This window comes from Cellulomonas sp. GTC20042 (genome assembly GCF_055389595.1).
Window position 1 is genome coordinate 111,017 of the sequence record NZ_AP043678.1, and the last position, 57,671, is coordinate 168,687.

Consider the following 57,671-nt stretch of genomic DNA (forward strand, 5'->3'; position numbering starts at 1 on the left):
GATCTGCGGGGCCGCCGCCGTCGCCGCCATGAGCCCGGTCGCCGAGGCCGAGGAGGACGACGTCGCCACCGCCGTCGCCCTGGTCACCCTGTACGGCAGCCTGGCGATCGTGCTGCTGCCGCTGATCGCCCGCGGTCTCGGCCTGAGCGACCGCACCGTCGGGCTGTGGGCGGGCATGTCCGTGCACGAGGTCGCCCAGGTGGTCGCCGCCGCCGGGACCGTGTCCGCCGCCGCGCTGGCCGTCGCCGTCGTCGCCAAGCTCGCGCGGGTGGTGCTGCTCGCGCCGCTGGTCGCGGGGACCGGGGTGGTGCGGCGCCGGCGGGCCGGGGTCGTTGCCGCCGGGGATGGGTCCGGGGCTGGGCGTGCGGCTCGTCCGCCGCTGGTGCCGCTGTTCGTCGTCGGCTTCCTCGTCGCGGTGCTGGTCCGCTCCGCCGGTCTGGTGCCGGACGCGGTCGTGCCGACGATCAAGCCCGTGACCACGCTGCTGCTCGGCGCCGCCATGGTCGCGCTCGGCACGCAGATCCACCTGCGTCGGCTGGTCCGCACCGGCGGGCGGGCGCTGGCCCTCGGCGGTGCGGCGACGCTGGTGGCGGCGGGGGTGAGCCTCGGCGGCCTGGCCCTGGTGGGGTGAGCGAGGATGCGGGGACGACGACCGATCGCCCGTCCCGTGCCGAGATCCACCGGACGATCCACGGCACGCCGATCAGCGACGCGCAGGTCCAGGCGTGGGCCGACGAGGCGGAGGCGGGCTCCGAGCTCCTCGCGGGCGCCGACCGCGGCGAGCACGGCCGGGGTCAGCAGGTGCTCGCGGTTCAGCCGGTACCGGTAGCCGTGGTTGGTCGGCTCCGCGGCGACGAGTCCGTGCTCGCAGAGCCGGTCCAGAGCGACCGCGATCCCGCGCCGGGTACCCCGGGGAGCGAGCCGGTGGATCTGCGTCTGACCGAGCAGTCACGTTCACCTTCCTGAGACACCCGCCTGGCAGACTGCGCCCATGACCGCTCCGGTGCTGGTCGTCGCGGCGGCGATCGTGGACGACCTCGACGACCCGACCGTGCTGCTGGCCGCCCGGCGGCGTTCCCCGGCGAGCCTCGCGGGCCGGTGGGAGTTCCCCGGCGGCAAGGTCGAGCCCGGTGAGACCCCCGAGGACGGCGTGCACCGCGAACTGCGCGAGGAGCTCGGCGTCGAGGTCGACCTCGGGGCGGAGCTGGTCGGCCCGGACGACGGCTGCTGGCGGCTGAGCCAGCGCTACACGATGCGGCTCTGGCTGGCCGAGATCCGCTCGGGGACGCCGCAGCCGCTGGTCGAGCACGACGAGCTGCGCTGGCTGCCCGCCGGGCGCTGGCACGAGGTGCCCTGGCTCGACGGCGACGTGCGGATCGTGGAGGCGCTGGCGCGCGCGGTCGGGCGGGGCGACACGGCGCCCATCGCGGGCTGACGCGTCTCCAGGACGCCGGGTCGAGCCCTCTGACCTGCGCCGTCGTCTCTGGGCGAACGCGCCCGCACCGGTCTGGCACTCTCAGGTCGAGAGTGCTAGAACATGTGCTGTAGCCGACCGGTGGCGAGTCCACCGGGCAGAGCGCGGTCCCCGGACCGTCCGGGGCCGAGTGCGTCAGAGGAGGTGACGGGCTGTGGCTACTCGATTCGACCCGTTCCAGGAGATGGACCGGCTGATGGGTCAGGTGCTCGGAGCGCAGCGGGCGTCGGCGTCGATGCCGATGGACCTGTTCCGTTCCGGTGATCACTACGTCCTCAACGTCGACCTGCCGGGCGCCGACCCGGGATCGATCGACGTCAGCGTGGACGACCGCACGCTGACCATCCGTGCCCAGCGCACCCCGCGCGCCGACGAGGGGGTGCAGTGGCTGGCCAAGGAGCGGCCGGCCGGCGCGTACGCCCGCCAGCTGACCGTGGGCCGAGGCCTCGACCTCGATGCCATCTCGGCCGCCTACGTCGATGGCGTGCTCAGCCTCACGATCCCGGTCGCGGAGGAGGCCAGGCCGCGCCGCGTCGAGGTCCGGACCGGTGAGACGCCGGCCGCGATCGAGCGGCACGACGCCTCCGCCACCGCCTGACCGACCACGACGGCCCGGGCCCCGCGCGTGCAGCGGGGCCCGGGCCGTCGTCGTGCCCGAGGCCTCAGGCCGTCGGCACCGCCAGCGTCGCGCGCACGGTGCGGGTCGCGGCGATCACGTGCTCCAGCGAGGGCGTGACCTCCTCGTAGCGGCGGGTCTTGAGGCCGCAGTCGGGGTTGACCCACAGCAGGGCCGGGTCGACGACGCGCACGGCGGAGGCGAGCAGGTCGGTGACCTCCTGCTCGCCGGGGACGCGCGGGGAGTGGATGTCGTAGACGCCGGGGCCGATGCCGCGCGGGTAGCCGGCGGCGGCGATGTCGCCGAGGATCTCCATCTTGGAGCGGGCGGCCTCGATCGAGGTGACGTCGGCGTCCAGCGCCTCGATCGCCCCGAACACCTCGCCGAACTCGGAGTAGCAGAGGTGGGTGTGGATCTGGGTGTCGGGCCGCACGCCGGAGGTGGCGAGGCGGAACGAGCGCACGGACCAGTCGAGGTAGGCGGCGTGGTCGGCGGCGCGCAGCGGCAGCAGCTCGCGCAGGGCGGGCTCGTCGACCTGCACGATCGCGGTGCCGGCGGCCTCCAGGTCGGCGATCTCGTCGCGCAGGGCGAGCGCCACCTGGTCGGCGGTGTCGCCGAGCGGCTGGTCGTCGCGCACGAAGGACCACGCGAGGATCGTCACCGGTCCGGTGAGCATGCCCTTGACCGGCTTCGGCGTGCGGGACTGCGCGTAGGTGGTCCACGGCACGGTGATCGGTGCCGGGCGGGAGACGTCGCCCCAGAGGATCGACGGGCGGGTGCACCGCGACCCGTAGGACTGCACCCAGCCGTTGCGGGTGACCGCGAAGCCGTCCAGGTTCTCGGCGAAGTACTGGACCATGTCGTTGCGCTCGGGCTCGCCGTGCACGAGGACGTCCAGGCCGATCTGCTCCTGGAGGTCGATCACGCGGGCGATCTCGGCGCGCATCTCGTCCTCGTACTGCGCGGCGGTGAGCTCGCCCCGGCCGAAGGCGGCACGGGCCAGCCGGATCTCCGGGGTCTGCGGGAACGAGCCGATGGTGGTGGTCGGCAGCGCGGGCAGGCCGAGGCGGGCGGCCTGGGCGTCGCGACGCTCGGCGAAGTCGCCGCGACGGTCGGCACCGGCAGGCAGGTCGGCGATCCGGGTGCGCACCTCGGGGCGGACGACGCCGGGCGCCTGCGCGCGGGACCGACGGGCGTCGGCGGCGGCGAGCAGCTCGGCGTGCACGGCCTCGCGGCCCTCGGTCAGGCCGGTGGCGAGGGTGACGACCTCGGCGGTCTTCTGGTCGGCGAACGCCAGCCAGGACAGCAGGGTCGGGTCGAGGTCGGGCTCGTCGGCGGTGTCGTGCGGCAGGTGGAACAGCGAGGTCGAGGAGCCGACGGCGACCTGCTCGGCGCCCAGGCCCTCCAGCCGCTCCAGGGTGGTGAGCGCGGCGTCGAGGTCGGTGCGCCAGATGTTGTGGCCGTCGACCACGCCGCCGACCAGGACCTTGCCGGACAGCCCCGGCACCGGCCCGGCGGGCACGGAGCCGCGCACCAGGTCGATCGCGAGACCGTCCACGTCGGTGCCCGCGAGCACGGGCAGCGCCTCGCCGAGGTCGCCGTAGGGGGCGGCGACCAGCAGGGCGGGACGCTCGCCGAGCGGCAGGTCGGTCGCCAGCGCGCGGTACGCCTCGGCGGTGGCGGCGAGCAGGCGCTCGGCGGGCACGCCGGTGGAGTCGGACACCAGGGCCGGCTCGTCGAGCTGCACCCAGGTGGCCCCGGCGCGGGCCAGCTCGCGCAGCAGCGCGGCGTAGACCGGCAGCACGTCGGCCAGCCGGTCGATCGGGGAGAAGTCGGCGGGCGAGCCCTCGGCGGCCTTGGCCAGCGCGAGGAACGTCACCGGGCCGACCAGCACCGGACGGGTGAGCACGCCGTCCTCGAGGCCCTCGGCGAGCTCGCGCACCGGGCGGTCGCCGGCGTAGCGGAACGCGGTCCCGGGGCCGATCTCCGGCACGAGGTAGTGGTAGTTCGAGTCGAACCACTTGGTCATCTCGAGCGGCAGGTCGTCCCCACGCCCGCGGGCCACGGTGGAGTACCCGGCGAGGTCGAGGGAGCCGTCGTCGCCGACCAGGTCGGCGAAGCGCTCCGGCACGGCGCCCAGCACGGCGGCGGTGTCGAGCACGTGGTCGTAGAACGAGAACGCGCTCGGGATCGCGGGCAGGTCGGTGGCCAGGCCGAGGCCGGCGAGCCGGGTGCGGGTGCGTCGGCGCAGGTCGGCGGCGGTGGCCTCGACCTGCTCGGCGGTGCTGCGGCCGGCCCAGAACTGCTCCAGGGCCTTCTTCAGCTCGCGGCGCGGCCCGATGCGGGGATAGCCGAGGACGATGCCGGACGGGAACGGGTGCGTGGGGTGGGTCATCTCTCGCCTTCAGGCTGTCGGGACGGGGGTCGGGTCAGGGGCCGCGGTGGTGCGGCAGCGGGAGCGCGGGGCGCCGTCGCCGCCGAGCCCGGCGCCCTCGAGCAGGTCGAGCGCGGGGCCGTGGGCGTTGAAGGTGTAGACGTGCACGCCGGGGGCGCCGTCGTCGAGCACGGCGTTCACCAGGTCGACGCCGAGCCGGGTGCCCGCGCGGTGCCGCTCGGCGAGGGCACGCTCGTCGGCGGGGTCGAAGGCGTCCAGCCGGTCGAGCACGCGCCGGGGCACGGGCACGCCGGTCAGCGTCTGCACGCGGCGCAGCCGCGCCGGGTCGGTCATCGGGATGATCCCGGGCACGATCGGGATGGTGACCCCGGCGTCCCGGGCCAGCGTGACGAGCTCGGCGTAGTCGGCGGCGTCGTAGAACACCTGGGTGATCGCGAAGTCGGCACCGGCGGCCTGCTTGGCGAGCAGCGCGGCGACGTCCTGCTCGCGGGTGCTGCCGGCACCGGCGTTGCCGCGCGGGAAGGCTGCCACCGCCACCGACAGCGGGCGGACCGTGGCGCGCACCGCCTGCGAGGGGCTGGTCGAGCAGCGCCGGGCCTCGATCTCGCGCAGCAGGCCGACCAGCGCGCCGGCGGTGCCGAGGCCGTCGGGGTGCGGCTGCCAGGAGGCGTCCTGCGGCGGGTCGCCGCGCAGGGCGAGGAAGGCGCGCACGCCCTCGTCCAGGAACTCCTCCACCACCGCGGTCAGCTCCTCGCGGGAGGTCCCGACGCAGGTCAGGTGCGCGATCGGGGTCAGTGAGGTCTCGCGCAGCAGCCGCCGGACCAGCGCCCGGGTTGTGCGCCGGGTGCTGCCGGAGGCGCCGTAGGTCACCGAGACGAAGTCGGGCCGCACGTCGGCCAGCGCCCGCACGGTGGACCACAGGCGCGGGGCGGCGTCCGGGTCGCGCGGCGGGAACAGCTCGAAGGAGACCGTCGGCCGGTCGACCGCGCCGAGGCCGTCGGCGACCACGTCACCGCGCCGGGGCTCGTCGGGACAGCCGGGGTCCTCACCCGTGGTCGGGTGCGGGGGTGCGCTGGTACCGCTCATCGGTCGCTCCATCGAACCTGGCGGAAGCACCCACACCCGCTCGCACGGGGGGTTGCTGCGACGTCGTCGAGCCAGGTCTCTCGGTCGCTCTGGATGGTGCGGCCACAGTAGGGCGGGGTCGGCGGGGTGACAACTGCCCCTGACGCGTCATGTTTCGGAGCCGCAGGTGGCCGACCCGTTGACACCGGATTTCACCCCGTCCTACGTTCGGTGCGTCCCGGCGCCCCCGCGTCGGCGATCGATCCCGCCCCCGCCGTCCCGCCCAGCCCGCGACCCGGCGACGCACCTCCCGCACGCCCCGGCACCCCCGACGGACCAGTCCGCACCGACTCGTCCCGGAGGTCCGTATGCGCACCGACAGCACCCCGACGCCCGAGCTCGACCCCGTCGACCCCGCACGACCCAGCCCCAGCCGACGCACCCTGCTCCGCGGCGGCGGGGCGTCCGTGCTCGCCGCCCTGGCCGTCGGCGCCACCGCCACGGCCGCCGGCGCCGCCCCGACCGACGTCGCGGTCGCGGGGACGACCCCCGCAGGCGGCCTCGCGAGCGGGCGCCGCACCGCGCAGGCCGCAGGAACCGTCGCCACCGTCGCGGCGCTGCGGGCGCTGCGTCCCTCCGCCGGTGACCTGGTGGTGGTCGCCGGGTACGCCGCGGCGGGTGACGGCGGCGCGATGGTCGTGCGCTGGGACGCCACCTCGACCGCCCCGGACAACGGCGGCACCGTGATCGCGGCCGACGGGCGCAGCACCGGGCGGTGGACGCAGGTGCACGACGGCACCGTGGACTTCCGCACCTTCGGAGTGCTGGACGCGAGCACCCCGGCGGACGACGCCCTGGACGCGATGGTGGCCGACCCCGCCGTGCAGCGGATCGAGGCGCACACCGACCTCAACTTCGTGCGCCGGCACCGGTTCACCCGCTCCGACCTGGTGATCGACCTCGGCGGGCACCTGATGACCACCGAGGGGATCGAGCCGGCGGCGGCCAACGACCCGTTCGCGGCGGTGCTGTTCTTCCAGGGCTCCGTGACCGACCACGTGGTGACCTCGACGCTGGCCGACGCGCTGCCCGAGCAGGTGGACATCCTGCCGGTGCCGGACTCGGAGGCCTTCACGGTCGGCGACTGGTACGCCGTGCAGACGAACACCCGGCCCGGTGGCGGCACCGCCGAGCGCGAGCTGATGTACCTGGTGCAGATCACGCAGGTGGTCGACGGCACGCACGTCCGGATCGGCTACAAGACGGGCTGGCCGCTCGCGGCGGGGCGGGTGCTGACGTTCACGCGGGTGGAGCCGGTGGAGCGGGTGACCGTGCAGCACCTGCGGTTCCGCGGCACGGGCACCGACCAGATCACCGGATCGCACCCGGTGGCCTTCGAGTACGCGGTGCGCTGCGACGTGCACGCGATCGACGCCGAGCACACCTTCTGGCCGGTGGTCATGCGCCGGTGGAACACGTCGTACGTGACCTCGCAGTGCTCGCTGACCAACCCGGTGAGCGTGACGCTCGGCGGGGCGGGCTACCTGACCCAGCAGATCTCCTGCCTGTACGCGCAGGTGCGGGACTGCCGGACGTCCAACGCCCGGCACCTGAACGACTTCACCTGCGCGGCGTACTCGATGGTGCAGAACTGCCACGGCGACGGCGACGTGCAGGGGCCGTTCGTCACCCACGGCCAGTACGAGCACGACCTGACCTACATCGGGAACTCCGGGCTGATGACCTTCGCGAACTCCGGGGCGACCTGGGGCGGGCGCGCCAAGCGCGTGACGGTCCGGCAGCAGGTGGCGGCGCTGTTCTTCGCCAGGGTCGGCGTGGTGGACCTCACGCTGGAGGACTGCCAGGTGGTGCGGGACCCGTCGATGCCGGACTACCCGAGCTGGATGTGGGTGAACGCCGACGGGCTCCAGATGCGCGGCTGCCGGGTGGACGGGCGGTTCCAGATCTCGCAGGCCACGGCGCTGTCCACCCGGCCGACGGTGATCGAGGACTGCGTGATCGGCACCGCGGACCAGCTCGCGTCGATGCCCTTCGTGGCGGCGAACGTGACGACGCCGGTGCACCTGGTGCGCACCACGATCACCGGGCTGGACGGGGCGACCGCGCTGGTGCAGGGCACGGGGCCGCTCACGCTCACCGGCTGTCGGCTGGTGGGGAAGGACGGCGGGTCGGCGGTGACGGTGGCGGCCTCGCGGCTGGTGCTGGACGGCACCGTGCTGGAGGGCACCGGCGTGCTGCTCGCGGGATCGACGGACCAGACGATCGAGGTGGTGGGTGGCAGCCGGGCGACCGGAGCGCCGTCCGGGGGGACCGTCTTCGGGCGGGACGGATCGGGTGGCACGCTGACCTGGGCGTTCGACGGGTACACCGGTGAGGCGGGGTCGGGCTCGGTGGCCCACGTGGCGATCGGCGGCGGCACGAACCACTACCGGGCGACCGGGTGCACCTTCGTCGGCGGGCGGATCGATCTGGCCGACAGTGGCTTCGGGGGGTCCTCGACGCTGCTGCACACCGGGTGCGTGGAGCGCGGCGTGACCCGCACCGCCCTGCCGGCGAGCGGGCCGCGGGTGCTGTCGGAGCCGAACCTGGTGGTGTGACGGGACGCAGCTGATGCGTGCGGTGATACAGAACAGCGCCAGGCTTTACAGAACCGTAACGCTGAACTGTTGCCGCCCTCGATCGCGCTTGCTTGAATGACGGAGTCCGTTCGGTTGTGCCGAATGGCGTTTGGAAAGTGCTCGTGGCGGAGCAGCAGAACCCCGCGGGACCCGGTCGGGCTGGACCGGACCCGCACCTCGGAGGGCAGCACCCTGACAGGTGCTGCCCTCCGGCGCGTCCGGGGGCGTGGCGGGTGCGGGGCGCGGCGGGGGTGGGTGCGACCGGGCGGAACGGCGGGCGGCCGGGCCCCCTGAGGTGCGCGACCAGCGCGCCCGACGATCACTCGACCAGCGCCGCTGTCACCCGCACCGTCGCCAGCAGCGCGTCCCCGGTCGGCCCGATCTCCTCCCGCCGCCCGGAGGCCACCCCGTCCACGAAGGCGCGCAGCAGCGGCAGCAGGTAGTCCGCGCCGAGCGCGATCGGGTGCTCGGTGCGCCCGGTCGCCCCCGCCACCGCGAGGTGGAACGGCGTCTGCTCCCCGTCGCGCGGCGCGAGCACCGTGATCGTGGCGAGGTCGCGTCCGGCCGGCACGGCGACGCTCCGCAGGCCGTCCCCCGGTGCACCGTCTTCCCGCAGCCCGGACCTGCGAACTCCCGATCCTCGCGCCGCGGATCGTCGCGCCCCGGACCCGCACGCGTCGGACCCGCGTGCCTCGGACCCCCAGGTGACGGTCACCGGGTCGTCCGCCGCCGGCACCGCGCGCAGCACGGCGAGCGCCGCCTCGACCGCGTGCACCGCGTAGGTCGCCAGGCCGCCGTGCGGGTCGTCCGGGTCGGCGGGGCCGGTCGCGGTGACCGCGATCCCGCCGGGATCGTCCGCCCAGCGTGCCCGGGCGGCACGGGTGGCAGGGTGCCAGCGCAGGGCGGAGCTGCTGGTCAGCGGGACGCCGAGCCGGTCGGCCAGGCGGACCAGGTGGGCGGCGTCGTCGGGGTCGGCGGTGAAGGGCTTGTCGACCAGCAGCGGGATCCCGGCGCGGAGCAGGGGATCGGCCAGCGCGCGGTGGGTGCGGGCGTCGCGGGTGGTGACGAGCACGGCGTCCACCCGGCCGGCCAGGGCGTCGGCGAGGTCGCTCGGGTCGCCGGTGAGGACCCGCAGGGTCGCGGCCGCCTGCGCGATCGGGGAGCCATCGCGGTCCGGCGCCGCCGAGCCCGCAATCCCCGAGCCCGCCGCCACCAGCGCCTCGACCCGATCCGCCCCCACCGGCTCGCACCCCGGCACGCCCAGCGCATCCACCCGCACGTCCGCCCCCAGCGCCCCGGCCCGCACCAGCCGCAGCACCTGGTCGACGTGCGAGGACGCAAGGCCGATCACGCCGAGCCGCACGGGCACCTCCGAGAGGGATCACGGCCCGCGGGGTCGATCCCGTGCGGTCCTGACGAACGAACGGAGCCGCCACGGTAGCACCGGGCTCTGGTCGGCAGGACCGAACACCCACTACCCTGACCGCAGCCCGGCAGCCGGGTCCGGACCGAGGCAGGGGGACGACATGGAGGCCAGGGTGCGCGCGGAGACCCCGCCGGAGGGGGCCGAGGACTCCCGCTACTGGGTGAAGTCCGTGGCCCGTGCGGTGGACGTGCTGGAGCTGCTGGCCTCGCGGCCGCCGGGCGAGGGGCTGTCGGTCACCGAGATCGGTGCGGCCCTCGGCCTGTCCAAGAGCGCCGCCTTCGCCACGCTCTACACGCTGACCCGGCGCGGGCTGGTGGCGGACGACGGCGTCGGCATGTCCCGGCGCTACCGGCTCGGCATGGCGCTGGCCCGGCTGGGCTCGCAGGCGCTGGCCCAGACCTCGCTGCGCGACGTCGCCCGCCCGCACCTGGTCGCGCTGGCCCGGGGCACCTCCGCCACCGCGCGGCTGGCCACGCTGGTGGCCGACCAGGCGGTGGTGATCGACCAGGTCGGCGGGAACGAGCGGGTGCGGCTCGACCTGCGGATGGGCAGCCACGAGCTGCCGCACTCCACCGGTCTCGGCAAGGCGATCCTGTCCTGCCTGCCGGCGGACGAGATCCGCGAGATCGTCGGCCGGGTCGGCCTGCTGCGCCGCACCCCGCGCACGATCACCGACGCCGACACCCTGGTCGCGCACCTGGCCGAGGCGCGCGAGCTCGGCTACGCCTTCGACGACGAGGAGGACGCCGAGGGGGTGTTCTGCATCGGCTCCCCGCTGCTCGGTCACGACGGCGCCTGCGTGGGCGCGATCTCGATCACCGGGCTCAAGCTCGACCAGTCCTCCTGGCACTACCAGGAGCTCGGCCGGACCGTCCGGGACGCCGCCCGAGCGATCTCCCGCGACCTCGGCCACGACCCCGCCGCACCCCCGGTCGCGGTGGTCGGCGGGGCCCTCCCGGAGGCACCCGAGGGGTTGACGCCCTCCGACCAGCCCGGCTAGCGTCCCTCGCACCGCTCGACCCGCCCCCAGCCCGGGAGGGTCGCAGCAGCAGGCCAGCCCCCTGCTCCGCCGCACGGTCGCCCTCGACGGCGAGGACGACCGGCACCTCCCCCACGCCTGACGCCCGACCGACGGACGAGTCCATCAGCGACGACTCCGAGGCGGTCAGTCATGTCAGCAGGTCCCGAGGCCACGGCCCCGACGGCGGAGCCCGCGCTCGTGCGCTCCCCGACGGCGCGTGCCGTGCCGGCGACCGAGCCGTGGCGGCACGCCGTGCGCCCCCGTCCGGCCGACGCCGTGCGGGGCCTGCCGCCGGTGACCGTCGCGCTGGTCGGCGCCGGCAACCGCGGTCAGACCTACCTGTCCTGGGTGCGGGAGAACCCCGACCGGGCCCGCCTGGTGGCGGTGGCGGACCCGCAGGCGTACCGGCGGGAGATCGTCGCGGCCGGTGACCCGGCGGTGGCGCACTACGACGACTGGCGCGACCTGGCGGCGCTGGGCCGGGTGGCCGACCTGGTGATCGTCTCCACCCAGGACCGGGACCACGCCGCACCGGCGAAGGCGTTCGCGGCCCTCGGGTACGCGGTGCTGCTGGAGAAGCCGATCGCGCCCACCGCCGCCGAGTGCCGGGAGATCGTCGCCGCCGTGCAGGCCGCCGGGGTGCTGTTCGGGGTCTGCCACGTGCTGCGGTACACCCCGTACACCGACCTGGTGAAGGAGGTCGTCGACTCCGGCGTGCTCGGCCGGGTGGTCGACGTGCAGCACCTCGAGCCGGTGGGCTGGTGGCACATGGCGCACTCCTACGTGCGCGGGCCCTGGCGGCAGGAGGCCACCTCGGCGCCGATGCTGCTGGCCAAGTCCTGCCACGACGTCGACTGGCTGCGCTACGTGACCGGGCTGCGGATCGAGCAGGTGTCGAGCTTCGGCTCGCTGACGGCGCTGCGGCCGGAGAACCGCCCCGAGGGCGCCGCGCACCGCTGCCTGGACTGCGCGATCGAGCCGACCTGCCCGTACTCGGCGCCCCGGCTGTACCTCGGCACGCTGCGCGCGGACGGCCCGGTGTGGCCGGTCACGGTGATCACGTCCCGCACCGACGAGGCCGGGGTGGTCGAGGCGCTGCGCGAGGGCCCCTACGGGGTCTGCGTGTGGGACTCGGACAACGACGTGGTGGACCACCAGGTCGTCGCGATGCGGTTGGAGGGCGGGGCCGCCGCCACGTTCACCATGACCGCGTTCTCCGAGCAGACCCACCGGCAGACCCGGATCTTCGGCACCCACGGCTGCCTGGAGGGCGACGGCGAGCAGGTCCGGGTCGTCGACTTCCGCACGAATACCACCCACGTGCTCGGCACCGACGTCAGCGGCTCGAACGCCGCGGACGGTCACGGCGGCGGCGACGCCGGGCTGATGGACGCGTTCACCGCGGCCGTCGCCACCGGTGACCGCTCGTGGGTGCGCTCGGGCCCCGCCGAGTCCCTGGAGAGCCACCTCGCGGTGTTCGCCGCCGAGGACGCCCGCCGCGCCGGCGACGTCCGGCAGGTCGGTGCCGCATGACGGCGCCACCCCCTTGACCCAGCCCGCTCCGCCCCGCACCACCCGCACGACCCCGATCAAGCCCGGACCGCCCCGCCACCCCCTGCGGCGGAGGGTCCCGACCAAGGAGATGCGATGAGACTCGCGACGACGTCGCTGGTGGCCGCTGGTGCGGCCTGCACGGTCCTGCTCGCCGGCTGCTCGTCCTCGGACAGCGGTGGCTCGGAGGGGGCGTCCGACGGCGCCCTGTCCGGCGAGGTCACCATGTGGATCTACCCGGTGATCGCGGACCAGACCACCCACGAGGACTTCTGGGACGCGCAGGTCACGGCGTTCCAGGCGGAGAACCCGGACGTGGAGGTGAACGTCGAGGTCTACCCGTGGGCGGGCCGCGACGAGTCGCTGACCACGGCCATCGCCGCCGGCACCGGGCCGGACGTGGTCTACCTGATCCCGGACCAGCTCGCCACGTACCAGTCCTCGATCGAGCCGATCGACGACTACCTGTCCGCCGAGCACGTGGCGGACATCCTGCCGAACGTGCAGGACTCGATCACCGTGGACGGCCAGATGCTCGGCTCCCCGCTGCTGACCTCCTCCAACCCGCTGGTGTGCGACAAGGCGGCCTTCGACGCGATCGGCGCCACCGAGTACCCGTCCACCTGGGACGACCTGATGGACGTGGCCCCGGCCCTCAAGGAGCAGGGGATCTACGCCACGAACTACTGGGGCTCGCCCGAGGTCACGCTGAACATGACGTTCTACCCGCTGCTCTGGCAGGCCGGCGGCGACGTGTTCAGCGAGGACGGCACCGAGGTCGCCTTCGACAGCGACGCGGGCGTCAAGGCGCTGGAGTACCTGGTCGAGCTGAACGAGGGCGGCTACCTGGAGCCCGACCTGATCACCACCACGCCGAGCATCGAGCAGACCGCGCTCGCGCAGAACAAGGTCGCCTGCACCTGGCAGTCCGGCCCGGCGGACGTCGAGGCGTACTGGGGCGCGGAGAACATCGTGATCCAGCCGCCGCTCACCGACGAGGAGACCGTCGGCTACGGCACGGTCGGCTCGCTCTCGATGCTCAAGGGCGCCGAGGACAAGGCCGCCGCGGGCGCGTGGATCGACTTCGTGACCTCCGCGGAGCCGGTGACCGAGTTCGTGACCACCGCCAAGATGTTCTCCCCGCTGACCTCCACCGGTGAGCTCTACGCCGACGACCCGGTCTACGGCGCGATCGAGCAGACCATCCCGGACACCACGGTCGGCCCGGTCAACGAGCACTCCCGCGAGGTGATGGGTGTGCTCGCCCCGGAGATCCAGGCCGCGCTGCTCGGGCAGAAGTCCGCGCAGGAGGCGCTCGACGCCGCGGCGAAGTCCGCAGCGGCGCTGCTCGGCTGATCCGGCCCCGGCGGGCGGGGAGACCCCTGCGTCCCCCCGCCCGCCGGTCCTCGCCTCGCCCCCACCCCCGAGAGGACGTCATGAGCACCACCGTGCAGGACCCCGTCCGGGCCCCGGCACCACCGCCCCGCCGCGGTGGCCGCTCCGGGCGCTCGGTGATGGCGCGCTGGGACGCGCGGATCGGTCTGCTGTTCGCGCTGCCGACGTTCCTGCTGTTCCTGGCGTTCCGGTTCGGCCCGGCCATCGCCGGTGTCGCGCTGAGCCTGTTCGACTACGACATCTCCGGCACGATCGAGTGGGAGGGCCTGGCGAACTTCCGGCGGATGGTCGACGACCCGGTCTTCTGGCAGTCGCTGCGGGTCACGGTGATCTACTCGGTGCTCGCGGTGCCGCTGTCGGTCGGGATGTCGCTGGTGCTCGCGCTGACCGTGCGCCGCCGGTTCCGCGGCGTCGGGTTCTTCCGCTCGGTGTTCTTCCTTCCGGTGATCACCTCGCTGGTGCTCGCGGGCACCGTGTTCGTCTGGGTGTTCTCCACCGGCGGCCCGGTCTCGACGATCTCGACCTGGCTCGGGGGCAGCGGGCAGTCCTGGCTGTCCTCGACGGTGCTGGTGATCCCGGCGCTGGTGCTGGTGGGCGTCTGGTCGCGGTTCGGCTACGGGATGCTCATCCTGCTCGCCGGGCTGCAGGACGTCCCCCGCGAGCTGGAGGAGGCGGCGCTCACCGACGGCGCCGGCGCGTGGGCCCGGTTCCGCTACATCGTGCTGCCGCACCTCAAGCCGTCGCTGTTCTTCCTCGCGGTGATCGAGACGACGGCGTCGTTCCAGGTGTTCGACCTGATCTTCGTGATGACCCAGGGCGGCCCGGCGCGCGGCTCCTACACCCTCGTCTACATGCTCTACGACCAGGGCTTCAAGTACGTCGACTACGGCTACGCCTCGGCGATCGGCGTCGCGCTGTTCGTGATGACCCTGGTGGTGGCCGTGATCCAGCGCCGGTTCCTCGGCAAGGAGGAGAAGTGAGCGCCCGCCGTCCCTACCGCGCCCTGGAGCCGACCCGTGGCGGCAAGGTGCTGCGCGGCGTCCTGCTCGGGATCGCGAGCGTCCTGACGATCTTCCCGTTCTACGCGATGGTGGTCATCGCGCTGAAGCCGGAGACCGCGATCCGCTTCCCGCAGTCGCTGGTCCCGTGGGACCTGGACACCTCGGCGTTCTCCTCGGTGCTGTCCGGGCAGGACATGCTCCGCTGGACGCTGAACAGCGTCGTCTACTCGGTGGTCTCCGTGGTGCTGGTGCTGGTGCTCGCCTCGATGGCCGGCTACGCCTTCGCCAAGAAGCGGTTCCCGGGGCGCGAGGCGATGTTCTGGTCGTTCCTGGCGATGGTGATGGTGCCGTACCACGTCACGCTGATCCCGACCTTCATCGTCATGGCGAAGGCCGGCGGCGTGGACACCTACTGGGGCCTGATCCTGCCCTCGCTGGCGAACGCCCAGGCGGTGTTCCTCATGCGCCAGTTCATCAAGGGTCTGCCGGACGAGCTGTTCGAGGCGGCGCGGATCGACGGCGCGGGGGAGTGGCGCACCTTCGTCACGATCGTGCTTCCGCTGTGCAAGCCGGTGCTCGCCACCCTCGGCACCTTCGTCTTCCTCTGGCACTGGAACGACTTCCTGTGGCCGCTGATCATCGGCAAGTCCTCGGAGATGTGGACGCTGACCGTCGGCATCGCCTCCCTGCGGCAGCAGCAGGTGCCGCTGTCGGTGGTGCTCGCCGGCTCGGTGATCGCGCTGGTGCCGATCTTCGCGGCCTACGCCGTCGCGCAGCGCTCCTTCCAGGAGGGCGTCGCCCACACCGGGATCAAGGGCTGACGTGCTCGATCCCCGCACTCCCACGAGAGAGGACCCGATGTTCACCTCGGAGACCGAGCTGGAGGACCGGCTCACCACCCCGTCGCCCGCACTGGTGGCGGACCTCGCCCGTGCCGGCGAGGAGGGACGCGGCGGCGACCTGGTGATCCTCGGCGCCGGCGGCAAGATGGGCCCGACCCTCGCGGTGCTGGCGCGGCGCGCGCTGGACGCCGCCGGTCGGGGCACCGACGCGGTGCACGCCGTCTCGCGCTGGTCCGACCCGGTGCAGGCCGACCGGCTGCGCGCCGCCGGGGTGCACGTGGTGGCGGCCGACCTGCTCGGCGACGACGACGCGGGGCTGACGGCGCTGCCGGACGGCGCCGACGTGCTGTTCATGGTGGGCGCCAAGTTCGGCTCGGCCGCCGCGCCGTCCTGGGCGTGGGCGGTCAACGCGGCGCTGCCGGACCGGGTGGCCCGGCGGTACGCGGGATCGCGGATCACCGCGTTCTCCACCGGCAACGTCTACCCGCTGGTGCCGGTGACCTCGCAGGGGGCCGCCGAGCAGCACCCGGTGGGGCCGGTCGGCGAGTACGCGATGTCCTGCCTGGGCCGTGAGCGCGTCTTCGCGCACGGTGCGCTGACCCGCGGCACCCCGGTCGCGCTGATCCGGCTGAACTACGCCGTCGACCTGCGCTACGGGGTGCTCTACGACCTGGCCTCGACGATCCTCGACGGCGCGCCGGTCGACCTGACCACCGGGCACGTCAACGTGGTGTGGCAGGGCTACGCCAACGAGGTCACGCTGCGGACCATGGCGCACGCCTCGCCCGAGGTGTTCACGCTCAACCTCACCGGTCCCGAGGTGCTGCCGGTGGAGCGGGTCGCGCGTCGGCTGGCGCACGGTCTCGGGCGGGAGGTCACCTTCACCGGAGATCCCGCGCCGACCGCGCTGCTCAACGACGCCACCCGCTGCCACGACCTGTTCGGCTACCCGGACGTCACCGCGGGCACCCTGATCGACTGGCAGGCGGCCTGGCTGAGCGCGGGGCTGCCCACCAGCGGCAAGCCGACCAAGTGGGCCGTGCGGGACGGGAAGTTCTGAGATGACCGCGACCCTCCCCGCCGACGTCGCCGCGCTGCTGCGCGCCGGCACCGTGATCCCCGCGCACCCGCTGGCGCTCACCGAGCAGCGCAGGCTGGACGAGCGGCACCAGCGCGCCCTCACCCGCTACTACCTGGCCTCCGGCGCCGGGGGCGTGGCCGTGGGCGTGCACACCACCCAGTTCGAGATCCGCGATCCCGGGATCGACCTCTACGAGCCGGTGCTCGCGCTGGCCGCCGACACCATCGACCAGGCGCTCGCGGTGGACCCGCGCCCGTTCCTGCGGGTCGCCGGGGTCGCCGGACCGACCGCGCAGGCCGTCGCCGAGGCGGAGACCGCCGCTCGCCTGGGGTACCACGCGGTGCTGCTCAGCCCGCCGCGACCGGCCGCCGACGACCCGGTGCTCGCCGACCCCGCGCGCTTCGAGGACCTGATGATCGAGCGGGCCGCCGCCGTCGGCGAGGTGCTGCCGGTGATCGGCTTCTACCTCCAGGCCGCGATCCGCGGACCCCGGCTGTCGTTGGACTTCTGGCGCCGGTTCGCCGAGCTCGACGCGGTGGTGGCGATCAAGGCCGCACCCTTCGACCGGTACAAGACCCTCGACGTCGCGCGGGCCGTCGCCGGCTCCTCGCGGGGGCCGCAGATCGCCCTCTACACCGGCAACGACGACGCGATCGTCGCCGACCTGCTCTCCGACCTGATCTTCGAGGGCCCCGACGGGGTGCCGGTCACCCGGCGGGTGCGCGGCGGGCTGCTCGGGCACTGGTCGGTGTGGACCCGGCGGGCCGTCGAGCTGCTGGCGCAGGTGGAGCAGGCGCGCGCGGGGGACCGCGAGGCGCTCGCGGACCTGGTGCACCGGTCGGCCGCGATCACCGACGCCAACGCCGCCCTGTTCGACCCCTCCCACGGCTTCGCCGGCTGCATCGCCGGGGTGCACGAGGTGCTGCGCCGGCAGGGGCTGCTGACCGGCACCTGGTGCCTCGACCCCGCCGAGACCCTGTCGCCCGGGCAGTCCGAGGAGATCGACCGCGTGCTGCGGCTGCACCCCTGGCTCAGCGACGACGCGTTCGTGGCCGAGCACCTGGAGGAGTGGCTGCGATGACGACGACCGTGCTGGCGGCGGTGCCGGTCGCGCTGCGGGGGGAGCTGTTCCCGGAGGAGTCCGTGGCGCGGCTGGCGGCCGCTGCGGGGGCGCTGGCCGGGTCGCGCGGCGTGGCGAGCGCCGCCGGGGCCGAGGGTGTCACGGCGGACGGATCGATCGGCTGGCTCGACGGCGGTGCCGCGCTGCTCGCCGACGGGGCCGGACCGTGGCCGGAGGTCGAGGTGCTGATCACCTCCTGGGGCCAGCCGCCGCTGGACGACGCCCTGCTGGACCGGCTGCCCCGGCTGCGGCTCGCCGCGCACATCGGCGCCACCGTGCGCCCGTTCGTCACCCCGGCGTCCTTCGCGCGCGGCGTGCAGGTCACCCAGGCCGGGCAGGCGATGGCCCGGCCGGTGGCGGAGGTCGCGCTGGCGTTCACCCTCGCGCTGCTGCACCGGGTGCCGCGCTTCGACCACGCGCTGCGCACCGGAGCGCCCTGGGAGCAGGCCGAGGCGGCACCGCCCCGGCACGAGATCCTCGGCGCCCCGGTCGGCGTGGTCGGCGCCTCGCGCACCGGTCGCGCGTACGTGGACCTGCTGCGCGCCGTCGGCGCCCGGGTGCTGGTGACCGACCCCTACCTGAGCGCCGCGGAGGCCCGCGACCTGGGTGCCGAGCTGCTGCCGCTGGACGACCTGCTCGCCGCCTCCCGCGTGGTGGCCCTGCACGCGCCGAGCCTGCCGGAGACGCACCACCTGATCGACGCCCGCCGGCTGGCCCTGCTGCCGGACGGCGCGGGGCTGGTCAACACCGCGCGCTCCTGGCTGGTGGACGAGGCCGCGCTGCTCGCCGAGGTGCGCACCGGGCGGATCGACGCCGCGCTGGACGTGTTCGACGCCGAGCCGCTGCCCGTCGACCACCCGCTGCGGACGCTGCCGAACGTGCTGCTCACCCCGCACCACGCCGCCGGCACCGTCGAGGGGCGGCTGCGGCAGGGCGGGATCGTGGTGGACGAGGTGGAACGGCTGGTGCGGGGCGAGGGGCTGCGGCACGCGGTGACCGCGGCGGATCTGGAGCGGATGGCATGACGGGGACGATGCGGGACGCGGGCGCGGCGGGGCTGCGGGGCGGGGCGGGCGGACCGGCCCTGCGCGGCCGGTGGGCCGCCGGGCTGCCGGCGCGCGGGGTGTGGAGCACCCTGCCCGACCCGGTGGTCGCCGAGCTGCTCGGCCGCGCGGGCTACGACTACGTCTGCGTGGACCTCCAGCACGGCATGACCGGCCCCGGCACGGTGCTGCCGGTGCTCCAGGCGCTGCGCCCGACGCCCGCGACCGTGCTGGTCAGAGTGCCCGGCCCGGACCCGGAGGCGATGATGCGCGCCCTCGACCTCGGCGCCGACGGGGTGATCGTGCCGATGGTCGACACCCCCGAGCAGGCCGCCGCCGCGGTCGCCGCCTGCACCTACCCGCCGGGCGGGGTGCGGTCCTGGGGGCCGATGTGGGGCGACGTCGACGGGGGCGCGCCCACGCCGGCCGAGGCCGATGCCGCGCGGATCGTGGTCGCCATGGTGGAGACCGCCGCCGGGCTGGCGAACGCCGACGCCATCGCCGCCGTGCCCGGGGTGGACGCGGTCTACGTCGGCCCGAACGACCTGGCGCTCTCCCTCGGCCACGGGCGCGAGACCTACCTGACCTCGTCGGCCGTGCACGCCGCGCTGGACCGGGTGGTCGCCGCGACCACCACCGCCGGCACCGTGACCGGGCTGCACTGCGCCACGCCGGAGATGGCCGCGTACTGGCGGGACCGGGGGGTGCGGATGCTCACCGTCGCCACCGACACGACGCTGCTGCGGGCGGGATCGGCGGACGCGCTGCGGCGGGCCGACGCCGCGGTGCCGGACGCTGCCGTGCCCGCGACTGCCGTGCCCGTCGACCGGGAGGCCGCCCGATGACCGCGCCCGAGGCCCCCGTCCTCCGCGACGTGCTGCCCGCCGTCACCACCTGGACCCCGCGCGAGTCCGCGCTGACCGCAGGGGTGGGCCGCGCCGACATCACCCCGCCGGTCGGCGTCCGTGCGCGATCGTGGGGCGCAGCCCGCACCGACGTCGCCACCGGCGTGCACCGGCCGCTCACCGCCACCGCCCTGGCGTTCCGGGACGAGACCGCCGACCGCTGGCGTTACCTGCTGACCCTCGATCTCGGCTGGTGGCGGGAGGCCGCGTCCTTCACGCGGCTGCGCGACCCGCTGCTGGCCGCCCTCGACGCCGAGCCGGACGACCTGCTGCTGCACCTGGTGCACACCCACGCCGGACCGTCGATCTGCGACCTCGGCCTCGACCTGCCCGGCGCCGACCTGCTGCCCGCCTACCAGCAGACCCTCCTCGACGGGGCGACGGCCGCCTGCATCACGGCCCGGGACGCCGCACGCCCGGCCGTCGTCACCTGGGCGCAGGGCACCTGCGACCTCGCCGTCACCCGCAACCTCCCGTGCGGGGACCGCGACGTGGTGGCCTTCGACCCGGGCACCCCCGCCGACGGCACGCTGCTGGTCGGCCGGGTGGTGGATCGCGCGCAGCCCGACCGGCTGCTCGGCGTGCTGCTCAACTACGCCTGCCACCCGACCACGCTGGCGCACCACAACACCCTGCTCTCGCCGGACCTGGTCGGCGCCGCCCGCGAGGTCGTCGAGCGCGAGACCGGGGCACCCTGCCTGTTCCTCCAGGGCGCCTCCGGCGAGCTGTCCCCGCGCGAGCAGTACCAGCCCGGCACCGAGGTCACCGACCGGAACGGCCGCACGCTCGGCTTTGCGGCCCTCGGCGTGCTGTCGGGCATGGGGACGCCGGGCACCCACCTGCGCTTCGACGGCGTGGTGGAGTCCGGAGCGCCGATCGGCCTCTGGCTGCCCGAGCCCGCCGAGGTGCCGGCCGACGTGCGCTGCGTGAGCGCGCGGGTGCCGCTGGCCGCCGTGCCGGTGCCGACCGCCGCGCAGGTCGCCGCGCGCTGGTCCGGGATCGACCCGGTGGCCGCCGCCGAGCGCCGCGATCGTGCCGGCCGGCTCGCGGAGGGCTACCTGGACGGGGACGTCGCCCGCCACCCGCTGTGGGTGTGGCACCTCGGTGACGCGGTGATCGTGGCGCACCCCGGCGAGGCGTTCTCCGCGCTCCAGACCACCCTGCGCGCCCGGCACCCCGAGCGCGCGGTGCTGGTGCTCAACCTGACCAACGGCCCCGGCTTCGTCTACCTGCCGGACCGCGCCTCCTACGGCCGCGACCGCTACCAGGTGTGGCAGACCCTGCTCGCCGCGGGCTGCCTGGAGACGCTGACCGAGGCCGCCGACGCCCTGGTCGCCGCCGGCCCCCCGCCCCGGCCGTTGACCGGCCCCGATCCCCGCTCGGCGACGAGCAACGACCCCCACGAGGTGCCCGCATGACCGTCCCCGCCCGCTCCGTCGTCGTCACCGGCTCGTCTTCCGGGATCGGCCGGTCGATCGCCCTGCGGCTGGCCGCCGACGGCTGGGCCGTGGTGGTCGTCGGGCGGGACGCCGCGCGGGTGGATGCCGTGGTCGCCGAGATCACCGGGGCCGACGGCACCGCGACCGGCGTGGTCGGGGACGTCGGGGAGCGCGACCTGCACCCCCGGCTGCTCGCCGCCGCGCTGACCCTGGCCCCGCTGGGCGGCTGGGTGAACTGCGCCGGCACCACGATCCGCAACGGACTGACCGCGCTGTCCGCCGAGGCCACCGAGACCATGCTGCGCGGCAACCAGCTCGGCACCCTGTGGGGCTGCGAGACGGCGGTGTCCCACCTGGTCGGCGCGGGCGGCGGGGCGATCGTCAACATGTCCTCGGTGCACGGCCGGGCCGCCTACCCGGAGCACACCGTCTACGAGATGACCAAGGCAGCGATCGAGGCGCTGACCCGCTCGGTGGCCGTCACCTACGCCGCCCAGGGTGTGCGCGCCAACGCGGTCGCCCCCGGCGCCGTGCGCTCGCCCGCGCTGGACGAGTCGTTCCTCCGCGCCCCTGACCCGGTGGCCGCTGAGCGCTTCCTCGCGCAGCGGTCCCCGTCCGGACGGATCGGCGAGCCGGAGGAGATCGCCGCCGTGGTGGCGTTCCTGCTGTCCGACCAGGCGTCCTACGTGTCCGGGCAGAGCATCGCGATCGACGGCGGGTGGACGGCGGCTCTCGGCGCCGACCCGGAGGAGCCGGGCGCGCGACGGTCGGGGGTGGCGGAGTGACCGGCGTGCTGCCGCCGACGGGCGGCTCCGCGCCGCTGCGTCCGTCCGCCGCTGCCGCGCCGCTGCGCAGCACCGCGTGGTTCGGCGGGGACGACGAGGTCGCCCTGCTGCACCGCGTCGCGCTGCGCCTGGGCCCGGAGGACGTCGGCCGTCCCGTGGTCGGCATCGCGGACACCGCCTCCGACCTCAACCCGTGCAACGCCGGTTTCACCGCGCTCGCGGAGCACGTCGCCGAGGGGATCCGGGCGGCCGGCGGCATCCCGGTGCGCTTCCCGGTGATGTCGCTCGGCGAGGACCTGATGAAGCCCTCGGCGATGCTCTACCGCAACCTCGTCGCCATGGAGCTGGAGGAGACGGTCCGCTCCTACCCGCTCGACGGCGTGGTCTACCTGGCGAACTGCGACAAGACCGTGCCCGCCGCGCTGATGGCGGCCGCCTCCACGGACGTGCCCGCGCTGCTGCTGCTCGGCGGTGCGCGCTCCGCGCCGGAGTTCCGCGGGCGGGCGCTGGGCGCCGGCACCGACCTGTGGCGGGCGCTGGAGGACCGCCGAGCCGGCGTGCTGGACGACGAGGGCTGGCGCGGCCTGGAGCGCTGCCTGTCCTGCGCCGGCCCGGGCGCCTGCAACGTGATGGGTACCGCCTCCACGCTGGCGATGCTCACCGAGGCGATCGGGATGGCCCTGCCCGGCACCGCCCTGCTGGACGCCACCGGCCCCGCCGTCGAGGCCGCCGCCCGCGCGACCGGGGAGCGGGTGGTCGCCATGGTCGGCGCCGCCGAGCGACCCTCGGCGCGGATCACCCAGACCGCCCTGGACACCGCCGCGCGGGTGCTCGCCGCCGTCGGCGGGTCCACCAACGCCGTGATCCACCTGGCCGCCGTCGCCGGGCGCCTCGGGCTGGACGCGAGCCTGCCCCGCCTCGACGCCCTGTGGCGGGACGTCCCGCTGCTCGCCGACGTGGAGCCGTGCGGCTCCGGCCTGGTGCACCGCCTGCGCGCCGACGGCGGCCTGCCCACGCTGCTGGCCGCGCTGGTCCCGCTGATCGGCTCGGACGCGGCGCTCGCGCAGCGCGCGGGGGACGGTCGCCCGTGGGGCGAGGTGCTGGCCGACTTCCCCGGGCCGGGGACGCCGGGATCGCTGATCCGCACGCTCGCCGACCCGGTGCTCCCCGCGCCGACCCTCGCCGCGGTGCACGGCAGCCTCGCCCCCTCCGGCGCGGTGATCAAGGTGGCCGCCGCCACCCCCGACCTGCTCGCGCACACCGGCCGCGCGGTCGTCTTCGACTCCTACGACGACATGCGCACCCGCCTGGACGACCCCGACCTCGACGTCACCGAGGACGACGTGCTGGTGGTGCGGGGCTGCGGACCGGTGGGCGTGCCCGGCATGCCGGAGTGGGGCATGGCGCCGATCCCGCAGCGGCTGGTCGAGCGCGGTGTGCGGGACATGGTGCGGATCAGCGACGGGCGGATGAGCGGCACGTCCTTCGGCACCGTCCTGCTGCACGTCGCCCCCGAGGCGGCGGTCGGCGGCCCGCTGGCGCTGGTGCAGGACGGCGACCCGATCCGGCTCGACCTCGCCGCACGCTCCCTGGACCTGCTGGTGGACGCCGCCGAGATCGACCGCCGCCGCGCCGCCCTCACCGCCGCGGGAGGGCCACCGCGCGCCGGCGCCCGGCACCTGCGCGGCTGGCCCCGGCTGTACGCCGAGCACGTGCTCCAGGCCGACCAGGGCGCCGACCTCGACTTCCTCACCGCGCCGACACCCGCGCACCGGGTGTTCGTGGAACCCGTGGTGGGGCGCTCATGACCGACCCCGCACCCCCGTACCCCGACGGCACCGCCGCCGCCCCTTCCCGCACCTCCCGAGGAGACACGATGTCCGCACGGCCCCTGGCCGGTGTCCTGCCGGTCGTCCAGACCCCGTTCGCGCCGGACGGCCGGATCGACGAGAGCACGCTCCGCCGCGAGATCGACTGGGTCCTCGACCACGGCGCCCACGGCGTCACCACCGGCATGGTCAGCGAGATCCTGCGCATGACCACCCCGGAGTGCGAGCGGCTGGCGGCCGTCGTCGCCGAGCAGGCGGGGTCGCGCGGGGCGCTCGCGGTGGTGTCCTGCGGCGCCGAGTCGACCTTCGGGGCGGTGGCCGCCGCCCGGCACGCGGAGAGCGTCGGCGCCGACGCGGTGATGGCGATCCCGCCGATCACCGTGCAGCTCGAGGACGACGCCCTGTTCGGCTACTACTCCGCGATCATCGAGGCGACCTCCCTGGGCGTCGTCGTGCAGGACGCCTCTGGCTACGTCGGCCGGTCGCTGAGCATCGGTCTGCAGATGCGGCTGCTCGACCGGTACGGCGAGCGCGTCTACTTCAAGCCGGAGGCCGCGCCGATCGGTCAGCGCCTCACGCTGCTCCGCGAGGCCACCGGCGGGCGGGCGCGCGTCTTCGAGGGCACCGGGGGCGCCGCCCTGGTCGACTCGTTCCGGCGCGGGATCGTCGGCACGATGCCCGGCGCCGAGGTGACCTGGGCGATCGTGCGGCTGTGGGACCTGGTCTCCGCCGGCGAGTGGGACGCGGCCTACGAGATCAGCGGTCCGCTGTCCTCGCTGGTGGCGCTGCAGACCTCGATCGACGTGTTCGTGGCGATCGAGAAGCACCTGCTGGTCCGGCAGGGCGTGCTGCCGCGCGCGGACACCCGCGCCCCGCACGGCTTCGTGCTCGACCACGAGACCCGCGAGGAGGTGGACCGGCTGTTCGACCTGCTGCGCGCCCGCACCACCGCGGACCGCGCGGCGTGACGTCGGCGTCGTCGGTGGGGCGAGCGGGGCGAGCCGGGCGAACGCCGGGCCGCGTCTCGGGCCGGATCTCCGTGGTGCCCGCCCGGACCGTGCTGGCAGGCTGCCGCCCGTGACCGTCGTCGACCTGACCGCCGCCCGCCCCGTGCACCGGCTGGACCTGCGGGACGTCGCCGCACCCGCCGACCCGGTGTGGTGGGCGGTCGCCGGGGAGGAGCGGGCCGCGCTCGGCGAGCACCCGCTGCACGACCCGCTGACCGGCGACCTGCTCTGGGTGGACGTCGACGCCGGCACCGTGCACGGCTGGGGCGGGCGTCCGCTGCGCACGCCGACGCCGGTCGGGCTGGTGTGGCCGACGGCCTCGGGCGGGCTGCTGCTCGCCACCGCCGCCGGGATCGCCGCGCTGCCCGCCACCGCGCGCGGGGTGGGGCCGCGTCCGGCGGAGCGCGACCGGTCCGGTCCCGCCGATCCGTCGATCACGGCCCCCGACCTCGGCCCGCTGCTGCGCCCCGCCGACATGCCGGACGGCTACCGGTTCAACGACGGCGGCACCGATCCGCGCGGCCGGCTGTGGATCGCCTCGATGCGCTCCGACGGCGGGGCGGTGCGTGACGGCACGCTCTACCGCCTCGACGTGGCCGGTGCGGACCCGGCCGCCGACACCGCCGGCGCCCCGGCAGGCCAGCCCGGCGCAGCCCTCGCCCGCGCGCACCTCACGCCGGTCCTCCGCGGCGTGCACTGCGGCAACGGCATCGCGTGGAGCCCGGACGGGTCGACGATGTACCTCACCGACTCGGTGACCCGCACCGTCCACCGCCTGCCCTACGACGTCGAGCGCGGCACCGTCGGCGCGCCGGAGGTGCTGCTCGCGCTCGCCGAGGGTCAGGGTGCGCCGATGCCGGACGGCACCGCCGTGGACGCCGACGGCGGGCTGTGGGTGGCGGTCTGGGGCGGCGGCGTCGTGCTGCGCCTGACCCCGGAGGGCGAGGTGCTCGGCACGGTGCCGCTGCCGACGCCGCTGATCACCTGCCCCGGCTTCGGCGCCCCCGGTTCCGGCGCGCTGTGGGTCACCACCGCCGGGTCGCCGGCCCCGGTGCTCGGCGCCGCGCCGCCCGCCGACCCGCTGGCCGGCGCGCTGCTCCAGGTCCGGGTGGACGCCGAGGGCGTGCCGGTGGTGCCGGTCGCCGGCCTCTGAGCGCCCCGGCGGTCGTCCTGAGGCGGCCCGGGTGCGATCCGGCCGCCCGGCGGCGCTCCGACTCGAGCTGCCCTGCGTCGCCCGCGATCCGGCCGCCCGGCGGCGCTCCGACTCGGGCCGCGGCACCCGCGCTCAGGCGGTCCGCGCCGCCCGTGCCACCTCGCCGAGCCACCGCGCGCTGGGCTTGGCGGTCCGCTCGAAGGTCGTGCGGTCCACGGTCACCAGCCCGAAGGTCGGCCCCCAGGAGCCCCACTCGTAGTTGTCGAGCAGGCTCCAGTGCAGGTAGCCCCGCACGTCGATCCCGTCGGCCATCGCCCGGGCGAGCCCGTCCAGCGCGCCCTGGGTGTAGGCGATCCGCTGGGCGTCGTCCGCCGTCGCGATGCCGTTCTCGGTGACCAGCACCGGCACCCCGGGCAGCCGTGCCGCCGTGTGGCGCACCGCGTGCTCCAGCGAGGCCGGGTAGTACTCCCAGCCGGTCTGCGTGCGGGGCGTGCCCTCCGGGACCGGGCGCGGGCCGTCGGCGTCGATCACGGTGCGGGTGTAGGTCTGCACGCCGATGAAGTCGTCCTCGCGCGCCATGTCGAGGAACTGGTCCTCGCGCGACCACGACCAGTCGATCAGCCGCGCCCGCACGGCGGGGTCGTCCTCCTGGCCCGCGGGCGCCTGGAACACCTGGTTGGCGACCGTCCACCCGGTGCGCACCCCCGGCAGCGCCGCCAGCTCCTCGCGCGCGGCGTGGTGCGCCAGTGCCAGCACGTCGGCGACCTGCTGGTCGGGCGGCGGCATCGTGCCCGCCTGCAGCTCGGTGCGCTCGCCGGCCCGGAGCATGGCGGCCATCAGCGCGACCATGTTCGGCTCGTTGATCGTGCAGACCCACTCCACGCCGTCCAGCACGGGCAGCACCGTCCGGACGTAGCGCCGGAACAGCTCGACGGCGTCCTCCCCGCGCCAGCCGCCGGCCGCGGCGAACCAGGCGGGCGAGCTGAAGTGGTGCAGGGTGACCACCGGCGTGATCCCACGCTCCAGGCACCCCTCGACGATCCGCCGGTAGTGCGCCAGCGCGGCGCGGGAGACCTGGCCCTCGACGGGCTCGACCCGGGCCCACTCGATGCCGAACCGGTAGGTGTCCAGCCCCAGGCCGGCCAGCAGGTCGAGGTCCTCGTGCCAGCGGTGGTAGGAGTCGCAGGCGTCGCCGCTGCGTTCGGGCAGCGGGCCGCCGGGGCGGTTCTCCAGCGCCCAGATGTCGCTGGCGACGTTGTTCCCCTCGATCTGGTGCGGGGAGGTCGACGCGCCCCAGAGGAAGCCGGCAGGGACGACGGCGCGCATCAGGCGTCCGTCCCGTCGGTCGCGAGCGAGCGCCGGTTCTCGGCCGCCTCCGCCACCATCGCGGCGACGGTCGCGCGGGAGACGCCCAGCCCGAAGGAGCGCAGCTTGTCGAGCGGGATCGACAGGAACATCCGCAGCAGCTCGGGGGCGACGTGCGCGTCCCGCCCGCGCAGGCCGGCGCGCTCCATCAGCGCCGCCAGCACCGGTGCCCCGGCCGGGTCGGCGCGCCACTCCTCGATCGTGGAGGTGCCGTCCAGCGGCCGTGCCAGCCCGTCCGTCTCGACGGGCACGGTGGTGCTCAGCCGCAGGTCGCGCGAGGACGCGCCGACGTGCACCCGGTGCTCCCCGGCGCGTCGCCGCCACGTCCCGGAGCGGGCGTCCCAGGTCGCCAGCGCGTCCTCGTCCAGCCGCAGCGTGACCACCCGCGCGGCCCCGGCGTCCAGCGGGACGACCTGGAAGGCGCGCAGCTCCGCCGGTGCGGTGGGGGTGGACCCGGCGGGGGCGCCGGTGTAGACCTGCACCACCTCGGTCCCCGCGCGCTCCCCGGTGTTGTGCAGCGTGATCGTGACGTCCCAGCCCGCACCCCGGCGCTCCACCCGCAGGTCGCGGTAGTCGAAGGTCGTGTAGGTCAGCCCGTGGCCGAAGGGGTAGGCGACCGGTCGCTCCAGGGCGTCCAGGCCCCGGTAGCCGACCAGCGTGCCCTCGCCGTAGACGCTCACGCCGTCGGACCCGGGGAAGGTCAGCGCCGAGGGGTGGTCGGACAGCCGCTGCGGGATGCTCTCGGCCAGCCGGCCGGAGGGGGCGAGCTCGCCGAGCAGCAGGTCGGCGGTGGCCGCGCCGCCTGCCTGGCCGAGCAGCCAGGTCTCCAGCACGGCGTCGACCTCGCCCGCCCACGGGTGCACGTCCACCACGCCGCCGTTGGTCAGCAGCACCACCGTGCGGTCCACCACGCGGGCGACCCGGCGCAGCAGCTCCACCTGTCCGGCGGGCAGGTCCAGGTCGGTGCGGTCGAAGCCCTCGGACTCGGCGGTCTCCGGCAGCCCGAGGTGCACCACCGCGACGCGGGCGCCCCGGGCGGTGCGCACGGCGTCCTCGATCTGCTCGGCACCGGCGATCCCGTGCTCGTCGTAGCCCGGCGCGTACCGGACCGCGCCGGCACCCAGTCGCTCGCTCAGGGCGCCGAGCAGGTCGCTGACCTCGGTCGGGACCACGCGGGAGGATCCGCCGGCCTGGATGCGCGGCTGCGCGGCGAGCGCGCCGACCAGGGCCACCCGGGTCAGGTCGGCACCGCGCAGCGGCAGCACGCCGTCGTTGCTCAGCAGCACCGCCGAGCGGGCGGCGGCCTCGCGGGCGAGCACGGCGTTCGCGGCCTGCACCCGCTCCACGGCGGCGGGGTCGATCCGGCGGGCGGGGCCGAGCCGGTCGGCCAGGGCGCGCATCCGCTCCACCGCCCGGTCCAGCACCGCGGCGGGCAGCCGGCCGTCCTCGACCGCCGCGACGATCTCCTCGTCGGTGCCGGTCGGCGGCATCTCCAGGTCGTTGCCGGCGGCGAGCGCCGCCACGCGGTCGTCCACCGCCCCCCAGTCCGAGACGACGACGCCGCGGAAGCCCCACTCGTCGCGCAGCACGGAGGTCAGCAGCCACGGGTCCTCGGCGGCGTGCGCCCCGTTGATCCGGTTGTAGGCGCTCATCACCATCGCGGGGTCGGCGGTGCGCACCACGTGCTCGAAGGCGCGCAGGTAGGTCTCGCGCAGGGTGCGGTCGTCCACCCGGGCGTCCACCCGCATCCGGTCGGTCTCCTGGTTGTTGACCGCGAAGTGCTTGACGCACGCGCCCACCCCGGCGGACTGGATGCCGCGCACGGCGGCGGCGGCCAGGCGCCCGGTCAGGTACGGGTCCTCCGACAGGTACTCGAAGTTCCGGCCGCCGAGCGGGGAGCGCTTGATGTTCATCCCCGGGCCGAGCACCACGTCCACGCCGAGGGCGGCGGCCTCCGCGCCCAGGCCGGCGCCGACGCGCTCCACCAGGTCGGGGTCCCAGCTCGCGGCCAGCCCGGCGGCGGGCGGGAAGCAGGTCGAGGGGAGCGAGGTGCCCAGGCCGAGCGCGTCACCGGCACCCTCGGGCTGGCGTCGCACGCCGTGCGGGCCGTCGGACAGCACCAGCGAGCGCACCCCGGCGCTCTCCGTGGTCGTCCAGGTGCTCGCGCCCGAGGTGAGCGCGGCGCGTTCGGCGACGGTGGCGTGCTGCGGGGGGTGCGGGGTGGTCATGCCTGCTCCTCGTCGAGCGGCGGCGTCGTGCGGAGCCGCGTGCTGCACCGGCCGGTCGGCCGGTCGCGGCTCAAGTTACCACGTGGTGACTTTTGCTCGATCAGGGGTCGACCCGGATCCCCATCCGCCGGACCGCGTCCCGGATCACCGCCAGCACGTCGATCGACCCCGGATCGAGCAGCCACTGCACCTGGAGGCCGTCCATCAGGGCGATCAGCTCGATCGCCGCGCGGTCCGGGTCCACCGGCGGGTCCACCGGTGCCGCGTGCGCGAGCTCGTTCCGCAGCGAGGTGGTGAGCGTCTCGCGCACCGTGCGGTAGCGCTCGGCGAAGAACGCGTGCGACGGGTGGTCGGGGGAGGTCGACTCGGCGGAGATCTTGGTGAACAGCTCCACCAGGGCGGGGTGCTCGGTGCCTCGGCGGACCGTGCCGGCGAGGATCTCGGCGAAGGAGTCCCCCCGCTCGCGCTGCTCCCGCTGCGCCTGGCGGGCCTCGTCGTCGCGGCGCTCGAGCACCCGGAGCAGCAGGTCGTCCTTGCCGGGGAAGTGCTTGAGCACCCCGGCGTGCGTGAGATCGGCAGCGGCGGCGATGTCTCGCAGCGACACCGCGTGGTACCCGGACCGGGCGAACAGGTCGAAGGCTGCGTCGAGGATGCGCTGCCGGGTCCGCTCGCCCTTGGTGAGCCGCTGCTCGGGCCCCGTGGTGGTGCTCATGCGGCCCATCCTCTCCTGTCGCCGCGCCCCGCGCGTGGGGCCTGACCTCGGGCGGGACCGCGGCCCTCCGGATCTGTTTGGAGGCGTCAGGCACGGCGTGTATGTTCGTTCGAAGTTACCACGTGGTGACATTTTGACACCGGTCCGACGACGGGCCGGTCGGCTCTCCGCTGGAGGAACGATGACGATCCTGGATCGGCGCACCGGACGGGTGGCCGTCGGCGCCCTCGCGACCGCGCTGGCGCTCACGGCCTGCGGCTCGGCCGGGTCGGACGACGGCGGGGACGCCGCGACCAGCCTGGACGTCGCGACCATGACCCTGCCGCAGAGCCTCGACCCCGCCGTGGCCAACGGCAGCGCCCTGCCGTTCTTCCAGGCGGTCTACGACTCGCTGCTCGAGCGCGAGCCGGACGGCAGCTACCAGCCGCAGCTCGCGACCGACTGGGAGTGGGACGAGGCCCGCACGGCGCTCACCCTGACCCTGCGCGACGACGTCACCTTCGACAGCGGCACCCCGCTCGACGCCGCGGCCGTCAAGGCCAACATGGAGCGGTTCGCCGCGGGCACCGGCGCCAAGGCCAACTGGCTCGCCGGGGTGACCGGGATCGACGTGGTGGACGCGACGCACCTGGTGGTGCACCTCGACACCCCCGACCCGGCCTTCGAGTACTACCTGTCCGACGCCGCCGGCCTGATCGCCGACCCCGCGTCCTTCGACGACCCGGACACGCTGTCGACCACGCCGGCCGGCACCGGCCCCTACGAGCTCGACCCCTCCACGGTGATCGGCACAAGGTGGGTCTACACCCGCGCCGACGACTACTGGGGCGACGAGCCCGACTTCGACACGATCACGATCAGCTACTTCGACAACGAGACCGCGATCGTCAACGGCCTGAAGACCGGCCAGATCGACACCGCCGTCATCCAGGACGCCAACCAGCAGCTCTCGCTGGAGGGTGCCGCCGGCCTGACGGCGCAGGACTTCGACATCGACGTGCAGGGCATCATGCTCTTCGACCGCGCCGGCGTGGTCACCCCCGAGCTGTCCGACGTGCGGGTGCGCCAGGCGATCAACTACGCGATCGACCGTGGCACGATGCTGACCCAGATCCGCCAGGACAAGGGCGACGTCACCGGCCAGATGTTCGGCCCGGCCAGCGAGGGCTACTCCGCCGACCTGGACGACGCCTACGCCTACGACCCGAAGAAGGCGAGGGCGCTGCTCGCCGAGGCCGGGCTCGCCGACGGCTTCGAGCTCAAGCTGCCGCTGATGCGTTCCCTGGTGCCCGACGCCCTCCAGTCCTCGCTGACCGCCGACCTCGCCGCGGTGGGCATCACCCTGACCTGGGTGGACGTCGACCAGGGTGACGCGCTGCGCCGGGTGTTCGTGGACCGGGAGTTCTCCGGGCTGGTGATGAACATCGGGCAGATGCCGATCGACTGGCTGGTCGCCAAGGACCTGGTCGTGCCGGGCACGTTCAACCCGTTCGGCTACAGCGACGACACCGTCGCCGCCCTGCTGCCCGAGCTCCAGGCCACCCCTGCGGCGGACGCCGCCGAGGTGGCCGGGGCGCTGAACCAGCACCTGGTGGACGACGCGTGGTTCGTGCCGTTCTACCGGATGACCTACACGCTGGTCACCAGCGCCGACGTCGAGGCGACGCCGGAGGTCGGCATGGCGGTGCCGGCGATCAGCAACTACCGGCTCGCCGACTGACCCCGGGCCACCGACCGTGCTGAGCTTCGTCCTGCGCCGCCTGGGGGCGGGTGTCGTGCTGCTGCTCGTCATCTCGTTCCTCACCTTCGTGCTGCTCTCGGTGCCGCACCTCGACGTCGGTCGCCAGCTGCTGGGGCAGCAGGCGGCGCAGTCGCTGGTGGACACCAAGAACGCCGAGCTGGGCCTCGACCAGCCGATGCTGGTGCGCTACCTGCACTGGCTGACGGCGGCGGTGCAGGGCGATCTCGGCCGGTCCTGGTTCACCAGCGAGGACGTGCTGACCGCGATCGGGAACCGGCTGCCGGTGACCCTGAGCATCGTGGTCGGCGTCACCCTGGTCACCGCGGTCGTCGCTTTCGGCCTGGGCATCTGGGCCGGGGTGTCCCGCGGCGTGGTCGACCGGGTGGTGCAGGCGGTCGGCGTGCTCGGGTACGCCCTGCCTGGCTTCCTGGTCACTCTGGTGCTGGTGCTGGTGTTCGCGGTCCGGCTCGGCTGGTTCCCGGCGATCGGCTACATCCCGCTCGCGGACTCCCCGAGCGGCTGGCTGTCCACGATCACCCTGCCGGTGCTCTCGCTGTCCGTGGCGAGCATCGCCGGCGTCTCGCAGCAGGTGCGGGGATCGGTGATCGACGTGATGCGGCAGGACTACGTGCGCACCCTCGTCTCGCGCGGGCTGTCCCGGCGCCGGGTGCTGGTGCGGCACGTGCTGCGCAACGCCGCCGCCCCCGGGCTGACCGTGCTGGGCATGCAGTTCGTCGGGCTGCTCGGCGGCGCGGTGATCGTCGAGCAGTTGTTCGGCCTGCCGGGGATCGGCGCGATGACCGTGGCGTACACCACCCGCGGGGACATCCCGATCATCATGGGCCTGGTCATGGTCGCCGTGATCGGGGTCGTCGTCATCAACCTCGCCATCGACGTGCTGGTCGGCTGGCTCAACCCGAAGGCGCGGCTGGCATGACCGAGGCGATCACCCCCGAGACCCCCGCCGCCGAGGCAGGCCGGCGGCGCAGCCACCCGGTGCGCCGGTTCCTGCGCAACCCGCAGGGCGTCATCGCGGCGACGGTGCTGCTGCTGGTCGTGGCCGCGGTGCTGCTCGCCGGGGTGCTGACCCGGTCCGCGCCGGACGCGGGCGTGCTGGCCGATGCCCTCGGCGGCGCGCGCCCCGGGCACCCGCTGGGCTTCGACTCCGCCGGGCGCGACATCTGGTCCCGGCTGCTCTACGGGGGCCGCAACACCCTCGGCGGCGCGGTGCTCGCGCTCGCGGCGGCCGTGCTGCTCGGCGTCCCGTCCGGCCTGCTCGCCGGGTACTACGGCCGCTGGTTCGACTCGCTCGCCACCTGGGCCACCAACATGCTCATGGCGCTGCCCGCCATGGTGGTGCTGCTGGCCTCGCGGGCGATCCTCGGCCCGACCGTCTGGGTGCTGATGGTGGTGCTGGGCGTGCTGGTGTCGCCGAGCTTCTTCCGCCTGGTGCGCAGCACCGTGGCCGACGTGCGCGGCGAGCTCTACGTCGACGCCGCCCGGGTGTCCGGGCTGACCGACGCGCGGATCGTGCTGCGGCACGTGCTGGTCGTGGTGCGCGCCCCGATCATCATCCAGGTGTCCCTGGTGGCGGGTGCGGCGATCGGCCTCCAGGCCGGGCTGGAGTTCCTCGGTGTCGGCAGCGGCTCCATCCCCACCTGGGGCGCCATGCTCAACGAGGCGTTCCAGAACGTGCAGCGCAGCCCGATCCTCATGCTGTGGCCCGGGCTCGCCCTCGGGCTGACCTCCGCCGCGCTGGTGCTGCTGGCCAGCGCGCTGCGCGACGCCCTGGAGGACACCGGCGGCACCCCGCCCTCGGCGCGACGGCTGCGCCGCGAGCCGGTCGCACCGCCCGCCACCCTCGACACCGCCGGTCCCCGGGCGTCGCTGCTCTCGATCCGCGACCTCGCGGTCACCTACGGCACCGGAAACGGTGCGATCGAGGTGGTGCACGGGGTGGATCTCGACGTGGCCGAGGGCGAGATCGTCGGCCTGGTCGGCGAGTCCGGCTCCGGCAAGAGCCAGACCGCGTTCTCCGCGCTCGGCATCCTGCCGTCCGGCGGGCGGGTCTCCCGCGGATCGGTGCTGGTCAACGGCACCGAGGTCGTCGGCCTGCCCGAGCGCGAGCACCGCCGGCTCCGCGGCAGCGTGGCGGCCTACGTGCCGCAGGAGCCGATGAGCAACCTGGACCCGGCGTTCACCATCGGCGACCAGCTGGTCGAGCCGCTGCGCCGGGTGCGTGGCCTCGGCCGGACGGCGGCCCGGGAGCGTGCGACCGAGCTGCTGCGCCAGGTCGAGATCCACGATCCGGAGCGGGTGCTGCGGTCCTACCCGCACGAGATCTCCGGCGGGATGGCGCAGCGCGTGCTGATCGCCGCCGCGATGAGCTGCGACCCCCGGCTGCTGGTCGCCGACGAGCCGACCACCGCCCTCGACGTCACCGTGCAGGCCGAGGTGCTCGAGCTGGTGCGCCGGTTGCAGGCCGAGCGCGGCATGGGCGTGCTGCTGGTGACCCACAACCTGGGCGTCGTCGCCGACCTGTGCGACCGCGTGGTCGTGATGCGCGCCGGGCGGGTGGTCGAGAGCGGCCCCACCGCGCAGGTGCTCACCGCGCCGCGCGAGGAGTACACCCGCAGCCTGCTCGCCGCGGTGCTGGACGACGCCCCGCCGCGCGGGCCCTGGTCGCCGCGCACGTCCGAGATCCCCATGGAGGCCCCCGCATGAGCGCCACCCCCACCTCCGCCGACGCACCCGTGCTGTCCGTGCAGGACCTGCACGTCTCCTTCCCCGGCCGCGGCTGGCGTGCCCCGCGCACCGAGGTGCTGCACGGCATCGACCTGGAGGTGCGCGAGGGGGAGACCGTCGGGCTGGTCGGCGAGTCCGGCTCCGGCAAGACCACCATCGGTCGCGCGGTGCTCGGCCTGGTGCCGGTGGCGTCCGGGCGAGCTCCGGCAAGACCACCATCGGTCGCGCGGTGCTCGGCCTGGTGCCGGTGGCGTCCGGGCGGATCGAGCTGCTGGGCCGGTCGATCGCGCACGCCGGGCGCCGGGAGCGCCGCCGGCTCAGCCGCGACCTCCAGGTGATCTTCCAGGACCCGTACACCTCGTTGAACCCGTCGCTGCCGATCGGCTCCACGCTGGCCGAGCCGCTCGACGCCCAGGGGCTGTCCCACCGGGACGCCCGCCGCCGGGTGCTCGACCTGCTCGACCGGGTGCAGCTGCCCGCCGACGCCGCCGCCCGGCTGCCGCGCGAGTTCTCCGGCGGCCAGCGGCAACGGATCGCCATCGCCCGTGCCCTGGCCGTGGAGCCCCGGCTGATCGTCTGCGACGAGCCGGTGTCCGCGCTGGACCTCAGCACGCAACGGGTGGTGCTCGACCTGCTGGTGAGCCTCCAGGAGCAGACCGGCGTCGCGTACCTGTTCATCTCGCACGACCTCGCGGTGGTCCGGCACCTCAGCCACCGGGTGAACGTGATCCACCGCGGCGAGATCGTCGAGCACGGGGACGCCGAGCAGGTCACCGACCACCCGCAGCACCCCTACACCCAGCGCCTGCTGCTGTCCGCGCCCGTGGTCGACCCGACCGCGCAGCGTGCCCGCCGCGACGCCCGTCGTCGTCTGGAGGAGAGCCCCGCATGAGCGTCGTCCCCGTGGTCCCCGCACCGCAGGTGCTGCGCGCCGTCGGCTCCGCCGGGTCGTTCGGTGCTGCGGAGCCGCACGGCACCGCCGGCACGATCGCCGTGCACCTGCCCGAGGGCGCCGACCCCGGCGTGCTCGCCTGGTTCGCCGACCGGGTGGGCGGCGCGGTGCGTCGGGTGGATGCGGCGCAGGACGCCGACCTGGTGGTGGCCCTGGACGACGCCGTCACGCTCGGCCTGGACCACCTGCCGGAGGCGCGCGGCGTCGACCCCCGCGGCGTGCCGGTCGACGAGCGGCACCGGGTGGTCGCGGACGGCGGCCGGGTGCGGATCGAGGCGGTCGACCCCGCCGGCGTGGCCCGTGCGCTGGCCACCGTCGCCCAGCTGCTCGACGGGGGCGACCTGCCGGGCGCGCTGCCAGGGGCGCTGGTCGAGGACGGACCGGCGTTCGCCTGGCGCGGGCTGTCGCTGGACGTCGTCCGGCACTTCTCCACCGCCGAGGAGGTGCTGCGGGTGATCGACCTGCTCGCCGCACTCAAGATGTCCGTGCTGCACCTGCACCTCACCGACGCCCAGGGCTGGCGGCTGCCGGTGCCCGGCCGACCCCGGCTCACCGAGGGCACCGGCCCCGCCTACACCCCGGACGACCTGGCCCGGATCCTCGCCCACGCGGCGCAGCGGCACGTCACCGTCGTGCCCGAGGTGGACCTGCCCGGGCACAGCGCCGCCGCGGTGGCCGCCTACCCCGAGCTCGCCACCCCCGCCGGCTATGCCCACCCCGGCGCCGCGTACCTCGACCCCGAGGTCGACGCGGTGCTGCCCTTCGCCCGCGACGTGCTCGACGCGCTGGTCGCAGCGGCCCCCGGCCCCTTCGTGCACCTCGGCGCGGACGAGGCCTTCGGGATGCCGGAGGACCGCTACGAGCGCTTCGTGCGGGCGGCGCACGGCCACCTGCGGTCCCGCGGCAAGCGCGTCGTCATGTGGCAGGAGGCGGTGCGCGCCGACGCGGCCGGCCCCGACGACGTCGTGCAGTACTGGATCGGCCCGGACAACCCCTTCGACACCCCGGCCCTCAAGGCGCGCGCGCCCGAGGCGATCCACGGGCTGATCGACCAGGCCGAGGCGCTGTTCGCCCGCGCCCCCGGCGACCTGCCGGTCGCGGCCGCCGCCGGTGTCCCCGTGCTGCTGTCGTCCAACACGATGCTCTACCTCGACCGACCGTACGCGGAGCCGGCGGCCGACCACGCGGGGGAGCAGCGCCGCGCGCGGCTGGGGATGCCGGACGCCGAGGCGCGGACCCTCGCACGGACCTTCGACTGGCACCCCGACACGCTGCCCGAGCTCGCCGGCGTGGAGGTCGCCGGGATCGAGGCCGCGATCTGGTGCGAGACCGTGACGTCTTTCGAGGACCTGACGTTCCTGCTGCTGCCCCGGCTGGCCGGTGCGGCGGAGCGGGCGTGGACCGTGCGGGCGACGACGTGGGAGGACCACGCGGCGCGTCTGCCGGCGGCCGCCCGGCTGTGGGCGGGGCTGGGGTTCACCACCGCGTTCGTCCCGGCACCGGGCCCGCGCTGACCCGAGGGGCCGGGCGGCGGCGCCGGGCGGCGGCGCGGTGCCCACCTGCGCGCGGCGGCACAGCGTGCGTCCCGCGGTGCTCACCCCGCGCCGCGGTGCTCACCCCTGCCGGGCGAGCACCACCGGGCAGTCGGCGAGGTGGTCGTCCACCAGCCCGCACGCCTGCATCGCCGCGTATGCGGTGGTCGGGCCGACGAACCGGAACCCGAGCTTCTTGAGCTCCTTCGCCAGCGCCGTGGACGCCGGCGTGGTGGCGGGCAGGTCCGCGAAGGACCGGCGCTGCACGTGCTGCTCCGGCGGGGTGGCGTGGGCCCAGAACACCTCGTCCAGGGTCCGACCGGCGGCGTGCAGGTCGAGCAGCGCGCGGGCGTTGGCGATCGTGGCGGTGATCTTGGCGCGGTTCCGCACGATCGACGCGTCCAGCATCAGCCGCTCCACGTCGTGCTCGTCCCACGAGGCGACGGTCTCGGCGTCGAACCCGGCGAAGGCGGTGCGGAACCCCTCGCGCTTGCGCAGGATCGTGATCCAGGCGAGCCCGGACTGGAACGCCTCCAGCGACACCCGCTCGAACAGCTCGCGGTCGCCGTGCACCGGACGACCCCACTCCTCGTCGTGGTAGCGCTCGTACAGCGGGTCGCCGTCGCCGAAGCAGCGTCGCCCGGCCGGGTGCCCGGCGGCGTTGAGGACGGGCTGGTCGGGGGCGCTCGCGGTCATGCGCCCACTCTGCCGCACACCCCCGACATGCCCACCAGGTGAGACGCACCAGGTCTGCACCTTGAGACAACTCGTGTCCAGGGCTACTGTCCTCAGACGCACCGGCGCGCTGTGGGGAAGCCGCTCGGACCAGATCGGGCGCTGCCACGGCGGAGGCCGAGATCGTCAGGAGCAGCCCAGCATGTCCGTGTCCGCCACCCTCACCGAGGCCCCGGCACCCCAGCCCGCCAACACCCGGTCGCGCGTGATCGCCGCCAGCCTCGTCGGCACCACGATCGAGTTCTACGACTTCTACGTCTATGCGACCGCCGCGGTCCTCGTCTTCCCGAAGCTCTTCTTCCCCACGGGCAACGAGACCACCGCCCTGCTCGCGTCCTTCGCGGTCTTCGGCGCCGCCATGGTCGCCCGCCCGATCGGCGCCGTGGTCTTCGGCCACCTCGGCGACCGTCGCGGGCGCAAGACGACGCTGGTCTACTCGCTGCTCACCATGGGTGTCGCCACGTTCCTGATCGGCGTGCTGCCCACCTTCGACCACATCGGCATCACCGCCACGATCCTGCTGCTCGTGCTGCGTCTCGCGCAGGGTTTCGCCCTCGGCGGCGAGTGGTCCGGCGCCGCCCTGGTCGCCACCGAGAACGCCCCGGCCGGCAAGCGCGCCTGGTACGGCACGTTCCCGCAGCTCGGCGCCCCGCTGGGCTTCATCATCGCCAACGGCATCTTCCTGATCATCAACGGCGTGCTCGGCGAGGGCTCCGCGGCCTTCATGAGCTGGGGCTGGCGCGTGCCGTTCCTGTTCTCCGCCGTCATGGTGATCATCGGCCTGTGGGTGCGCCTGCGGCTCGTCGAGTCGCAGTCGTTCACCGCAGCCGCCACGAAGGGCCGGCTGACCAAGCTGCCGCTCGGCACCACGCTGCGCCACCACTGGCGCGAGGTGCTGCTCGGCACCTTCATCATGCTGGCGACCTACGTGCTCTTCTACCTGATGACCAACTTCACGCTGACCTACGGCACCCGCGCGGTCACCCCGGACACCGACGTGCCCGGCGGCCTCGGCATCCCGTACGTGCACATGGTGGTCATGCAGATCCTCGGCGTGGTCTTCTTCGGCGTGTTCACGCTGCTGTCCGGCCCGCTCGCCGACCGGATCGGCCGCCGGCGCCTGCTGATCGGCGTCACCGCGGCGATCGTCGTCTTCGGCCTGACCTTCGACGTGTTCCTCATGGTCCGCGACGACCTCGCGTTCACCGGCGCGCTGACCCAGGCGTTCCTGGTGCTCGGCTTCACGCTGATGGGCGCCACCTTCGGCCCCATGGGCGCGATCCTGCCCGAGCTGTTCCCGACCAACGTGCGCTACACCGGCTCCGCCATCGCGTACAACGTCTCGTCGATCCTCGGCGCCGCGCTGGCCCCGATCATCGCCCTGGCCCTGTGGGGTGCCGCCGACGGCACGACCTGGCTGGTCGGCCTCTACCTGTCGGGCGCCGCCGTCCTCACCCTGGTCGCCCTGATCCTCTCCAAGGAGACCAAGGACCAGGACTACAGCAGGCTCTCCCACGAAGGCTGACCCCGGAACCCGTTCCCGCGAGGTCGGTGGTTCTGCACGAGGTCGGTGGTTCCGCGCCGCATGATCACGCGCGAACCACCGACCTCGTCGGCTGTGCGGGCGCCTCAGGGCAAAGAAGAACCCGGCCCACGAGGGACCGGGTGAGTTATGCGGCCAGCCTAGCAGCCCAGGCCCTCACCACTTCGGTGGCCGGGTGTCGCCGGCGACCTCGGCGGGGAGCTGATGATCCGTGAAATCCTCGCACCCGAGACGTCGCCACCAGTGATCACCGGCGCCGTCCTCGGGCCGGCCTCGCAGATCCCCCGCGCACACCCTGCCCCGCGGGTTCACCAGCCCCACCGGGATCCGCTGCCGGGCGAACTGGATCGGGAAGCGCAGGTCGGAGTCGTTGGAGACCACCACCGCCGCATCGATCGCTCCCTCGAGCGTGTCCACCAGCAGGTGCCCGGCGACGTTCACGTCGCGTCCCTTCTCCTCCTGGTGCAGCGTCGAGACCATGAACAACGCGTCCGGCTGGGGCGTGCCCAGGGCTGACTGCACCATGAGCGGCCAGCCCGAGCGCACGATCTCGGGCGGAGAGCCCGGTGCCGCGCCTCTCATCGCCAGCGGGCGTGGCCTCACGCCCGTGACGTATTTCCCGTACTCGATGTGGTCGACGCTGCCCGAGGCACGGAGCGCCTTCAGGTAGACGTCCTGCTCGCCGTGCCCGTCAGGGTTGATCCGGGCGTCGATCCGCGCGGTGCAGTAGACGCTCCGGGCGATCTCGGCGTCCGGCCATCCGCGCTGCGCCGCGACGACGGACTCCATCAGCGACCGGATGTCGAGCCACTTCCAGTGCCGACCCGACGCGCCCGCGAGGTGACGACCTCCGTAGTAAGGGTTGTAGCCGTCCACGTCGATGCCTACTCGCATCTCCTGCACGCTAGCTGCTGCCGGGCGCCATGCTGCGCGATCTGCGTGGTGCCCTGCTGCCCTCAGGCCAGTGCGCCCAGCGCCTTCCGCACGCGCTTCTCGCTCACCGGCACCGGCGTCCCGAGCTGCTGCGCGAACAGGCTCACCCGCAGCTCCTCGATCATCCAGCGGGCGTCGTCCAGCGCGGCGAGGTCGGCGGGCACCGGCGTGCGGGAGGTGACGCGGGCCCGCGTCTGGCCGTACAGCTGCTCCAGGTCGTGCACCTGCCAGGCGAGCTGCTCGTCGCGCGCGGGGTTGTCGCCGGCCTTGTCGAGCCGGTGCGCGGCGGCACGCAGGTAGCGGGTGAGGTGGGGCAGCCGGTCGGCACCGGTCTCGGCGACGAAGCCGGGGTGCACCAGCGCGGTGGACTGCGCCTGCACGTCCTGCACGGTGCCGAGCAGGGCAAGGCTGCGGGTGCTGCGGATCGCCCCGTCGAGCTCGCGCCAGGCGGTGAGCACGGCGACCAGGTGGCCGACCAGGTCGTGCACCTGGTCCTCCAGCCGGTCGCGGACCAGTGCGCGGAGGGCCGCGTAGGCGTCGGCGGTGCGGATCGCGGTGGCGGGGCGCCCGGCGAGGTGCGCGGTGAGCAGGGCGTCGATCGCGGCGAGCTGCACGTCCTCGACCAGCGCGTCGGTGCTCGGGTAGGGGCTCGCGGCGAGCGCCAGCGCCTGCGATCCGGTCCACCGGCTGCTGATCCGGGGCGTGGCGAGGCCGACGTCGCGCAGCAGCAGCCGGCGCAGACCGAGGCGGTGCGCGGTGGCCTGCTCCCCGGCGTCGGCGAGGACGGTGAGCCGCACGGTGGTCGGCGTGCCGGGGTGCTCGGTGAGCGCGGGGTAGCCGCGCACGGTCAGGCCGGAGGCGTCGGTGGTCTCCACCCGCTCGGGGATCGCCCCGTCCGGCAGACCGGCACCGGAGGGCCAGGTGGACAGGTCGGTGCCGTCGCCGATCGCGGGCAGCACCGGGCGCGCGACCGGTCCGGGCGTCGGCACGGACCCGTCGCCCGCTCCACCCGATCCGCCGGGACGGCGACGGCCGCGCGGCGTCCCCGCCTCGGCCATCGCCTCGCGCACGGCGGTCCGCACGGCACTGCTCACCGCGTCCTGCGTGCGCGCGGCCAGCCGCCGTTGCAGGGCGATCAGGTCCTTGCTCTCGTCCACCACGCGACCCCGGTCGTCCTGCACCCGGAACGTCACGCGCAGGTGCGCGGGCAGCCGCTCGTCGTCGAAGGCGTCGGCGGGCACGTCCACGTCGCGCAGCGCGCGCACGGCCTGCCGGAAGGCGTCGTGGAAGGAGGGTGCCGAGTCGGCGGCCCGCACGGTGTCCTCCCAGGACGCGGCGTTGCCGTCCATCCAGGTCACCACGTCGCGCGCCACGTCCGGCGCCGGCACGAGCTGCACCCGCACCGGCTTGGGCAGCGCACGGATCGTGGCGGTCACCAGCTCCTCGCGCAGGCCGGGCACCATCCAGCCGAAGCCCTCGGGGCGCACCCGTGCGAGCGCGACCAGCGGCACGTGCACGGTCACGCCGTCGGCGTCGGTGCCGGGCTGGAACTGGTAGGTCAGCGGCAGCGACAGGTCGCCCTGCGGCCACGCCGAGGGGAACTGGCCCTCGTCCACCCCGCCGTCGTCGGCCACGACCAGCTCGCGGGTGAAGGACAGCAGATCGGGCTGCTCGCGCCGGGCGCCCTTCCACCACTGGTCGAAGTGCCGGGCGGAGACGATGTCGTCCGGGATCCGCTCGTCGTAGAACGCGAACAGCGCCTCGTCGTCCACCACCAGCCCGCGTCGGCGGGAGCGCGCCTCGAGGTCCTCGGCCTCCTCCAGCAGGCGGCGGTTCTCGGCGAAGAACGCGTGGTGCGTCGTCCAGTCGCCCTCGACCAGCGCGTGCCGGATGAACAGGTCACGGGCGTGCTCGGGGTCGACCTTGCCGAACAGCACGCGACGACCGGTGACGATCGGCACCCCGTAGAGCAGCACCCGCTCCAGCGCCATCGCGGCGCCCTGCTTGGACGACCAGGACGGCTCGGAGTAGGTGCGCTTGACCAGGTGAGCGGCCAGGTCCTCCGCCCACTCCGGCTGGATCCGCGCGGCGTCCCGCGCCCACAGCCGCGAGGTCTCGACCAGCTCGCCGGCCATCACCCAGGCCGGCGGCTTCTTGGCGAGCCCGGACCCGGGGAAGATCGCGAACCGCGCCCCGCGCGCACCCAGGTACTCGTTGCGCGCACGCCGATCCGGCCGGTTGCCCGCCGACTGCCGACCGCGCGCCGGGGCCGCCTGGATCTCGTTCGCCTCCTGCATGCCGATCTGCGACAGCAGACCGGACAGCAGCGACACGTGGATCCGGTCGCCGTCCCACTCCAGCCGCAGCGCACCACGTCCGGCGTCCGGCGCCTCGCCCGGTCCGGGGGCGTCGGCGTCGCGCTCCACCCGCCGGGGCGGGTCCACGGTGATCCCGAGCGGCTTGGCCATCTCCTTGAGCTGCGTCACGACGTCCTGCCACTCGCGCAGCCGCAGGTAGTTGAGGTGCTCGGCCTTGCACATCCGGCGGAACGCCGAGCCGGACAGCTCGCGCTGGGCGTCCCGCACGTACTGCCAGAGGTTGAGGTACGCGAGGAAGTCCGAGGTCGGGTCGGCGAAGCGCGAGTGCGCCTGGTCGGCCTGCGCGCGCACCTCGGTCGGCCGCTCGCGCGGGTCCTGGATCGACAGCGCCGCGGCGATGATCATCACCTCGCGGGCCACGCCGCGCCGGCCGCCCTCCACGATCATCCGTGCCAGCCGCGGGTCCATCGGCAGCTGCGCCAGCGCCCGCCCGGTCTCGGTCAGCCGCGCCCCCGCGTCGCGCACGGTGTCCAGCGCGCCGAGCTCGGTGAGCAGCTGCACGCCGTCGCGCACCGCCCGCACGTCGGGCGGGTCCACGAAGGGGAAGGCCTGCACGTCGTCCGGGGTCGCCGCGACGCCCACCGCGATCATCTGCAGGATCACCGACGCGAGCGAGGTGCGCAGGATCTCCGGCTCGGTGAACCGGGGGCGCGCCGCGAAGTCGTCCTCGGAGTACAGCCGGATCGCGATGCCGTCGGCCACGCGCCCGCAGCGCCCGGACCGCTGGTTCGCCGACGCCTGCGAGATCGGCTCGATCGGCAGCCGCTGCACCTTCGTCGCCTTGGAGTAGCGGCTGATCCGCGCGGTCCCCGGATCGACCACGTAGCGGATGCCCGGCACGGTCAGCGAGGTCTCCGCGACGTTCGTCGCCAGCACCACCCGGCGGGTGCCGTGCGCCTGGAACACCCGGTGCTGCTCCGCCGCCGACAGCCGGCCGTACAGCGGCATGATCTCCACCGCGTCCGGTCGGCGGGCGTCCTGCACCCGCACGCCCAGGTGCCCGCGCAGCGCCTCCTCGGCGTCCCGGATCTCCCGCTCGCCGGACAGGAACACCAGCACGTCGCCCGGACCCTGCGCGCACAGCTCGTCGACGGCCTCGCAGATCGCCGTCATCAGGTCCCGGTCCTCCTCGCCGCGCGCAGGGCGGGCGGGGGTCTTCGCCGGGCGCGCGGGGGTCGGGTCGTCGGGGTCGTCGGTCGGCTGGTCCGGGGACAGCGGCCGGTAGCGGATCTCCACCGGGTACGTCCGCCCGGTGACCTCGACCACCGGCGCGGGCGCGCCCTCGGGGTGCTCGGCGTCCGGCGCCCCCGCGAAGTGCGCGGCGAACCGCGCCGAGTCGATCGTCGCCGAGGTGATGATCACCTTGAGATCGGGGCGGCGGGGCAGCAGCCGGGCCAGGTACCCGAGGATGAAGTCGATGTTGAGCGAGCGCTCGTGCGCCTCGTCGATGATCAGCGTGTCGTAGGCCCGCAGCTCCGGGTCGCGCTGGATCTGCGCGAGCAGGATGCCGTCGGTCATCACCTTGACCAGCGTGCGGTCCGAGGACTCGTCGGTGAACCGCACCTGGTAGCCGACCAGCTCGCCGATCGACGTGCCGAGCTCGTCCGCGATCCGCTCGGCCACCGTGCGCGCCGCGATCCGCCGGGGCTGCGTGTGCCCGATCTGGCCGTCGCGCCCGCGCCCGAGGTCCAGGGCGATCTTGGGGATCTGGGTGGTCTTGCCGGAGCCCGTCTCGCCCGCGACGATCACCACCTGGTGCCCGCTGATCGCGGCGGCGATCTCCGCGCGCCGGGCGCTGACCGGCAGCTGCTCGGGGTAGACGATCGCGGGGACCTCGACGGCGCGGCGTGCCTCGGCGAGGGCGGTCAGGCGGCGGGTGCGCTGCTCGCCGCGCTCGCGCCCGGCCGGTCGCTCGCCGTGGCGGGTGCGGTGCTCGCCGCCGGGTCGATCCGCGTCGGGCGCCGGGCGTCCGCCCTGCCCACGGCCCCGGCCACGTCCGCCACCGCGTCGGCGTCGCCCGCCCTGCCCGGTCGCGCCGTCGCCCGAGGGACCGTCCGGGGACGGCGCGGGGGTGGCGGGATCGGCAGGGCTCACGACGCACCATTCTCGCCGCTCGCCCGGGGTGCACGCGATCGAGATTCGCGCAGGGCGCAGCGCGCGGGCCGATCAGTCGGTGCCGCCGCCCGACCCCTGGGTCGCCGCCCACGCCGCCACCCGGCGCGCGCTCTCCTCCTCCGACAGGTCCTCCACCCGCGACATCACCGACCAGCGCACGCCGAACGGGTCGCGGACCGACGCGAACCGGTCCCCGGACACGAAGGTGTGCGGCCCCTCGCGCAGGGTCGCGCCCGCGGCCACCGCGCGCTCGGCCACCGCGTCCACGTCGGCGCAGTAGAACCCGAGCGAGTAGCAGACGGAGTCGCCGTCCTCGCCGGTGGGCGGCGGCAGCAGCCGGTACGCGGGGTTCGGCTCGCCGACCTGGAGATGGCCGTCACCCAGGTCGAGCTCGGCGTGCGCGACCACCCCGTCGATCTGCGTCACGTCGACCACGCGGGCGCCGAAGACGGTGCGGTAGAACTCGATCGCCTCCGCGGCGCGGGGGACGGCCAGGAACGGTGTCAGGCTGGTCGACCCGTGCGGGACGCCGTGCGTCGTGTGCTCTCCGGTGACCCCGGTGCGGGGCAGGTCCTCGTCCATGGAGCGACCGTAGGCACGGGTGCGGGATCCTGCCTTGGAGATTCGCGACGGACCGGGAGGGGCGAGCGGTGAGCAGCGACGACGCGCGCGGGATCCTCTACCCCGACCGGCTGCCCACCTTCCACCGGGAGCCCGCCCCCGCCGCGCTGGACGGGTTGGTGCGCTGGTTCTGGCTGCCGCGCTGGGACCTGCCGCCGGGTGTGGTCTCCCGGCAGGAGACGCTGTCGTTCCCGGCGTCCAACCTGGTGGTCGAGGCCGCCGGCGCCGGGCTGTTCGGACCGACCACCCGCGCCTCGCACCGCGACCTGACCGGCACCGGCTGGGCGCTCGGCATGCTGCTGCGCCCGGCGGCGTGGTCCTCGCTGCCCGGCGATCCGTCCGCGGTGCGGGACACCTCCGTCCCGCTGGACGAGCCCGACCTGGTCCGCACCGTGAGCGCCGCGCTGGGCGACGCCGCGCCCGACCAGGCCGCCGGGATCGCCGCCGCGACGCGCTGGGCGGTGGCGCACCTGTCCGCCCCCGACGAGGGCGGGCTGCTGGCGAACGCCTTCGAGGACCTGGTCGCCGCCGACCGCTCGGTGGTCCGCGTGGAGCAGGCCGCCAACCGGCTCGGCCTCACCGTGCGTGCGGTGCAGCGGCTCGCCGTGCGGTACGTCGGGGTGCCGCCGCTGACGGTGATCCGCCGCTACCGCCTGCAGGAGGCCGCCCAACGGCTGCGCGAGGAGCCCGGGACCACGATCACGCAGGTGGCGGCCGACCTCGGCTACGCAGACCATGCGCACCTCGCCGCCGACTTCCGGCAGGTGCTCGGCCGCACGCCCCGCGACTACCGGCAGGACGCCACCGACTGATCCGTCGGCCCGCACGGAAAACCTGTCGACACCCGCCGGGCGGCGCGCGTACCGTCGAACCCATGTGGATCTGACCGGCCCCGAGTCCCGTCCCGACTCCCTCGCCGCCGCGCCGCCCCCTCCGGGCGATGACGCCGCGGCGGCCGGTGGTGATCCGCTTGTCCTCTGTCTCCGTCCCCTCGCTCCTCGACGGCGCCCGCACGCCCGTGCTCCGCGCCGTCGGCCTGTCCCGCACGTACTGCGACCGCCGGGTGCTCACCGATCTCTCCGTGGCCGTCGCCCCGGGCCACCGGCTCGGCGTCGTCGGCGAGAACGGGATCGGCAAGTCCACGCTGCTCCGGCTGCTCGCGGGTGCGGAGGACCCCGACTCCGGCACGGTGGATCGCCCCGCCGACCTCGCCTACCTGCACCAGGAGCCGCCCTTCGGCCCCGACGCCACGCTCGGCGAGGTGCTCGAGGTGGCGCTCGCGGAGGTGCGGGCGATCGGTGCTGAGCTCGAGGCCGCCGCGGCCGCGCTGGCCGATCCCGGCGATCCCGCGGACGCCGCGACCCGCTACGACGACGCGCTGCTGCGGGCGCAGGCCGCCGAGGTCTGGGACGCCGACGCCCGCGCGCAGCGGGTGCTCGCCGGTCTCGGGCTGGCGGACGTCGAGCCGAACCGACGCACCGGGCGGATGTCCGGCGGCCAGCGCAGCCGGCTCGCGCTCGCGGCGGTGCTGGTGCGCCGACCCGGCGCGGTGCTGCTGGACGAGCCGACCAACCACCTGGACGACGACGCCGCCGAGTTCCTGGCGACCTCGCTGGTCGATCTGCCGGGGGCCGTGGTGCTCGCCAGCCACGACCGGGTGTTCCTGGACGAGGTCTGCACCGAGATCCTCGACCTCGATCCCGGCCTCGACGGCCCGCGGGTGATCGGCGGCCGGTACAGCGACTACCGCGAGGCCAAGCGGGTCGCCCGCGAGCGGTGGGAGCAGCGGTGGCTCGCCGAGCGCGAGGAGCCCGCCTCGCTGCGCGCCTCGCTGGCGGCGGACGGATCGGCGCGGTCGGTGGCGCCGGGTCGAGCGATGACCGATCGCAACAAGATGGCCTACGGGAACCAGGGCAACCGCGTCGGCCAGCAGACCTCCCGGCGGGTGCGCAACGCCCGGCACCGGCTGGACGACCTCGAGCGCGAGCAGGTGCCGCGGCCGCCGCGCCCGCTGCGGTTCACCGCCGCGCTGACGGCGGCGGCCACCCCGGCTGCCGAGCCGGCCGCCGGCACCCCGGGGTCCACCCGGTCCGCCGGGCAGCACGCATCGGTCGGCACCGCGATCACCGTGCGCGACGCGGTGGTGCCCGCCCGGCTGCGGGTGGACGCGCTCGACGTGCACCGGGACGCGGCGCTGCTGGTCAGCGGGCCGAACGGCTCCGGCAAGTCGACGTTGCTGCACCTGCTCGCAGGCGATCTGGCGCCGGTCTCGGGCAGCGTCGGACGCTCGCGCGGGGTCTCGGTGGCGCTGCTCGAGCAGGACGTCGGCCTCGCAGAGGACGAGCGGACGCCGCGCGCGGTCTACGACCTGGTGACCGGGGGATCCGAGCGCCTGCCCGCGCTGGCCGAGCTCGGGCTGGTCGCCCCGCGTGACCTCGACCGGCCGCTGCGGGCGCTCAGCGTCGGCCAGCGGCGCCGGGTGGTGCTCGCGCTGCTCGTGGTGCAGAAGCCGGACGTGCTGCTGCTGGACGAGCCGACCAACCACCTCTCGCTGACCCTGGCGGACGAGCTGACCGACGCGCTGCGCTCGGCCCCCGGGGCGGTGGTGGTCGCGACGCACGACCGCTGGCTGCGCCGCACCTGGCACGGGCAGGAGGTGCGGGTCGAGAACGGTCGCCTGGTGGGGTGAGCGGCGGCGCGTGTCGGTGGTCGCTCGTACGCTGACGAGCATGAGCACCACTCCGGGCCCCGACGCGTCCTCCTCCGTCGACCCTTCGTCGGACGGCGCCCAGCGGGCCGAACGAGCCCTCGCGGCGAGCGGCGCGGCCTACACGATCACCAGCCACGGGCCGGTGCGCTCCCTCGCGGAGGCCGCCGCGGCGCGGGGAGTCGACCCCTCCGGGATCGTCAAGACGCTGGTGGTCCGGCGCGGCGACGACGACTTCCTGTTCGTCCTGGTCCCCGGCGACCGCCAGATCTCCTGGCCGAAGCTGCGCACGCTGCTCGGCGTCACCCGTATGTCCATGCCCGACGCCGCCACGGCCCGCGAGGTCACCGGCTACGAGCGCGGCACGATCACCCCGTTCGGCTCGCTGCGCGCCTGGCCGGTGGTCGCCGACTCCCGGGTGCCGGGCCGTCCCGCGTCGATCGGCGGCGGGGCGCACGGCGTCGGCGCCACCCTCGACGGGGACGACCTGGTCCGGGTGCTGGACGCGACGGTGGCCGACGTCACCGAGCCGCTGGACGCCGAGGGCTGATCGTTCCCTCGCTGGTCAAGCGTTGGTCAACGATCGTTCGTCTCGATCGGGAACGCTGAGGCGTGCCCTCGCGTTCTTCCCATGAGCACCACACGACGGACGGCCTCATCCGGCCCCGACCGACGACGGTCGCCGCACCTGCGGGTGCGCGCCGTCGGCAGCGGGTCCATGATCGGCCGGCTCGTCATCCACGACAGAACAGAGGACCGATGGACCTGACGGAGGATCCCGCGCTCGGCGGGATCGACGTGACCACCGCGGGGGGCACCACGCTGGTCAGGCTCTGGGGCGAGGTGGACGCGGCGCTGCGAGGCGACGCGAGCACCTCGATGGCCCAGGCCCTGACGAGCACCGACCCCATCGTCGTGGACGCGACCGGGGTCACCTTCATCGACTCGTCGGGGCTGGCGTTCGTGCTCCAGCTGCACATGGCGGCGACCGAGACCGGTCAGCGGCTGACGCTGCGCGACCCGCACGGCGAGGTGCGCGAGAAGCTGACGCTGCTGGGTCTGGACGTCGACCTGTTCGGGCACGAGGGGGAGCCCGCCGTCGCCTGATCCGCTCCACGAGCGGGCGTCGAGCCGTCCACAGGTCCGCGCCACGCCGTTCGTCCACAGGCGATGCCCGGGGTGGTCGGCGGTGTCGGAGGGCTCCGTTACGTTCGTGGCATGCGGCTGCTCCACACCTCCGACTGGCACCTGGGCCGGACCCTGCACGGGGTCGACCTGCTGGGCCACCAGTCGGCGTTCCTCGACCACCTGGTCGAGGTCGTGCGCGCCGAGCGGGTGGACGCGGTGCTGGTCGCGGGCGACGTGTACGACCGCGCGATCCCGCCGGTCGAGGCGGTCGCCCTGCTGTCCGACGCCCTGGCGCGGCTGGCGGACCTGACGACCGTGGTGATCACGCCCGGCAACCACGACTCCGCCGCGCGGCTGGGCTTCGGCTCGGCGCTGATGCGGGAGCGGATCCGGATCGTCGCCACGCCGGCCGACCTGGACCGCCCGGTGGTGCTCGACGGGTCGGACGAGCGGGTGCTCGTGTACGGGCTGCCCTACCTCGACCCGGACGTCGCCCGGCACACGCTGGCCGTCGGCGACGCACCGCTGCCGCGCTCGCACGCCGCCGTGCTCGGTGCCGCCATGGATCGGGTGCGTGCCGATCTCGCCGACCGGCGGGCCGGTGCCGGGGCGACGCCCGTGCGCGCCGTGGTGCTCGCGCACGCCTTCGTCGTCGGTGGTGCCGCCAGCGAGTCCGAGCGGGACATCCGGGTCGGCGGCGTCGACCACGCCCCCACCTCGACCTTCGACGGGGTGGACTACGTCGCGCTCGGTCACCTGCACGGGCCGCAGCGCGTCGGTGACCCGGAGGGCCGCACGGTGCTGCGCTACGCGGGGTCGCCGCTGGCGTACTCCTTCTCCGAGGCCGGGCACACCAAGTCCCTCGCGCTCGTCGACCTCGGCCCGGACGGCCCCGGCGAGGTCCGCCTGCTGCCGACGCCGGTGCCGCGCCGCCTCACCGATCTCACCGGCACGCTGGACGACCTGCTCGGCACGGCCGGGGAGGCGCACACCGAGGACTGGGTCCGGGTCACCGTCACCGACGTGCAGCGCCCCGCCGACCTCTACCGCCGGGTGCGGGAGCGGTTCGCGCACGCGCTGGTCGTCCAGCACCAGCCGCCGGCCCGCACCGACGAGCGCCGCGCCGCCGTGGTCACCGCCGCCCGCGACCCGCTGGAGGTGGTCGAGGAGTTCGTGACCCACGTGCGCGGAACCGCCACGACCCCCGCCGAGTCCGCCGTGCTGCGCCGCGCCTACGAGCAGGTCGTCGCGGCGGAGCGGAGCGCCTGATGCGGCTGCACTCGCTCACCATCCAGGCCGTCGGACCGTTCGCCGGGCGGCACGAGATCGACTTCGCCCAGCTCGCCGCCGGCGGGCTGTTCCTGCTGGAGGGTCCCACCGGCGCCGGCAAGTCCACGATCATCGACGCGATCGTCTTCGCGCTGTACGGCAAGGTCGCCGGCGCCGGGGCCAGCGAGGACCGGCTGCGCTCCGCCTTCGCCCCCGAGGACGTCGAGACCGTCGTGGACCTGGTCTTCGAGACCGGCGCCGGTGTCTACCGGGTGCGCCGCACCCCCGCGTACGACCGGGTCAAGCGCCGGGGCAGCGGCAGCACGCGCCAGCAGGCCACCGTGAAGCTCTGGCGGCTGGGCGCCGTCCCGGAGGGTCCCGCGGACGAGGCGGTGGGCGACATCGTCTCCACCCGTCTGGACGAGGCGGGGGCCGAGCTGACCCGGGTGGTCGGGCTCGACCGGACACAGTTCGTGCAGACCATGGTGCTGCCGCAGGGCGAGTTCGCCAGCTTCCTGCGCGCCGACCCCGAGCAGCGGCGCGGCCTGCTGCAACGCATCTTCGGCACCGAGGTCTACGAGCGGGTGCAGCAGCGGCTGGAGGACCAGCGCCGCGAGGTGCAGCGCGGGCTCACCGACGCCCGGAGCCGCGTGCAGGACGCGGTGTCGCGGTTCGTCGGCGCCGCACGCCTCGAGGACGAGACCGCCGGCACGCTGCTCTCCGCCGCCGCCGAGCAGCCCGCCGCCGTGCCGGACCTCGTCGCCGTGCAGGTCGCCGACCTCGCCGGGGCGGTCGAGGCTGCCCGGGTGGCAGCCGAGGCCGCCGCCGGACGGTCGGGTGCCGCCCACGAGCAGGCGTCCGCCGCCGCCGAGGTGCTGCGCCGCGCGCGGAGCCGACGCGCCCTGCTGGACGAGCACGAGGCGCTGAGCGCGCGGGCCGCCGAGCACGCCGCCGACGTCGAGCGCCTGGCCCGGGGTCGGCGTGCAGCGGTGGTGCGGCCGGTGCTGCGCGGGCTGGACGAGGCGCGGGGCGGGCTCGCCGGGGCGGAGAAGGAGCTGGTCGCGGCGGTCGACGCGGCGCCGCGGGCGCTGGTGCCGCGCGGGCTGACGTGGGACGGCGCGGTGCCGGAAGCCGGGACGCCGGGTGGCGGCATGTCGGAGCGCGCGCTGCCCGGCGGCGGGTTGGACGACGTGGTTCCCGGTGCCCCCGCGCGGCGCGGCCCGGCGCGCGAGGACCCGGCGAAGGGTGCCCTGTCGCGGGTCGACCTCGCCGCGTCGGCCCGCGCCGACCTGGCCGCGTCGCGCGACCTGGCCGCCGGGACGGTCGCCACCCTGACCCGGCTGGTCCGGCTGGAGGCCGGGCTCGGGCGCGCGCAGGTCGAGGTCGACCGCCTGGGCGGTGTCGCCGCCGCGCAGGCCGAGGCCCTCGCCCGACTGGACGAGCAGATCGCCGCGCGCCCGGCCGGGCGCGCCGACGTGGTCGCGGCCCTCGACGCGGCGACCGCTACCGCCGCCACCGAGGACGCCCGCCGCCACGAGGTCGACGCCGCGCGGGCCGTGCTGCGCGCGGTGCAGGAACTCGCCACCACCGACCAGGCCCACGAGGTCGCCGTCGCCCGCCGGGAGCGCGCGGTGGCCGACGCCCGGGAGGCGGTGCGCGTCGAGGCGGCGCTGCGGACCGCGCGGCTGGCCGGGTTCGCCGGGGAGATCGCCGCCGGGCTGGCGGAGGGTGAGCAGTGCCCGGTCTGCGGGTCCACCGAGCACCCGCACGTGGCGCCGCTCGCACCGGACCACGTCGGCCAGGAGCAGGTCGAGGCTGCCGAGCGCGCCCGCCAGGCCGCCGAGACGCTGGTCACGAGCACCGGGTCCGAGGTCGCCGCCCTGGCCGAACGGCGCACCGCGCTCGCCCGGGCCACCGACGGCCACAGCCAGGACGAGGCGCAGGCGCTGGCCGCCGACCGCGAGCAGGCGCTCGCCACCACCCGCGCCGCCGCCACCGAGCGGGACGGCCTGCGGGCGGCCCTCGACGCCCACGACGCGCGCACCGCCACGATGCAGCAGGAGCGCGCCGCCCGCGAGCAGCAGCGGCAGGAGGCGGAGTCCGCCCGTGACCGCGCCGCCCACGACCTCGCCCGTGACCGCGCCGAGGTCGAGACCGCCCGTGAGGGGCACCCCACGGTCGCCGCCCGGCACAGCGCGGCGGAGTCCCAGGTCGTGTCCGCCGACGCCCTGCTCGCCGCCCTCGACCGTCGCACCGCCGCTGCCGCCGATGTGACCGCCCGCGAGGCGGAGGTGGTCGCCGTGCTCGCCGCGCAGGACTTCGCCGACGAGGCGACGGCCCGCGACGCCCTGGTCGAGGCGCAGGGCCTCGCGGAGGTCGAGCGCGCCGTCGAGCGGCACCGCACGGCGCTCGCGCGGGTCGAGCTCGGCCTCGCCGAGGAGCCCGGGCCGGAGATCGACGGACCGCTCGACGCGGAGGCGGTCGCCGCGCTCGCGCAGGTCGCCGAGGACCTCGCCGTCGCCGAGCAGGAGGCCCGTGTGGTCGCCGAGCGCGAGGGCACGCAGCACGCCGCCGCCCACGACCGGGTCGATGCCGCACGGGCCGCGGCGACGCTGGTCGACACCGCCTGCGCGGCGCTGGCCGAGCAGGAGGAGTCGGCCGCGCCCGTCGTGCGGATGGCCGGCCTGGCCGCCGGCACCGACGCCGCCAACACCCTGGCCCGCTCGCTGCCGACCTACGTGCTGGTCCGCCGGTTCGAGGACGTCGTCGCCGCCGCGAACGAACGCCTGCGCCAGATGTCCGACGGCCGCTACGAGCTCGAGCGCTCCGACGAGCGCGAGGACGTCCGTACCCGCAAGACCGGGCTGGCGATGCGCGTGCTCGACCGCACCACCGAGAAGTCCCGCGACCCGCGCACCCTGTCCGGCGGCGAGACCTTCTACGTCTCGCTCTGCCTGGCGCTCGGCATGGCCGACGTCGTCACCGGCGAGGCCGGCGGGATCGAGCTCGGCACCCTGTTCGTGGACGAGGGCTTCGGCACGCTCGACCCCGAGACGCTCGACGTCGTGCTCGCCGAGCTCGGGCGGCTGCGCGCCGGTGGTCGGGTGGTGGGCGTCGTGTCGCACGTCGAGACGATGAAGCAGGCGGTGGCGGAGCGGATCGCGGTCCGGAGGCGGGCGGACGGGTCGAGCACGCTCACCGTCGTCGCGGGCTGACGCGCCGCGCACCGGGACGAGTCGCGCACGCTTCCGTGCCGCAGGTGCCGATGCGCCGGGTACGTCACCACGTCCAGCCGCGGGCGATCAGCTCGACCTCCTCGCGCAGCCGCTCCCACGGATCACCCTTCGCCCGGGGCAGCACCTCGACCCCGGCCATCCGACACGCCTGCGCGAGCAGCGCGTCGTAGGCGAGCTGGGCGGCGATGATCCGCTCCGCGCGCGCCCACGCGTGCCGGTCCTCCTCCAGGTGGCGGATGTGCTCGGCGACGATGGCGAGCCGGGTCTGCACCTGCAGGGCGTCGAAGGGGTCGGGCAGCGGCGGGGTCGGCGGGCGCCGGTGGAGCAGTCCGCGCCGCTCGCGGGCCCCGCGTGGGCGGTCCGTGCGCGCGGTGCGGTCAGCGCTCGGGAGAGTCGGCCCGGAGGGATCCGTCGGCCGGTCGTGGTCCGTCGCCGCACGCCGACCCGCACCCTGCCGACCCGCACCCTGCCGACCCGCACGCCGCCGCCGCGCGAACCGCTCGCGCAGCGGCCGCTCGCCGCCGGGCAGCAGTGCGACGACCGCGGCGTAGGCGAGCGCCGGGGTCACCGTGCAGACGGTCAGCAGGAACCACGCCATCGGAGCACCTCGCCCGCCCAGCGTAGGATCGCCGTGTGACCTGCGCCACAGGTGACCGGCTGCACGTGCGTCCAGCGGGTCGGCGCCCGGGGTCGGCGTGGGGGATCGAGGTCCCAGCCCCGACCGTGCGGACGGCCACCGCGGCACCCGGTGCGGCACCGGACCCGCGGCACCCGGCCCTGATCGGGACCCTGGTCCCCACCCGTTCGGACCATCCAGGCTCTGACCTGCACTTTCGCGCCGAGTGATGATCAGGGGAGACTCAGGGGACGACCAGGGTCATCACCGATGCGACCGCCCACGCGCACCCGCCACGATCGATCCTGACGCCAGCCCGACCCGCGCCCCACGCGGCGGTGCAGGCCGTCGCCGGGGCCCCCGCCCCGGCCGCACACCGATCACGCACGCACCCACGACGCACAGACGGGGCACCATGACCACGAACGAGACCACGCCGATCGCGACAGCACGCGGACTGGTCAAGACCTACGGCTCCGGCGAGACCGCCGTGCAGGCCCTCGCAGGGGTGGACGTCGACTTCGGCCGCGGCGAGATGACCGCGATCATGGGGCCGTCGGGCTCCGGCAAGTCGACGCTGATGCACTGCATGGCCGGGCTGGACCGCGCCACGGCCGGCGACATCGAGGTCGACGGGCTGCCGATCGGCCAGATGAACGAGCGCCAGCTCACCCAGCTGCGCCGCACCCGCCTCGGCTTCATCTTCCAGGCGTTCAACCTGGTGCCGACGCTGACCGCGCTGGAGAACATCACTCTGCCGCTGGACATCGCGCGCAAGCCGGTGGACAAGGCCCACCTGGACGCCGTGGTCGAGGCCGTCGGCCTGGCGGACCGCCTGAGCCACAAGCCGACCGAGCTGTCCGGCGGGCAGCAGCAGCGGGTGGCGTGCGCGCGCGCTCTGGTGTCGCGCCCGGCGGTGGTGTTCGCCGACGAGCCGACCGGCAACCTCGACTCGACGTCCTCCGGCGAGGTGCTGGGCTTCCTGCGCCGCTCGGTGGACGAGCTCGGCCAGTCGGTCGTGATGGTGACGCACGACCCGGTCGCCGCCTCCTACGCGCACCGGGTGCTGTTCCTCGCGGACGGCCGCCTGGTCGCCGAGGTGCGCGAGCCCACGCCGGACACGGTGCTGGCGACGCTGACCTCCCTGACGGCCCGCCGCACGCCGGTGGCCGCGCACGACGGCGCAGCGGTCTGATGGGACGCGTGGCCCTGCGGGGGATCCGCGCGCACCTGGTCCGCTTCCTGCTGTCCCTGCTGGCGGTCGCGCTGGGTGTGGCCTTCGTGGCCGGCACGTTCTCGCTGCGCGCGATGATGTCGAGCACCTTCGACGGGATCGTGGACGCGGGCAGCCGGGGTGACGCCTACGTGCGTGGCGCCGAGGAGTCGGGCTCCGAGGCGACGATGTCCGAGGGCGCCGCGGCGACGCGGGTGCCGGTCTCGGTCGATCTGGTGGACCAGGTGGCCGCCGTCGACGGCGTGGCGCACGCGATCCCGGAGGTCCAGGGATCGCTGGTGCTGGTCGGCGCGGACGGCACGGCGGTGCTGAGCACCCAGGCGCCGAGCATGGCGTTCCTGTCGGTGCCGGACGACCCGGCCACCTCGATCGTGGACGGCCGTCGGCCGGAGAAGGCCGGGGAGATCGCGCTGGAGTCCGCGACCCTGGAGTCCTCGGGCCTGGCGATCGGCGACAGCACGACGGCGGTGCTCCAGGGGGAGCTGACCGACGTGACGGTGGTCGGCGAGGTCGACATGGGCGGTCCGATGGCCGGCGCGACGATCGCGCTGGTCGACCAGGCCACCGGCATGAGCCTGTTCGCGCCGGACGGCGACCTGATGGACATCGCGATCTACGGCGAGGACGGCGTGACCCAGCAGCAGCTGGTGGAGCGCGTCGGCGCCGCGCTGGACGACCCGGCGGTCGAGGTGGCCACCGGTGACGACGTCCGGCAGGAGAGCAAGGACGCCATCGGCGAGATGCTCGGGTTCGTCACGACGTTCCTGCTGGTGTTCGCGGCCATCGCGCTGTTCGTCGGCGCGTTCATCATCTCCAACACCTTCGCGATGTCGGTGCGGCAGCGGATGCGCGAGTTCGCGCTGCTCCGCGCGGTCGGCGCCTCGCCGACGCAGGTGTTCGCCTCGATCCTGGTGCAGGCCGCGGTGGTCGGCCTGGTCGGGTCGGCGGTGGGCATCGCCGCCGGTCTGGGGCTGGTGCAGATGCTCAAGGTCGGCTTCGAGTCGATGGGCATGAGCCTGTCCGGGGACATCCCCGTGGACGCCGCGACGATCGTGATCTCGCTGGTGGTCGGCACGGTGGTCAGCGTGCTCGCGGCGGCGGTCCCCGCCCGGCGTGCGGCGCTGGTCCCGCCGGTGGAGGCCATGCGCGAGGAGGTGACGGTCCGGGAGCGCTCGCTGCGGGTGCGGGCGGTGATCGGCGCGCTGCTCACCGGTCTGGGGGCGGCCGCAGTGGTCGCTGCGGCGGTGAACCCGGAGGCGGGCTACGGCGAGACGGCGCTGTCCGTCGGCGCCGCGGCCGTGGTGATCGGCGTGCTCATGCTGTCGCCGCACCTGGCGCGGTGGACGATCGGGCTGCTCGCGGCGCCGTTCGTCCGGCTGGTGCGACCGGTGGGCCGGCTGGCGCGCGGCAACGTGGTGCGCAACCCGCGCCGGACCGCCAACACGGCCGGTGCGCTGATGATCGGCATGGCGCTGGTCGGCGGCGTGTCGGTGATCGCGGCCTCGGCGGAGTCCTCGGTGGCGTCGATCGTCGACCAGGAGGCCAACGCCGACCTGATCATGCGCTCGGCCACCTACGTGATCCCGCCGGGTGCGATCGCCGACGTGGAGGTGCTGCCCGAGGTCGAGCAGGCGGATGTCGTCGGCTTCGCCGCGGTGTCGGTGGACGGCGCCCGCAGCAACCTGATCGGCCTGACCCCCGGCACGTTCGGGCGGTCGATCAAGGTGCGGACGATCGACGGCGACCTGGGTTCGCTGGCCGACGGCGAGGTCGCGGTGCAGAAGTCCCGGGCCGAGGACGACGGGCTGGCCGTCGGCGACACCCTCGAGATGAAGGCCGGCGGCGCCACCCGCACGCTGACCATCGGCGCGATCTTCGAGTCGAACGCCCTCGGTGCGCCCTACGTGGTGGACCAGCCGGTGCTGGACGAGATCGTCCCCGCCACGGACCAGTCGATCGACACGGTGTTCGTGAACGCGGCCGCCGGCACCACCGTCGCGGAGGCCCGGCAGGCGGTGGCCGACGCGGTGGCGCCGTACGTGGTCGTCTCGGTGCAGGACAAGGACGAGTGGGTGTCGGACATGGCCGACCAGG

The 57,671-nt window shown here is 75.0% G+C and carries 45 protein-coding genes and 1 riboswitch (2 of these 46 running past the window's edge); of the genes, 34 read left to right on the plus strand and 11 right to left on the minus strand.

Annotation, left to right across the window (positions count from 1 at the left end; translation table 11 throughout):
* The 4 genes from ACZ5HG_RS00565 to ACZ5HG_RS00580 form a co-directional block, all read left to right on the plus strand.
* Nucleotides 1-631, plus strand: partial view of a YeiH family protein gene (locus ACZ5HG_RS00565; protein ID WP_464179589.1) — the 3' portion only. The gene continues 392 nt to the left of window position 1, outside the view; only the last 631 of its 1,023 coding nucleotides appear in the window; its start codon lies beyond the left edge, outside the window; its stop codon occupies nt 629-631.
* The gene (locus tag ACZ5HG_RS00570; protein WP_464179590.1) at nt 628-966 is read left to right on the plus strand and encodes a hypothetical protein; all 339 of its coding nucleotides are present in this window, start codon (nt 628-630) and stop codon (nt 964-966) included. Before ACZ5HG_RS00565 ends, ACZ5HG_RS00570 begins: the two co-directional genes overlap by 4 nt.
* 25 nt (nt 967-991) lie before the next feature.
* On the plus strand, nt 992-1,435 hold the full coding sequence (locus tag ACZ5HG_RS00575; RefSeq protein WP_464179592.1) for a (deoxy)nucleoside triphosphate pyrophosphohydrolase: 444 nt from the start codon (nt 992-994) through the stop codon (nt 1,433-1,435).
* A 193-nt stretch (nt 1,436-1,628) separates the two neighbouring features.
* Nucleotides 1,629-2,072, plus strand: coding sequence for an Hsp20/alpha crystallin family protein (locus ACZ5HG_RS00580; RefSeq protein WP_464179595.1), 444 nt, complete (start codon nt 1,629-1,631; stop codon nt 2,070-2,072).
* Between the two features lie 64 nt (nt 2,073-2,136).
* Here ACZ5HG_RS00580 and metE read toward each other — a convergent pair whose 3' ends face one another.
* Together metE and ACZ5HG_RS00590 are read right to left on the minus strand one after the other, a co-directional pair.
* Nucleotides 2,137-4,485, minus strand: coding sequence for a 5-methyltetrahydropteroyltriglutamate--homocysteine S-methyltransferase (gene metE, locus ACZ5HG_RS00585; RefSeq protein WP_464179597.1), 2,349 nt, complete (start codon nt 4,483-4,485; stop codon nt 2,137-2,139).
* Nucleotides 4,486-4,494: 9 nt separating this feature from the next.
* The gene (locus ACZ5HG_RS00590; RefSeq protein ID WP_464179599.1) at nt 4,495-5,571 is read right to left on the minus strand and encodes a methylenetetrahydrofolate reductase; all 1,077 of its coding nucleotides are present in this window, start codon (nt 5,569-5,571) and stop codon (nt 4,495-4,497) included.
* A 5-nt stretch (nt 5,572-5,576) separates the two neighbouring features.
* Nucleotides 5,577-5,671, minus strand: a riboswitch (SAM riboswitch).
* Between the two features lie 247 nt (nt 5,672-5,918).
* On the opposite strand from ACZ5HG_RS00590, the gene ACZ5HG_RS00595 reads away from it, so the two are divergent.
* The gene (locus tag ACZ5HG_RS00595) at nt 5,919-8,168 is read left to right on the plus strand and encodes a peptidase C14 (RefSeq protein ID WP_464179601.1); all 2,250 of its coding nucleotides are present in this window, start codon (nt 5,919-5,921) and stop codon (nt 8,166-8,168) included.
* A gap of 340 nt (nt 8,169-8,508) precedes the next feature.
* Here ACZ5HG_RS00595 and ACZ5HG_RS00600 read toward each other — a convergent pair whose 3' ends face one another.
* The gene (locus ACZ5HG_RS00600) at nt 8,509-9,558 is read right to left on the minus strand and encodes a Gfo/Idh/MocA family oxidoreductase (protein ID WP_464179603.1); all 1,050 of its coding nucleotides are present in this window, start codon (nt 9,556-9,558) and stop codon (nt 8,509-8,511) included.
* Nucleotides 9,559-9,715: 157 nt separating this feature from the next.
* On the opposite strand from ACZ5HG_RS00600, the gene ACZ5HG_RS00605 reads away from it, so the two are divergent.
* The 14 genes from ACZ5HG_RS00605 (at nt 9,716) to ACZ5HG_RS00670 (ending at nt 25,787) form a co-directional block, all read left to right on the plus strand.
* On the plus strand, nt 9,716-10,615 hold the full coding sequence (locus ACZ5HG_RS00605) for an IclR family transcriptional regulator (RefSeq protein WP_464179605.1): 900 nt from the start codon (nt 9,716-9,718) through the stop codon (nt 10,613-10,615).
* A gap of 171 nt (nt 10,616-10,786) precedes the next feature.
* A complete protein-coding gene (locus ACZ5HG_RS00610) occupies nt 10,787-12,169 on the plus strand; it encodes a Gfo/Idh/MocA family protein (protein WP_464179607.1) in 1,383 nt (460 codons plus the stop codon).
* A 114-nt stretch (nt 12,170-12,283) separates the two neighbouring features.
* Nucleotides 12,284-13,543 carry an ABC transporter substrate-binding protein gene (locus ACZ5HG_RS00615; RefSeq protein WP_464179609.1) on the plus strand — a complete coding sequence of 420 codons (1,260 nt, stop codon included), beginning with the start codon at nt 12,284-12,286 and terminating at the stop codon, nt 13,541-13,543.
* Between the two features lie 80 nt (nt 13,544-13,623).
* Nucleotides 13,624-14,562 (plus strand): carbohydrate ABC transporter permease, encoded by a 939-nt coding sequence (locus ACZ5HG_RS00620; RefSeq protein ID WP_464179611.1) that lies wholly within the window; start codon nt 13,624-13,626, stop codon nt 14,560-14,562.
* The gene (locus ACZ5HG_RS00625; protein ID WP_464179613.1) at nt 14,559-15,404 is read left to right on the plus strand and encodes a carbohydrate ABC transporter permease; all 846 of its coding nucleotides are present in this window, start codon (nt 14,559-14,561) and stop codon (nt 15,402-15,404) included. The genes ACZ5HG_RS00620 and ACZ5HG_RS00625 overlap by 4 nt, the downstream gene beginning before the upstream one ends.
* 37 nt (nt 15,405-15,441) lie before the next feature.
* Nucleotides 15,442-16,485 (plus strand): NAD-dependent epimerase/dehydratase family protein, encoded by a 1,044-nt coding sequence (locus tag ACZ5HG_RS00630; protein WP_464179615.1) that lies wholly within the window; start codon nt 15,442-15,444, stop codon nt 16,483-16,485.
* Between the two features lies 1 nt (nt 16,486).
* A complete protein-coding gene (locus ACZ5HG_RS00635; RefSeq protein WP_464179617.1) occupies nt 16,487-17,587 on the plus strand; it encodes a dihydrodipicolinate synthase family protein in 1,101 nt (366 codons plus the stop codon).
* Entirely contained in the window at nt 17,584-18,651 is a 1,068-nt protein-coding gene (locus ACZ5HG_RS00640) for a hydroxyacid dehydrogenase (protein WP_464179620.1), read from the plus strand. The genes ACZ5HG_RS00635 and ACZ5HG_RS00640 overlap by 4 nt, the downstream gene beginning before the upstream one ends.
* Nucleotides 18,648-19,514 carry an HpcH/HpaI aldolase family protein gene (locus ACZ5HG_RS00645; protein ID WP_464179622.1) on the plus strand — a complete coding sequence of 289 codons (867 nt, stop codon included), beginning with the start codon at nt 18,648-18,650 and terminating at the stop codon, nt 19,512-19,514. Before ACZ5HG_RS00640 ends, ACZ5HG_RS00645 begins: the two co-directional genes overlap by 4 nt.
* Nucleotides 19,511-20,992: a neutral/alkaline non-lysosomal ceramidase N-terminal domain-containing protein gene (locus ACZ5HG_RS00650; RefSeq protein ID WP_464179624.1), complete on the plus strand. Its 1,482-nt coding sequence runs from the start codon at nt 19,511-19,513 to the stop codon at nt 20,990-20,992. Before ACZ5HG_RS00645 ends, ACZ5HG_RS00650 begins: the two co-directional genes overlap by 4 nt.
* Nucleotides 20,989-21,798: an SDR family NAD(P)-dependent oxidoreductase gene (locus ACZ5HG_RS00655; RefSeq protein WP_464179626.1), complete on the plus strand. Its 810-nt coding sequence runs from the start codon at nt 20,989-20,991 to the stop codon at nt 21,796-21,798. The genes ACZ5HG_RS00650 and ACZ5HG_RS00655 overlap by 4 nt, the downstream gene beginning before the upstream one ends.
* Entirely contained in the window at nt 21,795-23,606 is a 1,812-nt protein-coding gene (locus ACZ5HG_RS00660; protein ID WP_464179628.1) for a dihydroxy-acid dehydratase, read from the plus strand. The genes ACZ5HG_RS00655 and ACZ5HG_RS00660 overlap by 4 nt, the downstream gene beginning before the upstream one ends.
* 68 nt (nt 23,607-23,674) lie before the next feature.
* On the plus strand, nt 23,675-24,595 hold the full coding sequence (locus tag ACZ5HG_RS00665) for a dihydrodipicolinate synthase family protein (RefSeq protein ID WP_464179630.1): 921 nt from the start codon (nt 23,675-23,677) through the stop codon (nt 24,593-24,595).
* Between the two features lie 109 nt (nt 24,596-24,704).
* A complete protein-coding gene (locus ACZ5HG_RS00670) occupies nt 24,705-25,787 on the plus strand; it encodes an SMP-30/gluconolactonase/LRE family protein (protein ID WP_464179632.1) in 1,083 nt (360 codons plus the stop codon).
* A 132-nt stretch (nt 25,788-25,919) separates the two neighbouring features.
* On the opposite strand, the gene ACZ5HG_RS00675 is transcribed toward ACZ5HG_RS00670, so the two are convergent.
* The 3 genes from ACZ5HG_RS00675 to ACZ5HG_RS00685 form a co-directional block, all read right to left on the minus strand.
* On the minus strand, nt 25,920-27,113 hold the full coding sequence (locus ACZ5HG_RS00675; protein ID WP_464179634.1) for a glycoside hydrolase family 1 protein: 1,194 nt from the start codon (nt 27,111-27,113) through the stop codon (nt 25,920-25,922).
* Nucleotides 27,113-29,380, minus strand: a complete 2,268-nt coding sequence (locus tag ACZ5HG_RS00680) for a glycoside hydrolase family 3 C-terminal domain-containing protein (RefSeq protein WP_464179636.1) — start codon at nt 29,378-29,380, stop codon at nt 27,113-27,115. The genes ACZ5HG_RS00675 and ACZ5HG_RS00680 overlap by 1 nt, the downstream gene beginning before the upstream one ends.
* Nucleotides 29,381-29,480: 100 nt before the next feature.
* The gene (locus ACZ5HG_RS00685) at nt 29,481-30,092 is read right to left on the minus strand and encodes a TetR/AcrR family transcriptional regulator (RefSeq protein WP_464179638.1); all 612 of its coding nucleotides are present in this window, start codon (nt 30,090-30,092) and stop codon (nt 29,481-29,483) included.
* A 181-nt stretch (nt 30,093-30,273) separates the two neighbouring features.
* Here ACZ5HG_RS00685 and ACZ5HG_RS00690 point away from each other — a divergent pair, with 181 nt between their 5' ends.
* The 6 genes from ACZ5HG_RS00690 to ACZ5HG_RS00715 are packed head-to-tail and all read left to right on the plus strand — an operon-like array spanning nt 30,274 to nt 37,044.
* On the plus strand, nt 30,274-31,812 hold the full coding sequence (locus ACZ5HG_RS00690) for an ABC transporter substrate-binding protein (RefSeq protein ID WP_464179640.1): 1,539 nt from the start codon (nt 30,274-30,276) through the stop codon (nt 31,810-31,812).
* A gap of 16 nt (nt 31,813-31,828) precedes the next feature.
* The gene (locus tag ACZ5HG_RS00695; protein ID WP_464179642.1) at nt 31,829-32,770 is read left to right on the plus strand and encodes an ABC transporter permease; all 942 of its coding nucleotides are present in this window, start codon (nt 31,829-31,831) and stop codon (nt 32,768-32,770) included.
* Nucleotides 32,767-34,557, plus strand: coding sequence for a dipeptide/oligopeptide/nickel ABC transporter permease/ATP-binding protein (locus ACZ5HG_RS00700; protein WP_464179644.1), 1,791 nt, complete (start codon nt 32,767-32,769; stop codon nt 34,555-34,557). Before ACZ5HG_RS00695 ends, ACZ5HG_RS00700 begins: the two co-directional genes overlap by 4 nt.
* On the plus strand, nt 34,554-34,916 hold the full coding sequence (locus tag ACZ5HG_RS00705) for an ATP-binding cassette domain-containing protein (protein WP_464179646.1): 363 nt from the start codon (nt 34,554-34,556) through the stop codon (nt 34,914-34,916). Before ACZ5HG_RS00700 ends, ACZ5HG_RS00705 begins: the two co-directional genes overlap by 4 nt.
* Nucleotides 34,808-35,470, plus strand: coding sequence for an ATP-binding cassette domain-containing protein (locus tag ACZ5HG_RS00710; RefSeq protein ID WP_464179648.1), 663 nt, complete (start codon nt 34,808-34,810; stop codon nt 35,468-35,470). Before ACZ5HG_RS00705 ends, ACZ5HG_RS00710 begins: the two co-directional genes overlap by 109 nt.
* On the plus strand, nt 35,467-37,044 hold the full coding sequence (locus ACZ5HG_RS00715) for a family 20 glycosylhydrolase (protein ID WP_464179650.1): 1,578 nt from the start codon (nt 35,467-35,469) through the stop codon (nt 37,042-37,044). The genes ACZ5HG_RS00710 and ACZ5HG_RS00715 overlap by 4 nt, the downstream gene beginning before the upstream one ends.
* Before the next feature lie 99 nt (nt 37,045-37,143).
* Here ACZ5HG_RS00715 and ACZ5HG_RS00720 read toward each other — a convergent pair whose 3' ends face one another.
* On the minus strand, nt 37,144-37,758 hold the full coding sequence (locus tag ACZ5HG_RS00720; RefSeq protein WP_464179652.1) for a DNA-3-methyladenine glycosylase I: 615 nt from the start codon (nt 37,756-37,758) through the stop codon (nt 37,144-37,146).
* A gap of 181 nt (nt 37,759-37,939) precedes the next feature.
* Here ACZ5HG_RS00720 and ACZ5HG_RS00725 point away from each other — a divergent pair, with 181 nt between their 5' ends.
* On the plus strand, nt 37,940-39,322 hold the full coding sequence (locus ACZ5HG_RS00725) for an MFS transporter (protein ID WP_464179654.1): 1,383 nt from the start codon (nt 37,940-37,942) through the stop codon (nt 39,320-39,322).
* Between the two features lie 174 nt (nt 39,323-39,496).
* Here ACZ5HG_RS00725 and ACZ5HG_RS00730 read toward each other — a convergent pair whose 3' ends face one another.
* From ACZ5HG_RS00730 to ACZ5HG_RS00740, 3 genes are all read right to left on the minus strand, one after another.
* Nucleotides 39,497-40,234, minus strand: a complete 738-nt coding sequence (locus ACZ5HG_RS00730) for an NYN domain-containing protein (RefSeq protein WP_464179656.1) — start codon at nt 40,232-40,234, stop codon at nt 39,497-39,499.
* Between the two features lie 62 nt (nt 40,235-40,296).
* Nucleotides 40,297-44,745 (minus strand): ATP-dependent RNA helicase HrpA, encoded by a 4,449-nt coding sequence (gene hrpA, locus ACZ5HG_RS00735; RefSeq protein WP_464179658.1) that lies wholly within the window; start codon nt 44,743-44,745, stop codon nt 40,297-40,299.
* A 72-nt stretch (nt 44,746-44,817) separates the two neighbouring features.
* Nucleotides 44,818-45,348 carry a VOC family protein gene (locus tag ACZ5HG_RS00740; RefSeq protein ID WP_464179660.1) on the minus strand — a complete coding sequence of 177 codons (531 nt, stop codon included), beginning with the start codon at nt 45,346-45,348 and terminating at the stop codon, nt 44,818-44,820.
* A 68-nt stretch (nt 45,349-45,416) separates the two neighbouring features.
* On the opposite strand from ACZ5HG_RS00740, the gene ACZ5HG_RS00745 reads away from it, so the two are divergent.
* The 6 genes from ACZ5HG_RS00745 to ACZ5HG_RS00770 all read left to right on the plus strand — a co-directional run bounded on the left by ACZ5HG_RS00745 (nt 45,417) and on the right by ACZ5HG_RS00770 (nt 53,706).
* Nucleotides 45,417-46,199: a helix-turn-helix domain-containing protein gene (locus tag ACZ5HG_RS00745; RefSeq protein ID WP_464179662.1), complete on the plus strand. Its 783-nt coding sequence runs from the start codon at nt 45,417-45,419 to the stop codon at nt 46,197-46,199.
* Nucleotides 46,200-46,357: 158 nt separating this feature from the next.
* Entirely contained in the window at nt 46,358-48,076 is a 1,719-nt protein-coding gene (locus ACZ5HG_RS00750) for an ABC-F family ATP-binding cassette domain-containing protein (protein WP_464179664.1), read from the plus strand.
* 40 nt (nt 48,077-48,116) lie between these two features.
* Nucleotides 48,117-48,644 carry an aminoacyl-tRNA deacylase gene (locus ACZ5HG_RS00755; RefSeq protein ID WP_464179666.1) on the plus strand — a complete coding sequence of 176 codons (528 nt, stop codon included), beginning with the start codon at nt 48,117-48,119 and terminating at the stop codon, nt 48,642-48,644.
* Nucleotides 48,645-48,853: 209 nt separating this feature from the next.
* Nucleotides 48,854-49,201 carry an STAS domain-containing protein gene (locus ACZ5HG_RS00760; protein WP_464179668.1) on the plus strand — a complete coding sequence of 116 codons (348 nt, stop codon included), beginning with the start codon at nt 48,854-48,856 and terminating at the stop codon, nt 49,199-49,201.
* A gap of 111 nt (nt 49,202-49,312) precedes the next feature.
* Nucleotides 49,313-50,491: an exonuclease SbcCD subunit D gene (locus tag ACZ5HG_RS00765; protein ID WP_464179670.1), complete on the plus strand. Its 1,179-nt coding sequence runs from the start codon at nt 49,313-49,315 to the stop codon at nt 50,489-50,491.
* Nucleotides 50,491-53,706 carry an AAA family ATPase gene (locus tag ACZ5HG_RS00770; protein WP_464179672.1) on the plus strand — a complete coding sequence of 1,072 codons (3,216 nt, stop codon included), beginning with the start codon at nt 50,491-50,493 and terminating at the stop codon, nt 53,704-53,706. Before ACZ5HG_RS00765 ends, ACZ5HG_RS00770 begins: the two co-directional genes overlap by 1 nt.
* Nucleotides 53,707-53,770: 64 nt before the next feature.
* Here ACZ5HG_RS00770 and ACZ5HG_RS00775 read toward each other — a convergent pair whose 3' ends face one another.
* Nucleotides 53,771-54,325 (minus strand): hypothetical protein, encoded by a 555-nt coding sequence (locus ACZ5HG_RS00775; RefSeq protein ID WP_464179674.1) that lies wholly within the window; start codon nt 54,323-54,325, stop codon nt 53,771-53,773.
* A 433-nt stretch (nt 54,326-54,758) separates the two neighbouring features.
* On the opposite strand from ACZ5HG_RS00775, the gene ACZ5HG_RS00780 reads away from it, so the two are divergent.
* Entirely contained in the window at nt 54,759-55,538 is a 780-nt protein-coding gene (locus ACZ5HG_RS00780) for an ABC transporter ATP-binding protein (protein WP_464179676.1), read from the plus strand.
* Nucleotides 55,538-57,671: the 5' portion of an ABC transporter permease gene (locus ACZ5HG_RS00785; protein ID WP_464179678.1), read on the plus strand. Its footprint extends 404 nt past the window's final position; 2,134 of the gene's 2,538 nt are visible here — the first part of the coding sequence; its start codon is at nt 55,538-55,540; the stop codon falls past the right edge of the window. Before ACZ5HG_RS00780 ends, ACZ5HG_RS00785 begins: the two co-directional genes overlap by 1 nt.

Coding starts and splice junctions, on each gene's coding strand:
- ACZ5HG_RS00575 (WP_464179592.1), top strand. CDS start 992: ATGACCGCTCCGGTGCTGGTCGTCGCGGCGGCGATCGTGGACGACCTC.
- metE (WP_464179597.1), bottom strand. CDS start 4,485: ATGACCCACCCCACGCACCCGTTCCCGTCCGGCATCGTCCTCGGCTAT.
- ACZ5HG_RS00590 (WP_464179599.1), bottom strand. CDS start 5,571: ATGAGCGGTACCAGCGCACCCCCGCACCCGACCACGGGTGAGGACCCC.
- ACZ5HG_RS00595 (WP_464179601.1), top strand. CDS start 5,919: ATGCGCACCGACAGCACCCCGACGCCCGAGCTCGACCCCGTCGACCCC.
- ACZ5HG_RS00605 (WP_464179605.1), top strand. CDS start 9,716: ATGGAGGCCAGGGTGCGCGCGGAGACCCCGCCGGAGGGGGCCGAGGAC.
- ACZ5HG_RS00610 (WP_464179607.1), top strand. CDS start 10,787: ATGTCAGCAGGTCCCGAGGCCACGGCCCCGACGGCGGAGCCCGCGCTC.
- ACZ5HG_RS00615 (WP_464179609.1), top strand. CDS start 12,284: ATGAGACTCGCGACGACGTCGCTGGTGGCCGCTGGTGCGGCCTGCACG.
- ACZ5HG_RS00620 (WP_464179611.1), top strand. CDS start 13,624: ATGAGCACCACCGTGCAGGACCCCGTCCGGGCCCCGGCACCACCGCCC.
- ACZ5HG_RS00630 (WP_464179615.1), top strand. CDS start 15,442: ATGTTCACCTCGGAGACCGAGCTGGAGGACCGGCTCACCACCCCGTCG.
- ACZ5HG_RS00635 (WP_464179617.1), top strand. CDS start 16,487: ATGACCGCGACCCTCCCCGCCGACGTCGCCGCGCTGCTGCGCGCCGGC.
- ACZ5HG_RS00640 (WP_464179620.1), top strand. CDS start 17,584: ATGACGACGACCGTGCTGGCGGCGGTGCCGGTCGCGCTGCGGGGGGAG.
- ACZ5HG_RS00645 (WP_464179622.1), top strand. CDS start 18,648: ATGACGGGGACGATGCGGGACGCGGGCGCGGCGGGGCTGCGGGGCGGG.
- ACZ5HG_RS00650 (WP_464179624.1), top strand. CDS start 19,511: ATGACCGCGCCCGAGGCCCCCGTCCTCCGCGACGTGCTGCCCGCCGTC.
- ACZ5HG_RS00655 (WP_464179626.1), top strand. CDS start 20,989: ATGACCGTCCCCGCCCGCTCCGTCGTCGTCACCGGCTCGTCTTCCGGG.
- ACZ5HG_RS00665 (WP_464179630.1), top strand. CDS start 23,675: ATGTCCGCACGGCCCCTGGCCGGTGTCCTGCCGGTCGTCCAGACCCCG.
- ACZ5HG_RS00675 (WP_464179634.1), bottom strand. CDS start 27,113: ATGCGCGCCGTCGTCCCTGCCGGCTTCCTCTGGGGCGCGTCGACCTCC.
- ACZ5HG_RS00680 (WP_464179636.1), bottom strand. CDS start 29,380: ATGACCACCCCGCACCCCCCGCAGCACGCCACCGTCGCCGAACGCGCC.
- ACZ5HG_RS00685 (WP_464179638.1), bottom strand. CDS start 30,092: ATGAGCACCACCACGGGGCCCGAGCAGCGGCTCACCAAGGGCGAGCGG.
- ACZ5HG_RS00690 (WP_464179640.1), top strand. CDS start 30,274: ATGACGATCCTGGATCGGCGCACCGGACGGGTGGCCGTCGGCGCCCTC.
- ACZ5HG_RS00700 (WP_464179644.1), top strand. CDS start 32,767: ATGACCGAGGCGATCACCCCCGAGACCCCCGCCGCCGAGGCAGGCCGG.
- ACZ5HG_RS00705 (WP_464179646.1), top strand. CDS start 34,554: ATGAGCGCCACCCCCACCTCCGCCGACGCACCCGTGCTGTCCGTGCAG.
- ACZ5HG_RS00715 (WP_464179650.1), top strand. CDS start 35,467: ATGAGCGTCGTCCCCGTGGTCCCCGCACCGCAGGTGCTGCGCGCCGTC.
- ACZ5HG_RS00720 (WP_464179652.1), bottom strand. CDS start 37,758: ATGACCGCGAGCGCCCCCGACCAGCCCGTCCTCAACGCCGCCGGGCAC.
- ACZ5HG_RS00725 (WP_464179654.1), top strand. CDS start 37,940: ATGTCCGTGTCCGCCACCCTCACCGAGGCCCCGGCACCCCAGCCCGCC.
- ACZ5HG_RS00730 (WP_464179656.1), bottom strand. CDS start 40,234: ATGCGAGTAGGCATCGACGTGGACGGCTACAACCCTTACTACGGAGGT.
- ACZ5HG_RS00740 (WP_464179660.1), bottom strand. CDS start 45,348: ATGGACGAGGACCTGCCCCGCACCGGGGTCACCGGAGAGCACACGACG.
- ACZ5HG_RS00755 (WP_464179666.1), top strand. CDS start 48,117: ATGAGCACCACTCCGGGCCCCGACGCGTCCTCCTCCGTCGACCCTTCG.
- ACZ5HG_RS00760 (WP_464179668.1), top strand. CDS start 48,854: ATGGACCTGACGGAGGATCCCGCGCTCGGCGGGATCGACGTGACCACC.
- ACZ5HG_RS00765 (WP_464179670.1), top strand. CDS start 49,313: ATGCGGCTGCTCCACACCTCCGACTGGCACCTGGGCCGGACCCTGCAC.
- ACZ5HG_RS00770 (WP_464179672.1), top strand. CDS start 50,491: ATGCGGCTGCACTCGCTCACCATCCAGGCCGTCGGACCGTTCGCCGGG.
- ACZ5HG_RS00775 (WP_464179674.1), bottom strand. CDS start 54,325: ATGGCGTGGTTCCTGCTGACCGTCTGCACGGTGACCCCGGCGCTCGCC.
- ACZ5HG_RS00780 (WP_464179676.1), top strand. CDS start 54,759: ATGACCACGAACGAGACCACGCCGATCGCGACAGCACGCGGACTGGTC.